A 56,133-nucleotide genomic window follows, 5' to 3' on the forward strand; every position below is an offset into this window, starting at 1 on the left:
TGGAGGCTGTGGCAAAGATGGAGTTGAAGCCATCGATCCGTCGCGACTCCCGCTTTTCGAGGACCTTGCTGCGAGCGCCAGCGACCTCGGCGATGTTGGTGAGCACGCGATGCTTGTAGCTTCTGCTCCGCTTGGTTTTCTGCTCGAAGTGCTCGCGGGTGTAGGCGACGACCTGGCTCACGCGCTGAGGGGCCAGCAATGCGCGCTCCGCGTCGATCCCGAACACTTGCTTGTCGGTCACTCCCGGCGGCAGCTTGATGGTGTTGACGTAGTCGATGCGGAACGGGAGCACGTTCTTGTCGGTGATCGCGTCCACAATCGTGTACGTGTGGAGCTTGTCGCCGAACGTTTGCTCGGTGGTTCGCCGCTTCGCATCTCCGCCGGTAGAAGAGTTCTCTGCGAAGATGGGCGTGCCCGTGAACCCGAACAGGTGATACCGGTTGAACGCGCGCCTGATGGCCGCATGCATGTCGCCGAACTGAGAGCGGTGGCACTCGTCGAAGATGATGACGACGTGGCCGTCGTACACGGCGTGGTCTCGGTTCCCGGCGATGAACGTCGACAGCTTCTGGATCGTGGTGACGATGATGCGGGCGGATGGGTCACCCAGCTGTCGCTTGAGCACGGCGGTGGAGGTGTTCGAGTTGGCGGCGCCCTTCTCGAAGCGGTCGTACTCCAGCATGGTCTGGTAATCGAGGTCTTTGCGATCCACCACGAACAGCACCTTGGCCACGCCCTCGCCCCGCGACGCCAGCTGCGCCGTCTTGAAGCTGGTGAGCGTCTTACCGGAGCCGGTGGTGTGCCAGACATAGCCGCCCGCATGGACGGTGCCGAGAGTCTTGGCGTTCCGGGCGATGTCTATCTTGTTCAGGATCCTCTCGGTGGCCGCGATCTGGTAGGGCCGCATGACGAGCAGCATTCGGTCGGCCGTGAGCACACAGTATCGAGCGAGCACGGCGAGCAACGTGTGCTTCGCGAAGAACGTCTTGGTGAAGCCCGCCAGGCTCTGAATCGGCCGGTTCGTGGCGTCTGCCCACCAGGAGGTGAATTCATAGGAGTTCGACGTTACCCGTACTCGTCTCCTGCCGTTGGCTTCGTCGAGGTGCTGTCGTCGCGTAGTGTTGCTGTAGTACTTCGTCAGCGTGCCGTTGGTGATGACGAATATCTGGGTGTAGTCGAAGAGTCCCGAGCCCGCCCAGAACGAGTCCCGCTGGTAGCGGTTGATCTGGTTGAAGGCCTCGCGGATGTCCACGCCGCGACGCTTCAGCTCGACATGGACCAGCGGCAGACCGTTTACGAGGATGGTGACGTCGTAGCGGTTGGCCCGCGCAGCGCGGCCTTGACCCTCACCGACCTCGTACTGGTTGATGACCTGGAGGTGATTGTTGTGGATGTGCTTCTTGTCGAGGAGCTTGATGTTCTGTGTGGACCCGCCGTCGCGGACCAGGACCTGGATCGGGTCCTCCTGAATACGACGGGTTTTGTCTTCGGCCGTGTCGTTGGCCCCGGCTACGCGCTCCGTGAAGAAGCGCTCCCACTCGTTGTCCGAGAACGTGACGCCGTTGAGCTTCTCCAGCTGCGCGCGCAGGTTCGCGATGAGCTGCGCCTCGCTCGTGATGGGCAGGTACTCGTAGGCTTGGGCCTTCAGGCGCTCGATGAACTCGTGCTCGAGCTGCGCCTCGGTCTGATAGCCATCGGCGATGCCCTGCTCGTCCGGGATGTACTCGGCCACCACCGTGCTCTGGTCGCTGACCGCGAGCGGTGCGTAGCGGCGGGGCGGGAACTCGCTCACGCGGCGGCCTCCACGAAGCTCAGCAGCTGGTCGCGGTATGTCTCATACTGCTGCCGCCGCGCGCGGATCTCGGCAGGGAGGCCGTCGGAGAGGTCGTTCACGAGAGCGTCGAATTGGTCGAGGATCGCGACGATGCGGCGCTGCTCACCGAGCGGTGGCACAGGGATCTTGAAACCCTTGATCAGGCTGGCGTTCAGGTCCGCTCTGGCGCCTCGCCCCATTGACTTGATGTCCTCGTAGTGACTACTGACCCAGTGAAACACATAGCGGTATTCGGCTTGGGACTGGTCGATCTCAAAGTTGCAGCAGTGCTGGTTGGTGGTGAGTGGGATTTTGTTGATGGCCGACCTCCCAGCGGTAGCCCCGGATATCGCGATGATCACGCAGTTCTCGGGAATCCGTTTCGCTGCGGTCTCGCTGAGAGCCTTTTCCGTTATACGCATCTCTGTGTCCTGAATGTCGACGAATCGTACTTCTTGGGTGCGCAACCACGGGATAGTCCCACCCTTGTAGTAGTCAGAGCGGCTAACCAGTGGAGTTCCGCCGGAGGAAACCCGCGTAGAGATCTCACCCAATGTCGTCCATCTTACCCCCCCTTCCGCGGCGTCTGTGAATGTCAAGAGAGAATCGCGATAGTACGCGTACTGTCTGCGGCGAGCCTCAAGCTCCGCCTCAAGCTCCGCCTCAAGCGCAGCGAACAGGTCCAACACGCGGACAATCTCTTCCTGCACCGCAAGCGGTGGGACCGGGATGCGGATTTTGGCCATGCTCTCGCCGGAGAGTCTCTTCACCTTGGCTCGGGCGACGTGCTTGTTCTTCTGTGCATGGAACTCACGAGCCTGCATGGCATACGCGATGTACTTCGGGTCTTGTTCGTGGCGGAAAGCGAAGCAATCGTCATGGAACGCGACGTCGTCGCCGCCGAGCCAAGCCACCGCTTTGCCCACATCCTCGACGGTCTCCCCGACACCCGCGACCACAATGTCCCCGGTCCGCGCAAAGCGGAGCTGGGAGCGCAATTCTTCGCGCACGTGGGATGCCGCCGATAGCAGCCCGTTGAAATACCCCGGTAGGGGATCGACACGGTGGATCGCTCCGAATAGTGTCGGGGCATGTCGATGGGACGGCGGAAGGCCAGAAGCAACGATCGCTGTTCGTAGAGACCGAGAGGATGGCCAGGCGCCTCGGCACCGGTTCTACGACGCGCTCAACCAGGTCCTGGACGAAGCAGGATTCGATGCGCACGTGGAGACGCTGTGCGAGCTGGCGTTCGAGCCGAGGAGCCAGGGCGGTCGGCCGTCGTTGGCGCCAGGCGTGTACTTCCGCATGTTGTTGCTGGGGTACTTCGAGGGGATCGAGTCGGAGCGCGGGATCTGCTGGCGATGCGAGGACTCGCTCTCGCTGAAGCGCTTCCTGGGATTCGAGCCGCACGAGTCGACGCCCGACCACTCAACGTTGTCACGCATGCGCACGCGACTGCCCGAGTCGACGTACGTGGAGGTCTTCCGCTTCGTGATGCGTGTGCTCAACGAGCGCGGTCTGCTGCGCGGCCAGGTGGCTGGGGTGGATGCGACCTACCTTCGCGCCGATGCGTCGATGAAGACCATCGTGCGGAAGGGCAGCGGCGAGGGCTACAAGGGCTACCTGCGCAGGCTCGCCAAGGGTCCGGCATCGAGAACCCGACCGAAGAGGAGCTGCGCCGCTTCGACCGAAACCGCGAAGGCAAGAAGACGTCGAATGAAGAGTGGGCAAGCCCCACCGACTCGGACGCTGAGATCGTGCGCTTGAAGGATGGGCGAACGCGACTCGGCTACAAGGCCGAGCACGTGGTCGACATGGAGACCGGAGCGCTCTCGCCGTGGACGTGATGGCCGCCACGACGAGCGACCCTCGTCCATCGAGACGAGCCTCAAGCTCGCCGAGCAGAATCTCGAGCGCACCATCGCTCGCGACGACGATGACGACGACAGCGACGAACCACCTTCCAGCAAGTCATCCGGGAGCATCCGCGAGGTCGTCGCCGACAAGGGCTACCACAAGGCGAGCACGATTCCGGAGCCTCGAGGAGAAGCGCATCGGACCTACATTCCCGAGCGGCTTCAGCACGGCAAGCGTCGCTGGCAGAAGCATGGTGGACGCAAGACGGCAGAGGCCGTGTACCGCAATCGAACGCGTGAAGCGCCCGAAGGGCAAAGAGCTACAACGCCGTCGCGGTGAACTCATCGAGCGCTCCTTCGCGCACATCTGCGAGACCGGCGACCATCGACGCACGCGGCTCCGAGGCGAAGACAACGTCCGCAAGCGCTACCTCATCCAGTGCGCGGCTTCAACCTCAGCATCCTGATGCGCGGCTCCTCGGAGCAGGCACCCCTCGCCAGGTCGTGGACCTGGCGAAGGCCTATGGGGCGCAGCAGCCACTCTCGCGGATCACGTCGTGTGTGCGCTGGTGGCTCTCATGGCTGCTGTGGTTGCGACCAGCGCCGCCACGATCCGTCACGGCCGCTCCTATCTGCCGCCCTCGCTCACGCCACCCGACAGCCCTGGCTCGCTTCTGGGTTTTTCAACGGGCTGATAGCGTCCAGGTTCCGTAGCGCGTGTAGATCTCGCCATAGTGGATGCTCGGGAGCCCGTCGTCGACTACATCTTCTTTGGTGAAACGCCGCCCGCGCGTGAACTCGCCGATCTCGCCGAGCGCCCTGAACGGCACCCCGCCCGGGCAGTGCTTCGCGATGAGGTCGTGGATACGGCTCATGGCTTGTTCTTCGCCTCTAGGCGTCGGACGCCGCTGTCGGTGGTCAACACCTTCATCTGCTGGATAGCGGTCTGGTTCAGCAGTGTGAGGCGCTGGCTCTGCGCCACGCCCTGGTGGATGAGGTGCGCGTTCAGCGCCTCCAGGTTGGCCAAGCACACGAGCTGCGCGACGTTGGCCTCATCGCGGATGTTGCCCTTGCTGCCAGGTTGGCCATCACGCCACTCCCGGGCCGTCTTGCCGAACAAGGCTACGTTCAGCAGGTCGGCTTCGCTCGCGTAGACCAGGGAGGCTTGCTGTGGGGTGACCTCGGGTGGAATGAGGTTCTGCTGGATGGCGTCGGTGTGGATGCGGTAGTTGATCTTGGTGAGGTTGCGGCCGACGTCCCAACCGAGCTGGTCGCGCTCCCCCTCCTTGAGGCGCTGGAACTCCTTGATCAGGTAGAGCTTGAACTCGACCGAAATCCAGGCCGCGAACTCGAAAGCGATGTCCTTGTGCGCGTACGTCCCGCCATAGCGTCCAGCCTTGGATGTGATGCCAACGGCGCCAGTGCGTTCGATCCACTGCTTGGGCGTGAGGGTGAAGCTGTTCAGCCCGGCTCGCAGTCTAATCCCGTCGAATTCGACGGGGTTGAAGTCCGCGTTGTTGAGCCGCTCCCAGATGCCCAGGAACTCCAGCGTGTTTCGGTTCCTCAGCCAGTTTCGGATGAGGTCATCGGTGTGCTCGGCGTTCTTGTGGCGAGCGATGTCGGTCAGCGAGATGTAGTCCTCGTCGGCGCCGGCCACGACCGTCACGGCGCGCCCCTGGACCGTGATCTGCCGGTTCTCGCTCACGCGGCACCCTCCAGGTCTGCCACGATGGCGTCGATCTCGGTGCGGAGCCGCGATTGCCGCGCCACGATTCGCGCGATCTCGGCGTTGAGCTCCAGGATATCCACCGCCTGGCGCGTGTCCTCGCGCTCGACGTACGACGAGACCGCGATGTTGTAGGCGTTCTCGGCAATGGCCGAGTGGGGGACGACCCTCGCGAAATGTTCCACGTTCTGCCGCGCCACGTAGGCGTCCAAGACCTTCTTGTGGTGCTCGGGCGCCAGGTGGTTCTTGTTGCCCACGCGTGTGGATCCAGCGCTGGCGTCGATGAACAGGACCGCGTTGTCGTGCTTGGACTTCTTCAGCACGATGATGCAGGTGGCGATGGTGGTGCCGAAGAAGAGGTCGGGCGGGAGCTGGATGACGGCGTCCACGTAGTTGTTGTCGATCAGGTACTTGCGGATCTTCTGCTCCGCGCCGCTGCGATAGAGCACACCCGGAAACTCGACGATGGCTGCCGTGCCGTTCACCGCGAGCCACCTGAGGATGTGCATGGCGAAGGCCAGGTCGGCCTTGGACTTTGGGGCCAGCACACCCGCTGGCGAGAAGCGTGGGTCGTTGATCAGCGTGGGGTTGGCGTCGCCCTCCCAATTGATCGAGTAGGGTGGGTTGCTGACGATGGCTTCGAAGGGCTCGTCGTCCCAGTGCTTCGGATCGATCAGCGTGTCCCCATGGGCGATGTCGAACTTCTCGAAGTTGACGTCGTGCAGGAACATGTTGATGCGGGCCAGGTTGTAGGTGGTCAGGTTGATCTCCTGCCCGTAGAAGCCCTGCCGCACGTTCTCCTTGCCCAGCACCTTCACGAACTTCAGCAAGAGCGACCCGGAGCCGCACGCGGGGTCGTACACCTTGTTCACCTCGGTCTTGCCGACGACCGTGATGCGCGCGAGCAGCTCGCTGACTTCTTGCGGGGTGAAGAACTCGCCGCCGGACTTCCCTGCGCTCGAGGCGTACATGGTCATCAGGTACTCGTAGGCGTCGCCGAACGCGTCGATGCTGTTGTCGGCGAAGTCGCCCAGCTTCAGGTCGCCGATAGCGTCGAGCAGCTTCACCAGCTTTTCGTTGCGCTTTGCGACAGTCGGCCCGAGCTTCTGGCTGTTCACGTCCAGGTCGTCGAACAGACCCTGAATGTCCGCCTCACTCTCGGTACCCACCGCGGAGCCCTCGATGTTCTTGAACACCCGCTCCAGGGTCATGTTGAGGTTCTCGTCCTGGTCGGCGCGCTTGCGGACGTTGGCGAACAACTCAGAAGGGAGGATGTAGAAGCCTCGCTCGGCGACGGTCTCCTTGCGGCCGAACTCGGCCTTCTTGTCGGAGATCTCGGCGTAGTTGAAGGTGCGGTCCCCGGCGGCGCGCTCCTGTTCGTTGACGTAGGCGGTCAGGTTCTCGGAGATGAAGCGGTAGAACAGCATGCCGAGGACGTAGGACTTGAAGTCCCAGCCATCGACCGAGCCACGCAGGTCGTTGGCGATACGCCAGATGGTCTTGTGTAACCCGGGCGCTGGGCGTCGCGGGTGCTGGGCTGCATGGGGCTTTCGGGTAGGTAAGGCGGGCAGCGAGTCTACGGGAAGACCTCGAGTCCCGCGGCCAATTCGCCCCAGCGCTGGTGCCCAGGTTGCGTTCGCCCTGTGCCTGCGCGGCGTGCGCTGAGCTCAGCCCAGCACGCTGCGCAGCATCCAGGCGGTCTTCTCGTGCACCTCGAGGCGGCGCGTGAGCAGGTCGGCCGTGGGCTGGTCGTTCGCGCCGCTCACCACCGGAAAGAGCTTGCGAGCCGTGCGCGCCGTGGCCTCTTGGGCGGCCACCAGGTGCCGCACCATGTCGTCGGCGCTGGGCACGCCGTCCACCTCGGCGATGGATCCAGGGCGTGGAAGGCCTTGTAGGTGCCTGGGGCCGGGTGGCCGAGCGCGCGGATGCGCTCGGCGAGCTCGTCGAGCGCCGTCCACTGCTCCGTGTACTGCGTCATGAACATGGCGTACAGGCTGGTGAACTGTGGCCCCGTCACGTTCCAGTGGAAGTTGTGGGTCATCAGGTAGAGGGTGTAGCTGTCGGCCAGCAGGGCGGAGAGGCCGGCCACGATGGCGGCGCGGTCCTCTGGGCTGATGCCGATGTCGATGGCGGGAAGTGTGGGAGATGCGCTCACGATTCGTTCCGTCGCACGAGCTGGGCTCCCGTGACAAGACCGGGCGCGAAGGCCGCTTCAGCCGCAGGTCACGCGGTCCGTGCAGCGCCGGGTGTTGGTCATGCTGCCGTCGTCGGCGCAGCGCCCGCTGAGGCACTCGTTGGACGAGTCGCACACGGTCCCGTTGGGGTCGCGTGTCTCACAGGTGGCGCAGTTCACCAGCTGGTCGCAGAGCGCGCCGGCCAGCTCTCGAGGTGTGTCTTCGAGCGCCACCCCCCCCCGAGGGGCTGGAGCACGCGCTGCCCCCGCCGGCGATGGCGAGCACGATGAGCGTGAGCGGGCGAAGACCGAAGGAGAACGCACGCGGGAGGAGGTCATGCCAAACACCCACAGCAACCTACGTGCCACGCCTCGCGAACCGCGATCGTCCGAGAGAACTCGGATCGCCGACGCAACGCTTGCGCTGCACGCGGGATTGGCGCGGGCAGAGCAACCTCGGCAGGGGGGCGTCACGCCAGCGGGCGAGTGCGCAGGAACGCCGCCAGCGCGGCCGACGAGAGAATGATGAACAGCGCGTAGAGCAGCGGCAGCCACAGCAGCTGAGCGTGCAGCTCCGCCAGGAACGAGGTCATCAAGATGCCCAGCGCCAGCGGGCTGTTCTGGATGCCGGTCTCGAAAGCCACCGCGCGGCGTGCGGCCGGCCCGAGGCCCTGGAGGCGCGCGCTCAGGTACCCGAGGCCGAAGCCCACGACCCGAGGCCCAGCGCCGCCGCGTACACCGTGGGGGGGGTGACTCGACCAGCAGGTGGCCGTTGCGCACGAGCCCCGTCCCGATCAGCAGCGCCAGCACGGCGAGCCCCGCCACGCTGCCGGCCCGCTCCACGCGCGCGGCCGCCGCCGACGAGCGGTGACGCACGGCCATGCCGATGCCCAGCGGCACCAGCATGAGCGCCAACGTGGCGGCGATGTTGGTGTAGGGGACGACCAACGTCGCGCTCGAGAAGGGCGCCGCATACACGCAGCGCGAGCGGCATGAGCACCACCGCGGCCACCGACGAGAGCGCCGTCATGGTGATGCTCAGCGCCAGGTCGGCGCGCGCATAGTAGGTGAACAGGTTCGAGGTGGTGCCCCCGGCGTGCAGCCCACCACGATGAGGCCGATGGCGAGCTCCGGCGGCAGCGCGAGCGCGTGCGCGCGAGGCCGAACGCGATCAGCGGCATCCAGCCGAACTGCGAGGCGAGGCCGATCAGCGGGCCCCGCGGTTTCCGCACCACCTCGCGGAACGCGTCCACGGTGAGGGTGGCGCCCATGCCCACCGCGAGGACCACCAGCAACGCGAGCAGGACTTGTTCGAGGGGCGAGAGCATGCGCGCCGCGAGTGGAGCGAGAGGCCGCCTGCGCTGTCGAGGGCAGGTTGGCTACGTCACCCGCCGAGCTGCGCCGAGGTCCCTGCGCTGCCCGCGCCCTGTCGTGCCTTGGCGCGTGACAGATACAGCGCCAGCAGCGGCCCGAGCAGCAGGCCGGGCACCAACACCACGCCCCACGTGAACAGGCCGGAGCGTGGCGATGGCGAGAAACCGCGCCACGTCGCTCGGGCGGACCGGCACGGGCTCTGAGGGCACGTGGGTGAGCGCGCGGATGGCGGCCACGTCCCCGTCGAGCAGCGCCTCCACGTCCGTGTGGCGGTACAGCGAGCGGCTCTGACGACCCCGCGCGAAGGCCCGCAGCGTGCGCAGCGGCGCGATGGCGGCGCCATGAAAGGCCGCCTACGTTCAGGACGTAGGCCGCCACGAAGTCCTCGCAGCCGGCGCCCAGCTCCCACGCAGAGATCTCCATCTCGCCCACCAGGTCGGTGTCGTAGCCGGTCACGATGTGGTGCAGGTCGTGGTACCGGACCGCCCGCACACGCGCCTCGGTGTTGGGGATGGGGACCGGGATGGGTCCGAACTTCACCTCCACCCAGGCGTCCCCGTAGCCGCCATCCGCGCCGAAGTGGTTGGCCTCGAAGTAGCGCGCCCGGGCGCTGCGGACGGGCTCGCTGGTGGGGTACTCGATGATCGCCATGGTTGCCTCCAAAAAGTGACTACGGTCATTTTTCGTGGTCAGTGATGTGCCCCTGGCAAGGCGCCAGCGGATGATTTTGTGGATTTTGTTGGTTAGACTGGCCGCCACAGGCGGACCTGGGTCGCAAAACCAAAGTCGAAGCGGACCGCCCTGCGCCCGGTAGAGGGTGGGCGGCGCGAGGCCAACAAGGAGGACAAGCGCGAGCGCATCCGCGCGAGGCGGCCTTCGAGGCTGTTCCTCGAGCACGGCGTGGGGCACCAAGCTGGCCGACGTGGCGGGAGCGCGCCGGCGTAGCCAAGGGCACCCTGTTCCTCTACGCGAGCGACAGAGGACCCTGGTCTGCATGGTGATGCACGAGCGCCTGGCCGCGGCGGTGGAGCGCGCCTTCCGCACGCTGCCGCGCGGGGTCCCCTTGCTGGACGAGCTGGTGCACGTCTTCGGGCTCTTGCTGCGCACCTATGGGGAGGCCCCCCCGACCTGGCCAGCGCTCGCGTGCGCGCTCGGCACCGCCAGCGGCCCCAACGGCCGGCGCATGGCGGCGCTGACCTACTCGTTCCTGCACCAGCTCGGCGGCCTGGTGCCGCAGCCAAGGCGCGCGGCGGGTGGCGCAGGACATCGACGTGCTGGCCGCCGCGCAGAACCTCTTCGCGCTGTACTTCGCTGCGATCATCTCGTGGCTGGGCGGCTATGGCACGCTCGAGGACGCCATCGAGAAGCAGCTGCGCACGCGTCGCTCGCGCTGCAGCTGCGCGGCCTCGCGCACTGAGCGAGGCGCGCGCTTGCCGGGGTGACCTGGCGCTCACGGCACCACCACCTCGTGCTCGGCGCTAGCGAACGCGCGGAAGCGCGCGGCGGTGCCGCTCGGGCGCGCTCGGCAGGGCCCAGCTGAAGCGCCGCCCGATCTCGAGGCCCAGGGATGCAGGCAGGCGCAGGCGCCCCGCGTCGAGGTCCTCGCCCATGGACCAGCGCGACAGGAACGCCACCCCGAGCGACAGCCCCACCGCGCGGCGGATGGCGGCCGTGCTGCCCAGCTCGAGGTCGAAGGGCATGGGCTTGCGGCCCAGCTTGCGCAGCGCGCGCTCCACCACGGTGCGTGTGCCCGAGCCCACCTCGCGCCACAGCACCGGCGTGTTCAGGTCCACGTTGTGGCCCCGGAACGGCGAGTTGGCGGCCACCACCGGCAAGAGCGTGTCGTCCAGCAGCCGCTCGAGGCGCACACGGGGCGCGCGCGAGGGCCCTCCACCAGCCCGAGGGGCAGGGCGCCGCTCTCCCGTGCGATGATCCCGCTGGTGTTTCGCCACGATCAGGCGCAAGCCCGTGGCGCCTTCCTGCGCCCGGAAGCGCGCAAGCTTGGGCACCAGGCCCGCCGCGATGGTGGTGCTGGCGCCCAGCACCAGAGGCGCGAGCGGGCGTCGCGCGTGGTCACGTCGGCCACCAGCTCGTCCACAGCTGGGCGTCGATGCGGCGCGCGTGCAACAGCAGCCGGCGGCCCGCGTCGGTGGGCGTGACGCCACGCGCAAAGCGCTCGACAGCGTGACCCCCAGCGCCCCCTCCCAGCTTCTTTACGCTGGCCGTCCACGGCGGCTGCGAGAGGTGCAGCTGGCGCGCCGCTTTGGTGATGCTGCCGGCGTCGATCCACGGCACAGCACGGCGAGGTGGCGGGAGTCGAAGTCGTCGCGCGCGCTAGCCATAGGCGTGACTATGGCACATCTGCTCCGACCATTCGTCACGGCGATGGATCGGAGGCGTCTTCGCACGTGTCCACGGCAGTCACGCGCATGACCCGGCGCCCCGCTGGGTCCGTTGGCACGTCCAGCCGCGACGGTGTTCTTCGCAGTTGCTGGACGGCACGGCCTTGACCGGCTGCGAAGGACGAGCACCTCGCCAGAAGTGACACCGCGGCGGTCCCACCGGCCAGATAGGGTGTCGAACGGACCGCTCGGCGGGCGCTCCGAGGCCTAGGTCGCACTGGTTCAGCACCACCCTTCGTCGTTTCATTCCCCAACTGGCTGGGCGCGCGGCCGTCGGCGGACCCGTGGACCACCGCGCTGCTGTCCCTCGTCGTGCTCGCCGCGCCCGGGTGCTACCGCGCCCACGAGGTCGCCGTCGACGACCCACCGGACGCGGGTCGTCGACGGACGCGGGCACCCGGGTCGAGGTCATCGTGTCTGACCGACGAGGGCCACCAGGCGCCGAGACCGGCGGCGGGCGCCCTCGTCGTGGTCGAGGACTGCGCCAGCGGGCAACGTGGGAGGCCGTCTCCGGCGCCAACGGTGCGGCGCGCTTCGACTCGTCCGGCGCGACCTGCTGGAACGTCACCGCGGGTCATCGGGGACGAGGCGCTCAGTGTGCTCCGTGCGCCTGTGCCCTTGCCGGGGCCGCTCGTCCTTTCGTGAAGTGGTGGTCCAGCCTTCGGACGTGCTTTCGCCTTGGCAGCTGGAGGTGGAGGAGGACTGAATGGGGGTTCTTCCAGCTCTCGGCGCCCCGGGGTGCGGCGCGGGCTCCTGACGTTCGAGGGGCTGGTAGACCGCGACGCTGGCCCTCCGTGAAGGCATCGCCGTCGTGATCCACGACAGGCGGAACGAGCAGCGGCTGCGTGGGAGATCGTGAACCTCGTCGCCGTGCCCGGCGGACCTCTGCGAGCGAGGTCGCGCCTGCCGCTGGCGAGCTCCGAGGTCGGGCGACGCGACCGTGGAGGTCATCGTTGCAAGCGTCCAACACTGTACCCGCAATCCTTCGTGGATGAGGGGGTCGCGGTTTGGAACCTCTCCCACCACGTCACCACCCGGTCGCCTGGCGGGGGCTCTACGAGGTCGGCTTTCCGGACACGCTTTACGGGGAGACCCTGACCCCGACGCTGCTACGCCTCGTTTCCGGTGGGTGATGCTCCGGGGCGCGTCCGGGTGGTCACCACCCCAGGCTCAGCGGAACCAGGTCGTTGGTTCGCGCACGCGATGCCTGTGCCGAATCGGATCGCGTCGTGGGGCGACATCCCGGCCGTGAGCGGCGGCCACCGGTCCGTGATCCCCGGCGTCACGGTCTCGGACCACGAAGGAGCTCGCTCGACGAGCTGGTGATCGACGTGGGGGCGCAGGGCACCGCGGCCGCATGGTCTTGCGGACGGCGGGACCCCGGCCCTTCCGCTGGAGCATCGAGAGCTTCGAGGTCGGGCGAGCCCGCTTCGAGGGCGTGCCACCCCTGCCAGCGACCGTGGAGGAGCGCGTCGCGCTCTCGGGGCGGAGCGTGTACGTGCAGTTCGGTGTCGTCGCGCCCTCGGCGGCATCCTACGCGCCGGACGACTCGTACCCGCTGACGGTGCCTTGGTGGTTCCGCGAAGGCTTCATCCTCGGTGATCCCGCGGAGTTCGGCCCCGAGCTCGCCCACTGCCCCGCCACCCCCTGAAGGCCAGCCGCCCAGTGCGGCGCACAGGCCGGCGAGCGATGCGCTGGGTGGCCTGCTGCGCGCTAGTCATAGATGGGGGTGATGGCACATCGGATCAAACGATTCGTCCATGCGATGTGTCGGGGGCACCTTCAGGGTCATGTCCACGCTCGACCTGCACCCCGGTCCCGTCCCGCTCGCAGCGCCTCTGCGCGCAGCCGCGGTGGTCCGTGCGTTCACTCGGTCACGCGGTGGGCTGCGCCGCGCCGTCGTCCCCGCGCTCGGCCTCGCCTGCCTGGTGATGCCCGGGCTCGGGTCGGTGGGCGCGCTGGCCCTGGGCGTCGCGGTGGCCTTCGCGGGGTGGAACGTGTGGGAGGCCGAGACCAACGCGCTGGCCAAGCGCCTGCTGATGCTGTCCGTGATGGGCCTCGGGGCGGGCCTCGACCTCGGCGCCGTGGTGGACGTGGGTCTCTTGGGCGCGGGCCTCGCGGTGGGCAGCATCGCCCTGTGCCTCGCGCTCGGCTGGGCGCTCGCGCGGCTCTTCCGCGTGGACGCGCTGACGGGGCTGCTGGTCACGGCCGGCACGGCCATCTGCGGAGGCAGCGCCATCGCCGCGGTGGCGCCCACCGTCTCGGCGCGCGCGCACCAGGTGACCGCGGCGCTCGGCACGGTGTTCACGCTCAACGCCGTGGCCCTGCTGGTCTTCCCGCTGGTAGGGCACGCGGCTCGGCGTGGACGCCCACCAGTTCGGGCTGTGGTGCGCCGTGGCCATCCACGACACCAGCTCGGTGGTGGGCGCCGCCATGACCACGGGCCTGACGCCCTCGAGGTGGCCACCACCGTGAGCTGGCGGGCGCGCTGCGGATCATCCCGCTCACGGCGGCCCCTGGCCTTACCACCCCCTTCCGGCAGCGGCGTTGCGGCGCAGGCTGCCTGCCGGCACGGCCACCGTGGACTCGCCCCGCCGGGGCCCGCGCCGCGCGCCCGTGGTTCCCGGGCTACCGTGGTGCTGGCGGCCGGCCTCGTGAACGCGTTCCCGGTCCTCGCGCCGCTCGGCGACGCAGCCAGCAGCCTCGCGCGGCGCCTGCTGGTGCTCGCGCTCTTCTTGGTGGGCGCCGCCCTCAGCGCGGCGCCTGCGTCGGTGGGCCTGCGCCCGTTCCTGCAGGGCGTCACGCCCTGGGTGCTAGTGTCGCTGGCGTCGCGGGGCGTGATCCTGGCCGTGACCTGAACGAGGACGGCCGTCGCCCTCGCGCGCAGAACGTGGACGTGGACGTCGTCCACGTCAGTCGACTCGTCACAAGTCCTGGATGGGTGACCGGCAAGCCGAATCGGCTTCTGGGAAGGCGATTAGGGCACCCCGGCTGAAGCCGAGGGCAGCAAACTACGCATGGATAGTCCTAAAGTCCCCGCCTGTCGGCGCGGACTGCGTGGCTGACAGCAGGGTGTGTTCTACCGACGTGCCCGGACGCAGAGGCTCCGCGGAGCCTCACGGCATGGGGTGTCCGGGTAACCTTGGTGAGACGGTCGTCAACCTCGCTTCCAGCTAGTCCGCCTCGCGCGGACTTTCCAGGTCGCCGGGGCCTGGTTTGCTGCCCCGGCTTCAGCTCAAGGTGCCCAAGTGCCATGAAACAGGCTGTATTCATCGACAGCCGAAGCCCGCCCAAACCCTCCGGAACCGTCCCCGGTCGCCTGGCACTTGCGACGAGTCGATAGACGTGAGACGTGCTCGTGCTCGTGCTCGTGCTCGCCTCCCGACCACACCTCTCAACGCTCTGGGGAAGCGCACCCGGTGATCTCGCCTCGCTCGCCTCCCAGAGCTTCGCCGCAGCGCGGTCGTCAGCGCGATGCGCTTCGGCGCAGTCACCTGGCAGTCCACGATGTACTGCCCGGTCACGTGCTCGAGCTCGGGGTGCGTGGCCGCGTAGGTGGCCCGCGGTAGCCCTCGGACTCGTCGATGCTGAACTGCTTCCACGCCGTCCCCAGGATCAGCTTCAGCGGCCCCGGGTTGTTGCCGATGCCGAGGTTCGTGAAGATCAGCCCCGGGTGCACCGCGTTCGTGGTGATGGACTCGCCGGCGAGGCGCCGGGCCAGCTCACGCGTGAAGCAGATGTTCCCGAGCTTGCTCGCCGAGTAGGACCCGAGCGGCCAGTAGAACCGCTTGAACGTGAGGTCGTCGAGCCGCAGGCGCCCGATGACGTAGCTGTTGGAGGTGACGTTCACCACGCGCGCGGCGGGGGCGCGGCGCAGGGCGGGCAGGAGCCGCAGCGTCAGCGCGAACGGGGCAAGGTAATTTACGGCCATGGTCATCTCGTGCCCCTCGTCGGTGAGCAGCCGGCGCTGGTTCACGAGCCCGGCGTTGTTCACCAGGATGTCGAGCGGCACGCCCAGCGCCAGCACCTCGCGGGCGGCGCGCTCCACTTCGCGCAGCAGGCTCAGGTCGGCGATCACGCGGATGGGCTCGGGGCGCCCGCGGCGCGCAGCGCGGCCTCCACCTCGGCGCAACGCGCAGGGCTGGGGCCACCAGGATCACGGTAGCGCCGCGCCCGAGAGCGAGCGCGGTGCCGCGGCCGATGCCGCTGGTGGGGCCGGTGACCAGCGCGTGCTTGCGGCAGGTCGGGGATGCTGGCGTGGTCGAAGGTGCTCATCGGGTCTCGTGGTCTCGGGGAGGGGTCTCGAACGGGTGCAGGGTCAGCGTGAGGCGCCGGCCGCGAGGCGCGCCAGCACCGCGGCGTCCCCTTTGCTGGGCAGCCCGGCGGCCAGGTAGAGCGCGTCGATCACGCGCATGTTGGCGACCGCGTCGTCGGCGGTGGTGGTGGGTGGCACGCCGGTGCGCACGGCCTCGGCAAAGGCGGCGAGCTGCGCGCGGTAGGTGGACCCGCCGGGCACGCGCTCCACGCGCTTCGCGCCGTCCGTGCGCACCACCAGGCGGTGGTAGACCTCCGGGCTTGATGAAGTTGAGGATGTCGATGCGCCCGCGCGAGCCCCACGAGCTTCATGGACACGCTCAGCAGGCGGCTGCAGCGCATGCCCACGAAGAGGTCCACCTTGGCGCCGCTCGTGGGCGGCCGCAGCGTGGCCTCCATCTGCCGGTCGATGAGCGTGCCGTGCAGCTTGGCGCGCGCGCTATCCACCACGGGCTCCTCGCCGGTCACGGCGCGCACGAAGCCCACCGGATAGCAGCCCATGTCGATGGTGCCGCCGCCGCCCGTGCGGTAGTCGAAGCGGAAGTCGTCGAACGGCAGGTAGGCCGAGAAGCTGGCGTCGATGGACCGCAGCGCGCCGATCTCCCCGAAGCGACGATGCTGCGCACGCGCCCACCAGCGGGTGGTAGCGGAAGTGCATGGCCTCGGCGACGATCAGCCCCGTGCCCGCCGCGGCCTCGGCGATGCGCGTGGCCTCGCTGGCGTTGGCCGCCATGGGCTTCTCGCACAGCACGTGCTTGCCCGCCGCGATGGCGCGCAGCGTCCACTCCACGTGCATGCTGATGGGCAGCGGCACGTAGACCGCGTCGATGTCCGGGCGCGCCAGCAGCTCGTCGAAGGAGCGGTGCGCTGGGGATGCCGTGCTTGCGCGCGCGTACTTCGCGAGCGCCTCGGGGCCCCTGGTACTCCTCGGCCACCGCCACCACCTCCACATCGGGCAGGGGTGCGGGCGTTGTTGATGAGCGCGAAGGGCGCGATGCGGGCGGCGCCCAGGATGCCGATGCGTAGCGTCATGACTCCTCCACGCGCACGGGGAAGCGCTCGAAGTAGAAGGCGAAGCGCCGCCGCAGGTCCTCGGGGCGCACCCCGAAGCCGCGCTCGAGGTCGTACTCGAGCCGCCCGTCCTTGCCGCGCGGGTGCGCCTCGAGGAAGGCCGCCTGCTCCGCGCGCGACGCGCTGGTGCGCGGGATGCGAGCGCGCCGGTAGATGGTGTCGAGCGTGCCCTCGGTGTCCTTCATGAACGCGTGGAACAGCACGTCGTGCGAGCGGTTGGCCGGAATCCGCTCGCGGTCCTCGACCCCGCGCCGCAGCAGCCGCTCGATGCGCTCCGCCCAGTAGGCGATCAGCCGGTCGGCGTCCACGCGCGTGCGCCCCACGCGCTCGGCGTAGCCCAGCATCGGACGGTGGACTGGATCACGGCCACCGGGTCGCGGTGCGTGGAAGATCACGGTGGCGTCCGGGGAACGTGGCGTCCAGCGCGGGCAGGTTCTCGAGGTGCTGCGGGGCACTTCAGCACGAAGCGTCGCGCCGGGCTTCCCGGCTTGCCGGTCCTGCCACTGAATCAGCTGGAGCGCGCGCTTCATGTACGCGAAGTGCGGTGTCTGGTCGGTGCGGGAAGCTGTGGTCGCGGTAGCGCGGCACGCCCCGTCCACTCGAACACGTAGCTCGCGAAGTCCGGCCCCATCAGGCTCGATCTCTTCGTGGATGTGGTCCGGCGTCAGGGTGCATGGCCGCGAGGTGCGGCACCGCGAGGCGCATGCCGACCCACTTGCCGGTGCAGCGCAGGTAGCGCGGGTCGGCCGACAGCGTGGTGACGCCCAGGCAGTCGCGCGCCTTGTCGGGCAGCGCCTGGTCCAGGCGCGAAGAGCGCGCGCCCAGCTTGCCCGGAGCGCGCTCGCGCGGGTTGGGCACGGGCTCGAGCAGCTCCCACAGCGGCAGCGAGCGGAAGCGGCTGTCGGCGGCCAGCAGGTTCACCAGGTGCGTGGTCCCGCTGCGCGGCAGGCCGGCCACGATCACGGGCGCCGCGATCACCTCTTGGTCGATCTCGGGGTGGCGCGTGTACTGGTCCTGCATGAGCAGGCGGTTGCTGGCGTAGCGCACGAGATCCCCGTGCACGGTCTGCTTGCCCAGGCCCGAGAGCGTCTCGTCGGCGCGGTAGTCGGCCAGCAGCAGCTCGAGGCGCGCTGCAAGTCCATGGGCCCGAAGTCGTTGAGCCCCGTGCGGCGGCGCGCGGAGTCAGCACGCTGTCCGTGTCGAGGCGCACCGCCCCGCGCTCGGCCAGCCGCTTGAGGCGCCGCTGCGTGGGCGTGAGCACCAGCTCGCGCAGGTCGTCGATGCGGATCACGTCCGGCTGCGCGTCGCTGGTCGCCGCCTTCAGGCCTTCTTCACGGGCCGCTTGATCTTGGTGAAGATCTCTGCCCAGGTGGATGGCCACTCCCCTGCGGTCGCCCTCGAAGCGCAGCTTGCCCTGCATGGCCGCCTTCAACGGGTGCAGGTCGCCGTAGTTCAGCGCCACGAAGTCGGCCGTGCTCATGCCGATGCAGCAGCTGGGCGAGGGGTGCGCGCCCTCGTGGATGCGGCAGGTGCCGTTCTCCACCACCACAGCCCACGTGCCGCCTCGGGGGGCGGTCAGCTCTACTGATAGACCGCGCGCAGCCCCGGCACCGGCGTCCGGCACGAACCGCGCGGGCATGCCCGCCATCAGGCTCGCCACCTCGCCCGCTGCGCCTGCTCGCCGGCGCGGCGAGCAGCGCCTCGTCCAGCTTGCGCTCCTGCGCGCGCAGCCAGCCACCCAGCCAGAAGTTCTTCGCGTCCTCGGGCTGCTCCAGCAGGTGCGCGTGCGCGTCGCGGGCGAGCGCGAGCGCTCCGCGGTGGCCGGGCTGGGCCTCGAGCGCAGCCTCGGCGAGGCCCAGCGCGCGCAGCGGATCGGAGACCAGCAGCGCGAGCCCTTCGTCCACCACGCGGTCGGGCCCCAGCAGCGCCGACAGCGTGCCCGTCACGGGCGCGGCGGGGTACAGTCGCGCATGCTGCGCAGCTTGAACCAGCCCAGGTAGCTCTCCCAGATGGTGCGGCAGGCCCCAAGACGCCCTGCCGCAGCCCTCGCCCACGTACAGCTCGTCCGGCAGCCGCAGCTCGCGTGCGACGTCGTCGATGTCGCGGCCCTGGTTGATGCCCAGCACCGTCTGGTCGTGCACGTAGCGCACCGCGGCCTCGAGCCGGTCGAGGCACGCGCGGATCAGCGCGCCGCCCTCGATGGGCAGGCCGTGCCCGGTGATCAGCACCTCGGCCCCGAGCGCCCGCACGCGGTCGAGCGTGTCGAGATACGCCAAGGGGTCGCGGTAGCGGTCGCCGCGCACGGTGTTGAAGTTGGGGAAGTGCGGGAACAGCGGCCCGAACGTGTTGCCCACGAACGCCGTGCGCGTGGTGGGCAGCCAGATGACGGGTTGTCGATGGTCTCGCCGCCCGGGCAGCTCAGCAGCTCGAAGCGCACGTTGCCGGTCTCCACCACCAGCTGCTCGCTGAAGACCTCGTCGGGCACCGGCGCGTCCTGCACCACCACGTCGGGGTGGTGCGCCGCCACCTCGAGCGCGTGGTCGATGACCTCCTGGAACCACACGTAGCTGTGCGGTCGCCGCCGGGCCGCGATGCGCGCGTCGTCGGCCTGGCAGCGCAGGTTGTTGGCCTGCGCGATGAAGCGCGTGCCCGCCCTCGGCGTAAGAGCCCCACGCCGCCCACGTGGTCCACGTGCCCCTGTGTCACGAGGATGTGCGTGGTGGGCAGCCGGCTCACCGCATCGAAATTGCGCTCGTGCGTGAGCGCCTCGAAGCCGAGCCCGGTGTTCACGATCACGCGGCCCCCCGCGGTGAGCACCATGTACGCGTTGGACGTGCCGGGCGACATGTGGATGCCGGCGCCACCTCCGCGCCTCAGGTGCGCTGGCCGCGGCGCAGCGCTTCGTCGCCCCAGGGGCGCTGGTTCACGAGCTCTCGTACGGGGTCCATCGGGGCGAATGTAATACGACCGTATTATGTTGGCAAGCTCGAGGTTGGCGTTGCCGTGAACGGCGACGTCTATCGACTCGTCACAAGTCCTTCGTAGTGATGGGCATGCCGAATCGGCTTCTGGAAAGGCGATTAGGGCACCCCCGCCGAAGCGGAGGGCAGCAAACTACGCATGGATAGTCCTAAAGTCCCCCGCCTGTCGCGTGGACTACGGCTGATAGCGGGTGTGCTCCACCAAGGGACCCGGACGCAGCCGTTCCAGCCGCCTCCCTGTGTGGGGCCCGGGTAACCTTGGTAGGCCGGTCACCAACCTTTCCACCCGGTAGTCCCCTCGCGGGGACTTTCAGATCGTCCGGGGCCTGGTTGCTGCCCCTCGGCTTCGGCCGGGGTGCCCAAGTCTTGAAACACGGTGGATTCCTCGACAGCCAGAGCCCACGGAGAACCCTCCCAGACCTCCTTTGGTCGCCATCGACTTGTGACGAGTCGATGAGACGGCGACGCGAGCTCGGTGCCCCTCGACCTCAGGCGGTGAGAACCCTGGAAAACCCTCCACGGACTCGACAGGAGCCGCGCCGGCAGGCATCTAGCTTCGGCTGATGCGCCCCGACACCGCCGAGACCCGCGCGCGCTTGATCGCCACTGCCGAGCAGCTCTACGCCGAGCGCGGGCTGGACGGGCGTGTCCCTGGTCGAGATCAGCCGCGAGGCCGGGCAGCGCAACCGGGCCGCCGCGCAGTACCACTTCACCGACAAGGCGGGGCTGGGTGCAGGCCATCCTTGGACAAGCACACGCCGGGCATCGAGGCCGCGCGGCACGCCATGATCGACGCGCTCGAGGCGGGCACCGGCGAGCCCCCGCTGCGGGCCTGGGTGGACGCACTCGTGCGTCCGCTGGCCGCCAAGCTGGACGACGAAGACGGTGGTCGCGCGTTCCTGCGCGTGCAGGCCGAGCTGATGCGCCAGCCCGACGCCACGCTAGAGCACCGCGCCAAGCAGAACCGCGGCGCCGAGCGCCTCCTGCGCGGCATGACGCGTGCCACCACCGGAGCCGTCCCCGTGCCGCGCGCGCTGTTGGCCGCGCGCATGCTGCTGGTCACCGGGCTGCTGTTCCACGGCATGTCGGACTACCTGGCGCGCGACGCGGGGGGACCGCCGCCACGCGCCGTGTTCGTGGAGGCGCTGGTGGACGCCATCGAGGCCCTGCTGGCCGCGTCGCCGTCGGCCTCGGCGCTGGCGGCTGGCCGTCGCGGGTGAGCGGGGACACACTGAACGTCCATGCTCGCTCGCGTCGGATCAGCCTGGGCGCGGCGACTCGTGAGCCGCCAGCACGTGAACCTGCCCGACGCTCGGCGCGAACAGCCGGTCGCGGATGGCCAGGTAGGCCGGGTCGGCGAAGAACGCCGCGAACGCCGCCTGCGTGGCGAAGCGAATGGTGAAGAGGCGATTGAAGCGCGCCCCCTCCGGGCCGCGCAGCACCTCGGCCACGCGCACGTCGAGGACGAAGCGGCCCCCCGCGGCCTCGAGCAGGGGCGTCATCTCGGCGCGGTACTGCGTGTAGACGGCGTCATCGAGGACCTCGAGGCCAATCGTGCGGTCGAACATGGGGCAGCGTCTCCAGGGGTGTTGAGGCCACAGCTTGTCGCGCTTCTCCCTCTTCGGGCTCGCCCTGCTCTCTGGCTGCGGCGGAGGCGCCGAGGGCACCGGCGGCACGGGCGGCAGCACCACGGGCGCAGGCGCCGCGGAGCCGCTCACCTGCACGGTGCCCGAGGTCGCCCAGGCTCGCCCCATCGCACCGTTGCTCATCCCTGGCTGCAGCTTCACGGGCGGCTCGTCGTCCACGCCCACCATCCTGCGCACCGCCGAAGAGGTCTCCGTGGCACTCCAGTGCAGCGGCGAGGGCCAGCCGCCAGGCAGCGCGCTCGGCGTCGACATGGCGGCCAACGGCGTCTACCTGCTGCAGTACACCATGTCGCCCGCCTTCGGCGGCCTCCAGGTCTTCGACGACGGCACGCGCTCACGGTGCTCACCGCGCTTCCGCCCCCAACTGCCCGGGCGACCCCATGCCCATGCCCATGAACAGCACGGCCGCGTGGCTCATGCCCAAGGACGCCTCGCGCACCATGCAGCAAGCCACGTGCTCGCTGCCCGAGCGCTGCGACTGACGTCAGCGCTTGCCGTCCGGCCGCGCCACCACGTCGCCGGGCGCGAGCGCGCCCTCGCGCTTCAGCACCCAGAAGTCGCTGATGGGCACGAACGCGGGGCCCACCTTGAAGACCTCCCAGCCGAGCAGCAGCTCCGAGCTGCCGGGGTTCACGCTCACCAGCGGGCAGAAGCCGGCGCTGGCGGGGAAGTCCTGCTTCAGGTTGCCGGCCACCTGGTAGTCCAGGTAGTGCCCGCCACGCCAACCGCGCGGGAAGCGCACGCCCGCCGCCGGGCGCACGTGGTAGTGCCCGAAGGTCAGCGCCTTGCCGTGGCGGTCGCGCTTGGGCGCCGGCGGCGTGTCCCAGCCGGTCTGCTCCACCTTCACGTTCCAGCCGCGCAGCACGCCGCTGGCTGGGTCGCGGTGGAAGGTCTTGCGGAACGACTTCCACATGAGCTTGTGAAACAGGTCGGGCATGCTCAGGTCGATGCCCGTGTAGGTGGTGTCCGCGAGCGCGTCGAGGTCGAGGGGCGCGCCGCGGCGCACGATGTCGTAGAGCTCGCGGCCGTTCATGGAGAGCACTTGATCGAGGTGATGGTCATGGGGTTCCGGAGGGTCAGAGGGTGTTCAGCACGGACCGCGCGGCCGAGGTGGCCACGGCCGCGATGGGGATCTGCGGGTTTCACCCCCGAGGCTGCTGGGAAACACGCTGGAGTCGGCCACGTAGAGGCCGCGCGGGTGGCGTGGTGGCGGAAGTCCGGGCGCACCACCGCGCTGCGGGTCACTGCCCATGCGGCAGGTGCCGAACATGTGCGTGATGGCGCTGGTGTATGCGGACGCGCGCTTCGGGCCGTGCTGCTCGAGCTCGATCAAGTCGGCCACGCGCGAGGTGCGCCGCAAGAAGCCGCGCACGCCCGGCGACACGTGGTCCGCGCCGGCCGCCAGCATCATCTCGCCCATCACGCGCAGCCCGCGGCGGTAGCGCCGCACGTCGTGGTCGCTCGGGGAGAAGAACACGTGGGGCTTGCCGCGCACCACGCGCACCACGCCCTCGGCCTCGGCGCACCGCGGCGCCCCAGTCGAGCACGTGCGCCATGTCGTCGACCTCGCGCCAGCTCGCGGCCCACGCCCTCGGAGGCGCCCGGCCATCACCCCGAGGTCGAAGCCCAGCGCCTCGAACTTGAGGCCCTCGTGGCGCAGCCCGGTGACTTCGTGCCCCTGCGTGGCGCCCTCCCACATGCGCACGGGCTCGGGGAAGCGCCCGGCCATGGACACGCCCGGGTGGCACTGGAAGTGGCGCCCCACGGGGCCTTGGCGCAGCCCGCTGCGCATCAGGAGCGCGGGGCTCTGCACGGCGCTGGCCGCCACGATCACGGCGCGCGCTGCGTGCACGCGCACCTCGGCGCCGCCGTCGGTCACGCCGTGCACGCCCGTGGCGCGGCCCGCCCGCACGTCGATGCCCGTGACCTCGGTGCAGCTCAGCACCACGGCGCCAGCCTGCTCCGCGTCGGCCAGCAACGTAGCGTCCACCGAGAGCTTGCGGGCGTTGGGGCAGCCCTGCATGCAGCGGCCGAGGCCCTCGCAGCCCTGCACGTTGCGGCGGATGGGCCGGTGCGCGAGGCCCAGCGCTTCGGCGCCGCGCGCCAGCAGCTGGTTCTTCGCTCCTGCAATGGCGGGGTCCGTGGGGCGCACGTTGAGGCGCGCCTCCAGCATGTCGGTCGTCGCCTCGAGCACGTCCCACGGCAGCGCGTCCGCGAGCGCGCGGTCCTTGGTGAGCCACTCGTCGTACACGTCGCGGGGCATGCGCCAGCAGATGGCGCCGTTGATGGGCGAGCTGCCGCCCACCAGCTTGCCCTGCACGAACGGCGTGGGCGCCGAGCCCAGCACCACCGACGCGCCCATGTCGCGGTACGTGTCGGCCATGGAATGGAACGCCGACAGCTGGAACTCGCGCGGCGCGAACCAGCGGCCCGCCTCGATGACGATCACCGAGGCGCCCGCGCGGGCCACTCGCGTGCGGCGCGCGCTGCCCGCCGGGCCGCTGCCGATGATGACCACGTCGGCGCGCAGCTCGAGCGCTCGGTGCACGTGGCGTCCGTCGATGCGCTCGCTCACGCGCGGCTTTGGACTGCTCGTCGTAGCGCTCACGCGCGCCTCCGGGCCGTGGCCTGCACCGCCGGGTCGGTGAAGTACGCCAGGCACGCCACCACCTTGGCGATCTCCACCAGCTCACCAACGCCAGGCATCCCCGCAGCGCGTGTGATGAAGGCCTCGCGCTCATCGGCGCTCAACTCGGTGAGCGCGCGCTCGTAGCCCAGCACGCGCGGCAGCACCGCCGAGCACCAGCGTGGCCACCCGCAGACCGAGCCGGAGGTGCACGGGTGCGGCTGCGTCGAAGCGCACCCAGAAGGCGCGCAGGTCCACGTCCTCGATGGCGGGCAGGCCGCGCCCTGGGGCAGGCAGGATCGCTGCCAGCAGGGCGTCGCGCAGGCGCGTCTCGGTCTTGGTCCAGCTCATGCGTTTGCTCCTTCTCGCGCCCGCAGCAGCGCCTCGAAGCGCGCGAGCGTCAGCGCGTCCACGTCGGCCAGCGCCTGCTCGATGATGGCCCCGCGCCCGCCCCGCCATCGCGCAGGGCCTCCAGCACGCGCGCCATGGACGCCGTGTTGGCGGCCGGCTCGGCATACATGGCCTGCGCCACCATGGGCAGCTCCTCGAGCACGCGCGCCATGGTGTTCAGCACGCTCAGCGCCACCACGTTGCCGGTGGCCTGCAGCATGGCGCGCGCAAACGCCATGTCGGCGTCGCGCAGCGCGCTCACCCCCTCGTGCGACGCCGCCAGCATGCGCGCGGCGGCCCCCTGGAGCTGCGCGGCCTGCCCCAGCAGCGCCTCGCGGTGGCGCACCATCAGGCGCACCGCGATCACGCGCCGCACCTCGAGGAAGTCCCCGAGGATGCTCACCGCCTGGGCAGGCTGGTCCAGCGTGGCCTCGAGCCAGAAGGGGATCAGGGAGATGTCCCCGACTCGGCCGGGTCGTTCACGCGCAGCCCGCTGCCCTGCCGCGCCGTGACCAGGCCGCGCGTCTCGAGCCGCGACACCACACGCTGAATGTGGCGGGTTCACGCCGTGCTGCTCGGCCAGCTCCCGCACCGTGGGCAACCGGCTCCCACGCGCGTACCGCCCCGCAGGATGTCCTGCGTCAGGGCGTGCTCGATGGCGCTGGGCGACTTGTCGGGGTGCATCGGCGAAATGAATGACACAATTGAACGATACAATCAAGCCGTAACGCTCGGAGCGTTTGCGCTACCCTGCCTGGGTATGCGCCGCCCCACCCACGGAGAGCTCCCCCCGGCCGTCAGCCCCAGCGATGTCGTCATTCTGTTCGACGCCGAGTGCGTGGTGTGCAGCGGCTGGGTGCACTTCATCCTGCGCAACGATCCCAAGGGGAACCTGCGCATCGGCGCGGTCCAGACGCCCACGGGTAAGGCGCTGCTGCGCTACGCCGGCCTCGATGACCAGGACGTGGACACCATGCTGCTGGTCGAGCGCGGCGTGCCGTACTCGCAGTCGAGCGCGTTCCTGCGGGCGGTCTGCTACCTGCGCTTCCCGTGGCCACTGCTCACCGTGGGCCGGGTGTTGACCGTGTTCCTGCGCAACTGGCTGTACGACCGCGTGGCCAAGAACCGCTACCGCCTGTTCGGCAAGAAGGAGCTGTGCCTGATCCCCTCGCCCGCCCAGCGTGCCCGCTTCCTGCCTGAAGATTGAAGCTGACTGGGGGGGGGCCAGCACACCGCGTCGCACATTTGGACACGACGGTGCCACTGAACTACTATCGTCGGGCCGTCATGACGTATTTCCGCCTCTTCCTCGGGGTCATGCTGCTGGGGCTGCTCGCGCTGATCCCCCAGCGCGCTGACGCTCAGTCCACCGGATCGCAGGCCGCCGCCGAGGCGCTCTTCCGCGAGGGCCGGCGCCTGATGGAAGAGGGCAACTACGACGAAGCGTGCCCCAAGTTCGAGGCCAGCAACCGGCTCGACGTGGCCGTGGGCACCCTGCTCAACCTGGGTGTCTGCTGGGAGCAGGGTGGCCGGCTGGCGAGTGCCTGGGCCACCTTCTTGGAAGCGGCAGCATTGGCCGCGCGCACCGGATCGCCCGAGCGCGAGCAGCTGGCGCGCAGCCGCGCGGCCGAGCTCGAGTCACGCTTGATCCGCATCCGCGTGATCGTGGACAGCCCCGCGCGCGGCGAGCAGGTCACGGTGGGCGATCGCGCCTTCGATGACGTGATGTGGAGCGTGGCGATCCCCATCGATGCGGGCGAGTGGCCGGTGCAAGCGACTGCGCCTGGCCGCATCCCCTGGGAGGGCACTGTCACCGCAGCGAACGAGGGCAGCGTGGTGGAGCTGCACGTGCCCGCGCTCGAGGTGGCTCCGGAGCCCGAGGTCACCGAGCTGCCGCCTGGGTTGCAGCAGCCCGTAGCGCCCGTGATCCCCGAGGAGCCAGCCAACCCAGCGCGCACGGCTGGCTGGGTGGTGACCGCCGTGGGGGCCGCCACGCCTCCGGAGCCGGCCTGGGCCTCGGCATCAACGCCAGAACCTGTGGAACGACGCCAACTGCGCTCGGGCGGGGAGAACTACTACTGCGCCAGCGCGGCGGATCAGTCGGACGCCGAGACCGCGCGCACACGTGCCAACATCGCCACCGGCCTTCTCGTCGCGGGCGGCACCGTTGCCATCGCCGGAGTCATCTTGGTCATCGTCTCGAGCGGCGGCGACGATGACGCCGAGGACGGGGCCAGCGCGCGCGTGCGCGTGACACCCAGCGTGGGGCGGCAGGGCGCGGGCCTCAGCATTCAGGGGGCATTCTGATGAAGACCGGTATGCATACCATCTTTCGTAGCGGCCTCGGTCGCGGTGCCCGCAGCACCTTTCCGGCCCTGCTCCTCGTGCTGGGTCTCGGTGGCTGCGTGGAGATCATCGGCATCGAGGACACGGAGATCGAGCCCGGTCGCGACCTCACCTGCGTGGGTAACGTCACCCCGCCCGTGAGCGACGGCGAGCCCGTCCTGATCCGTGCCGTGATCACCAACATCACGGATCCCATGCGGCAGGGACCGGTGCCCGGCGTTCAGGTGGTGCGCTGCAACTCGCGCCTCGGCGCGGCCTGCGACTTCGGGACGCCCTACTTCCCGGACCCCGAGACCTTCATCGTGGAGGTGCCCGTCACCTCGGGCTTCAACGGCTACCTGCGCATCCTCGACGCGGACACCGACGACGCGGACGACTGGGTGCCCTACCTCTGGTACTTCAGCCAGCCCATCATCAACACGCGCGCCGAGCCGTTCCCCATCCAGGCCCTGACGGTGCCGGTGCGCGAGGGGCTCATCTATCCCGAGACCAGCGTCACCCAGGACCCGGCGCGTGGCGACATGGCCATCAACGCCGTGGACTGCGGCGACACGAACGCGCCCAACATCCACTTCGAGGTCACCACGCCGGCCAGCATCAGCGCAGGCACCGACCCCTGGTACTTCTCCGGCATGATGGTGGTCATCGCGAGCGCTCCCGCCAACGAGACCACCGATGGCCTCGGGCTAGGCGGGTTCCGTGGGCTCGAGCCCGGCACCATCGGCATCCGTTCCTACGTGGCGGACACGTTCGACTTCGAGACCCGCAACGGCGAGCTGGTGGCTGAGGACACCCTGCTGATCGAGCCGGACACGCTCACCACGGTGCGTCTCCTGCCCGAGTGACGCGCCGCAGGCCGGCGGTTGCGTCGTCCGTGGGCGCCGGCAGGAGAGGTGAGCAGGTACGGGCTGTGCCGCTGTGCTTGTGGCCGTGGGGGGGGGGTCCACGAGCGACGCTCCTTCGGAGATGGGCGCCGTTGACGTCGGAGGGTCGCGAGATGGGGAGCAAGAGCAGGGCGGAGACGACGGTGGCAGCCAGACGAACGGTCGCCGTGCCCCCATCAGCCCCGTCGCGGGCGGCGGTCGAATGACGTCCCCGTCGTACGCGATGACGATCTCGGTGGGCTCCGTGTCGCCCGTGGGCGACAGCGCGAGCGCGAGCTACCAGCTGCGAGGTGGCCGATGAACCGCGCACATGTCGGTCGTGTTGCGCTGCTCGCTTGTCTGCTGTGGACGCCGGCGACCTTCGCCGCCGCGCAGGCTCAGCTGCTCCCGGTGCACGGGACGCTCCAGACACCGGAGGGGACGCCCGTGAATGGCGTCGTGGCCATCAACTTCTCCCTCTACGCCGACCAACTTGCGGGTACGCCGCTCTTCGCCGAGGCGCGCAACGTGGTCGTCGAGGATGGCGAGTTCGTGGTCTACCTCGGCGAGATCAACCCGCTCGACCCTGCGCTCTTCCGCGCGCAGGCGTCGGTGCACATTGGCATTCGCGTGGGGGCGGACCCCGAGATGACACCGCGCATCCCGCTCGGCAGCGTTCCCTATGCGGCCTACGCCACGAACTGCGGCGACGCCGACACGGTCGAGGGGATGTCAGCCCAGGAGCTCGCGGAGCAGGCAGCCCCTCCCAGCGGCGCCGTCATGTACTTCGACCTTCCGTCGTGTCCGGCGGGCTGGTCGGAGCTCGTCGCCGCGCGGGGCGCGGGGGGCGGGGGGTCCAGTGGCGGAACCACCTGGCGCCGCTCGGGAACCTCGAGAATCGCTCCCACACCCATGCGGTGGATCCTGCGGCCAGCATGTCCATGGCCGCCGGAGGGCACGACCACTCCTACGGTGGCGGCTCGATCACCACGGACACGGCAGGTGCACACACGCACCCCGTGGACGCACCGGCGACGGTGTCCACCTCGGCGGGCGACCACAACCACCAATGGTTGGCTCGCACCAGCCTCCTCATCTGGTCGTACGACTCGGCTGGAGCGATGATTCAAGGCCTGAACGTTCCGTCGAACATCGCGAATGGGAGCGGGGGACCGCCTGTGATCGGCATCCCGACCGCAGGCAGTCACGACGCCGAGGCCGCCCGCGCAGCACACATCCGCCTTGGGAGCCCCCAGCCCGCACGCCGCACCCCACCCGAGTCGGGAACCGCTGCGGGCTTCAGCGCTTTCGCTGACCCTCGCCGCAGCGGTACAGGTACAGGTTGAGCGGCGGGTTGTTGGGCGCCTTCACGTTGGGCCCCAGCTCGTACATCTTGATCAGCCCGTAGATGGTGGCGAGCTGGACCGCCTTGGCGTTGGTGGTGGCGATGAACGCGATCAGGAACTGGAGCTCGGGGCAGGCGTCGGCGTGGTCGAAGAGCATGTCCACGGCGGGGGTGGTCACGGGCTGGCCCCAGAAGGCCGGGTCCGTGTAGACGCTGATCTCGGCCATGCAGTCGCGCACCGCCGGATTCGCGCGGAAAGGCGTGAGGCTGGTCCAAGAGACGACCACGTTGTCTTTTTCTACAACGAAGAAGGGGAAGACCTCGTTAGACTCCTCTAGTCGCGCTCGGTAGTAGGCCTTGTAGTCCACTCCCGCGGGCGGCCGGCCTCCCAAACTGTTCTCGATCCCGCCTTCCCAGATGGCGTAGATTCGTTCTAGGTCTGCACTCGTGCCCCTGCGAGCCCTGATTGACATCCTGGCACGATACGGATCTCCCGATCCGGCGGTCAAGCAATCGCCATCGCGCCCCCACCGAATTCCAGGCCCATGACCCGACCCAAGCCCACCATCGCCCCCGGAGACGTGCTCTCCTATTCGTCCGGCAGCACCAACCGTGATCCCCACGGGTTTCGCATCACCCAGAAGGGCGGAAACCTCCTCGGGCTCATCAAGATGCGCTGGCCCGGGCTCGTGGCCACGTTCGGTGATCGCATGCCCATCGTGATCAACACGTACCCGGCGCACATCGGCAGCTTCGACTTCGGCGTCACGGTGGACTCGTACCTCAGCTACACCACCGCCTCGCGCGCGCTGCACCTGGCCAGCGTGGAGAAGCTGCCGGTCATGCTGCTGGGGCAGTCCTTGTACCTGGCGCACCTGCTCTTCCAGCACACGCGCGACGGTCACCCCATGCCGGACTCCATCCTGTGCGGCGTCGGCGGCTACACCACGCCGCGCTCCCTCGAGAACGCGCTGCGCGACGTGTGCGAGCGCCACGGCACCACGATGACCATGCTGCATGGCTACGGCGTGGCCGAGGTGGACGCCGCCGTGCTGCTGGCCGCGTCTCGCAGCGACAAAGGCGAGCTGCTGTACGAGCGCCGCAGCCCCGACGTGGAGGTGAGCTTCGACGGCACCAACCTCCTGCTCTCGCTCAAGGCCCCCACGGGCGCGTACATCATCGAGCGCTTCCCCACGGGGGACCAGGGCAAGGCGGTGGGCGAGAACTACTTGGTGTGGAACCCCGAGCGCCTCAACCCGCAGGTGGAGATGCTGCTCGAGGGCTGGAGCGTGGAGGACTGGCAGCGCCGCACGGGCTACATCCACTACGGGCAGCAGCTGCGCTTCCAGCTGCGCAAGGGCGTGGAGGCCAAGAGCCCCATCGAGATGGAGTTCTACGAGTACGCGCGGCAGTACGGCCACGACTGGCTCTTCAAGCCGGAGTGGAGCGCGCGCATGCCCACCAGCAAGTCCATGCGTCGCACGCTCATCTGACTGGGGCGGCTGCTCGGAGGGGCTGTCCGTCGCCGCATCCGCAGGCGGCCCTCGCGCGGCTCCTCAGTTGCGGTCCAGCAGCAGGTTCTGCGTGGTCATGGTCGGCGGCGGCGGCGTTTCGGCCGCCATCACGGCCTGCTCGGCCATCGCGGGACGACTGGAGCTGCTGCTGCGGCTGCTGCTGCGCGACGAAGACGACGAGCGCTGGCTCGCGTCGCTGTCCGTGTTCTCGCCTTCGGCTGCTGCGGCTTCGGCGTTCTCGGCGACCACGGGCGGTGGGACCTCGGCGGGCACCACGGGCGGCGCGGGCGGCGCGACCACGGCCCCCACCGCCTCCGCGGGCACAGTGGGCAGCGGCACCTCCATGGGCGCCGCGGTGGGCGAGGCCTCGACCGCGGGCGTGGGGCTGTTGCTGCTGGCGAAGTACGCGCCCAGCCCACCCGCCAAGAGCAGCGCGGCAAAGGCCGCAGCGCCCAGCATGAGCTTGCGGTTGCGGCCCTCGTCGGGGCGCGTGCGGATGTGCGAGCGCGCGAGGGTCCCCGTGCCGGACGAGACCTGCAGGGACCCGGTCAGCTCGTCGGTGCCACGCGACACGATGCGCCGGATGCGCTGCGCCTGCTCCAGCAGCTGGCCGTCGTTCATGGCAACAGCGATGTCTTGCGCGAACTCGGCCACGTCGCGGTAGCGCTTGTCCGGGTTCTTGGTGAGCGCGCCGGCCACGGCGTCGTCCAGCGCCGGCGGCACGTCAGCGCGCAGCTCGCGCGTGCGCGGCGGGTCGTTCTCGAGCACCATGGCCACCAGCTCGGTCATGGTCTCGGCTTCGTACGGCAGGCGCCCCGTGAGCAGCTCGAACGCCACCACGCCGAGCGACCACACGTCCGAGCGCTGGTCCACGTTGCGTGTGCTGCGCATCTGCTCGGGCGACATGTACATGGGCGAGCCCATGACGGCGCCGGTGCGCGTGAGGTTGTTCAGCTCGGTGCCGGACTTGGAGATGCCGAAGTCCAGCACCTTCACCTGCTCGGAGCCGTCCGAGGCGCTGGTGATGAAGAGGTTGCCGGGCTTGATGTCGCGATGGACGATGCCGTTCGCGTGAGCCGCCGCGAGCCCCTCGCAGGCCTGCAGGATGAGCCTCGCCGCGCGCGGGATGTCGCGCATGTAGACTTCGGTCTCGAGCACGTCCGCGAGGTCGCGCCCCTGCAGGTACTCCATCACGATGTAGGGCGAGCCGCTCTCGAGCGTGCCCACGTCGATGACGCCGGCCACGTGCGGGTTCTTGATGGAGACGGCCGCGCGTGCCTCGCGCAGGAAGCGCTCCACGATGCCCGTGTTGTTCACGTACTCGGGCAGCAGGAACTTCATGGCCACTTTGCTGTTCAGCATCTGATGCGTGGCGCGCACCACCACGCCCATCCCGCCCGCGCCCAGCACCTGGTCCACCTTGTACTTGCCGGCCAGCACGTCGCCCACCGCGACACCCGTCTGGTGGAGGTCGTCGTGGGGGGTCGGGACGGCGGTCAACGGTTCAGTCATACGTTCTCGGCGCGACGCGGGGGCAGGCCAGGGTCATAGACGCATGGCGAGATAAATCCGAGGCTAGCGGACCGAGGTGTGCACTTCAAGGTCACTGCATCATCGTTTTGGCCCGTGGGGCAAGTGTCTAGCCGTTTTCTAGGAGGGACAGCGGACCACGGCCTGCACGGGGGTGTCGAGCGCCCGGGTGGTGGCCAGCCGCGCCCGCTCGTAGGCCAGCGGGGCGTCCGTCAGCCGAAAGGGGCTGAGGCGGGGCAGCGCCTCCACCACCAGCGTCACCAGCTGGTCACGCACCGGGATGCGCAGCGACGGACTGCCCGGCCGCCGCCAGGGCGAGCGCGAGGCCAGGTGGTGGTAGAGGACGCGCTCTCCCGTGGGCACCCCCAGCAGGCCCGGTCGGTCGGTGACGCCACCGTCCACCATGAGCCGCCCGTGGACCCGCACCGGGTGGAACATGCCGGGCACCGCGCACGAGGCGTGGATCGCAGCGGCCAGGTCGCCCGAGCTCACGGGCCTCGGGCGGCGGGCGAAGACGTCGTGCACCACGAGGCTCGCGGGCACACGGCACTCTTCGAAGGTCTTGGCCGCGAGCACACCCTCGAGGCGCCGGCGAAAGAGCTGGCCCCGCAGCAGCCCCGCGCCGGGGGCCGGGTCCCAGAAGTCCTCGCGTCGCAGGCTCAGCAGGGTGTCGCGCAGCTCGGCGCTCGAGACGCCGCTGGCCCACGTGCCGGTGACCAGCGCGCCCGCGCTCGAGCCCGCCACCGCGCGGGGCGTGAGCCCTTGCTCTTCGAGGGCTGCCAGCACCCCCGCGTGAGCAAAGAAGCCGAAGAAGCCGGAGCTCATGCCCAGCGTGAAGGGCGCCTCGGTCAGCCACGTGCGCAACGTCTTCGGGGGCGGCATCACGGCCACCGGTTAGCCTGTGCGCGCGCCCGCGCCACGCAGAAGCTCGTCGCTTCCAGTGCCACTGTCAGGCAGGCGGTGCATTTCGCGGCTCGATTGGGTAGCCTTGGGGCTTCCCCCTTGCGCCGGAGCTTGTCGTGAACCGCACTCTGCCCCCCGAGTCTCTCCATTCGTCCCGGCGCGCGCGTGCGCTCTGCTGGGTCGCCCTCCTCACCAGCCTGGCTGGCAGCGTGTTCGCGGGCTGTGGCAGCCCCGACGGCGGCGGAGGCATCGATCAGGGCGGAGGCGAGGGCGGCGTGCAGGACCTGGGCGTGATCCCAGACGGCTGCAACGACGGCGTGGTGGTCCTGCCCGAGGCATGTGACGACCGCAACAACCTCGACGGAGATGGGTGTTCGCGGGACTGCAGCACCATCGACCCCAGCTTCATCTGCCCGGTGGCTGGCTCGCCCTGCATCCGCGTGGTGACGTGCGGCAACTCGCGCATCGAGGGGCCCGAGACCTGCGATGACGGCGACGACGACGCGGGCGACGGCTGCTCCGTGACGTGCCGCGTGGAGTCCGGCTGGACGTGCCCCACCGTGGGCGCGGCGTGCGTGGCCACCGAGTGCGGCGATGGCATCGTGGCCGGCTTCGAGGCCTGCGACGACGACGACAACGCGGCCCCCGGGTGCGACGACAACTGCCAGCTCGAAGAGGGCTACGCGTGCCCCACGCCGGGTGCGGCCTGCGTCCCGACCGACTGCGGCGACCAGGACGTGGAGGGCACCGAGGAGTGCGACGACGGAAACCTCGCCGTGGGCGACGGCTGCGACCCGTTCTGCAAGCGCGAACCCGACTGCACGGACGGCGTGTGCGTGGCGGTGTGTGGCGACGGCCTGCGCTGGGCGCCCGAGGCCTGCGACGACGGCAACACCGTCGGCGGCGACGGCTGCGCGGCCAACTGCCTGATGGTGGAGCAGGGCTTCACCTGCGTGGAGATCCCGCTGCCCGCGCCCGACGAGGTGCAGATCCCGGTGACCTACCGCGACTTCCGCCGCGGCTGCTCGGCGCCCGGGAATCCCAATGGCTACCCCACCGAGGGTGAGACCGGCGCCACGCCGCCGTTCGGGCACCCCGACTTCGACTGCTTCGACAGCGCCGACACGGGCATCGTGCAGAACACGCTCAGCTCCGACGGCAAGCCCCAGTTCGCGTCCTCGAACGTGGTCACCAGCGCCGACTCGTTCTCCACGTGGTACCGGTCCGACAACGACTGGAACCGGACCATCGCCGACGTGGTGACGCTGGGCGACATCGGCGGCGGCGCCTATCGGTTCGACAGCGACTCGTTCTTCCCGCTGACCGGCCGCGGGCTCGACGAGGAGATGTGCGGGAACGCGTCGTGCGAGGCGCTCCACGCCGACGGCAACGGCTCCGGGAACCAGAACTTCTTCTTCACGTCCGAGGTGCGCTTCTGGTTCGAGTACGCGGGCGACGAGGTGCTCGCCTTCTCGGGCGACGACGACGTGTGGGTGTTCATCGACGGTCAGCTGGTGGTGGACATCGGCGGCGTGCACGGCCGCGAGAACGGCACCATCGACATCGCGGACTGCAACAACGCCAACCCGAACGACAACGGCGCCGGCTGCATCTCGGACCTGAGCCTCACCGTGGGCGGCATCTACGAGGCGGTGGTGTTCCAGGCCGAGCGCCACGTCGTGGAGTCGCAGTACCGCCTCACGCTCACCAACTTCACGCGCGCCCCCTCGCAGTGCATCGACGACTGCGGCGACGGCATCGTGTCCTCGCGCGAGGCGTGCGACCTGATGGGCATGAACGGCATGGGCGATGGGTCGGCCTACGGGGGCTGCACCACCAACTGCACGTTCGAGCCCTACTGCGGCGACGGCGAGGTGGACGACGCCTTCGGCGAGACGTGCGACGACGGCCTGAACCTGGGCGGCGCGTCCAGCGCGTGCGCACCCGGCTGCATGTCCACCGGCGCCAGCTGCGGCGACGGCGTGGTGCAGGTGTCCGAGGGCGAGCAGTGCGACGACATGAACGACCTCGAGAACGACGGCTGCTTCATGTGTGCCCTCGAGTTCGAGTGACGCGCGGCCTTTGATGGCTCGTGAGCCTGGCCCTTGCATCGCGCGGCGCACAGCGGCGATGCTTGGGCATGGCGTCGAAGCACAAGGCCCTGCCCACCAACGTCCCCGGTGACTTCTTCGTCGACAGCGGCTGCATCGACTGCGGCACCTGTCGCTGGGTGGCGCTCGGCACCTTCGACGGCAAGAACGACCAGAGCTTCGTGCGGCAGCAGCCCGAGGGGGCGCAGATCGCCGCCGCGCTGCGAGCCGTGGTGGCGTGCCCCACGGGCAGCATCGGCACGCTGAGCAAGCACGACCTCGCGCCGGCCATCGAGAGCTTCCCCATGCCCATCGACGCGCGCGAGGACACGGGCATCTACCACCTCGGGTTCCACAGCCGCGACAGCTTCGGCGCAGCCAGCTACCTCATCGTGCGGGGTGACGGGCGCAACGTGATGGTGGACTCGCCGCGCTTCAACAAGGGCCTGGTGGAGCGCATCGAGGCGCTCGGCGGCGTGCACACCATGTTCCTCACGCACCGCGACGACGTGGCCGACCACGACCGCTACGCCGCAGCGCTGGGGGCCACGCGCGTCATGCACAAGCGCGACCTGCGCCCGCACACGCGCAGCGTGGAGAGCCTCATCGAGATCACGGAGCCCACCCCGCTCGACGACGAGCTGCTCATGATCCCGGTGCCCGGCCACACGCAGGGCTCCATGTGCCTCTTGTACAAGGACCGCTACCTGTTCAGCGGCGACCACCTGGCGTGGGACATCATCCGCAAGCGCCTGTTCAGCTTTCGGCAGGCGTGCTGGTACGACTGGGACCAGCAGATCGCGTCCACCGAGGCACTGCGCGGGCGCAGCTTCGAGTGGGTGCTGCCGGGGCACGGGCCGCGCGGGAAGGCCAGCGCAGAGGCCATGCAGCAGGCGCTCGAGGGCTGCATCGCGTGGATGCGCAAGGCCGCCTGAGCCGCGCGCGTTTCAGAGTTCATCCTCGACATTGCGGACGATTCCGGGGGCTCCCGCCATGCCTGATGACCCCAACGAGAGACCCCCGTCCCCTCCCGACCCGGCCGAACCCGACGTCACGAGCGTGTTCGTCTCGCCATAGGTCGACGCCACAGTGTGGTTGTGGACGTAGATGCCGTAGCTGGAGCCTCCCGCACCACCGCCACCGCCTGCCCCGTGGCCCCCGTCGCCGCCGTTGCCGCCGCTCCCTCCTGCACCGAGCACGAACGACCACGCGGCCCCGGCGGTGCCACCGCCCGCGCCCCCTTCGCCCCCTTCGCCGCCTCGGTTGCCCGCGCCCCCGCGGCCCCCGTCGCCGCCGGTTCCGAGCGTGATCGTGTTGTTCGAAAGGGAGGGCAGGCTCGAGCTGGGTGCCGAGAAGACGATGAAGAATGCGAACGATCCGCCGCCGGGATCGCCAGCACCCCCACCCGTGCCTCCGCAGCCGCCAGCACCGCCGCCGCCGCCGCTGCCTCCGAGCGTGTCCGCGATGCCCGCACAGAGGACCGTGTGGTCGACGCCGCCGCCAGCACCGCCGCCGCCGGCGCCGCCGCCCGGAGTTCCGTGGGTGCCCGCGTGCCCGCCCCCGCCCCGCCACTCCGCGGAGGCCTCCACTGTCGATCCGGTGCCACCCATGCCGCCTGCTCCGTTGGCTCCGGGGCCACCGTCCATGCCAGCCACGCCGGCCGCCGACATTCCGCCCGTGTTGCACGCTCCACAGTTCGGGCAGGTACGGTCGGACCCGCCGGGCCCGGCCGTGCCGGCCGTCCCACCCGCAATGGAGCGCGAACCTACCCCGCCGCTGTTCTGAGCGGTGGTGCCGGAGGGGCACAAGGCACCCGCTCCAGCGCCGCCCGACACGCTCATGCCACCACAGACCTGCGTCCCCGGTGCACCGCACGATGTCGTCACGGATGTGCCAGAGGCGTTGAAGCATTGGGGAACGTTGCCGGGCACGTCGGGCGCCTGACTACACATGCTGACGGCGGCCGTCTCGATGTAGCGTTCGCCCGATTGTCCGTCGGGTCCATCGGTGCCCTCGAGTCCAGCCGTACCCGATGATCCATCAGCACCCCTCCCGGCGAAGACGTGGTTGTCGCGGATCACGAGGTCAGACGACGCATCCCGAATCCAGAAGGCGTAGCTGTTGGCCGAGCTCGTGACAGCATCGGTCCCCTGCACAGTGAAGCCCTCGAACACGGTCGGTAGCGTGATGCCGTCGGCGACGACCGACTTGGCGTGTCCGGCTCCTGCCATTGGCCGCACGGTGGACACGTTCGCGCCGGGGTTGCGCTCCCAGGTGGACGGGTGGTGGCCTCCGAGTAGGTGCTTGCCGTCAACCAGCGTCACGCGCTCCGTGTAGAGCCCCGCAGCGACCAACACTCTCGCCCGGTCGACCCGGACAGCCTCCGTGAGTCCGAACCCGATCGACCTGCACGGGTGGGCGCCTTGCTGCGTGCCCACGGGGCCAAGCCCGCAGCCGGTCTGATCCACTGCGGCCGCGTCGGAGGTCGAGACGTAGATCGCGTCCTCGTCGAGCTCGAATTCGCAGCCGTCTGCGGGGAACCCGTTGAGGTCGTAGTGGCCCTCCGAGCAGCCGTCGCCGCCAGCGTCGCCCGAGTTGCCCGAATCCTCGGCGTGCGCGGCGTCTTGGCTGGCATCGGCGTGCGCGGCGTCTTGGCTGGCATCGGCGTGCGCGGCGTCTTGGCTGGCATCGGCGTGCGCGGCGTCTTGGCTGGCGTCCTGCGGGGTCATGGCATCGCGTTGGGTCATGGCATCGCGGCTGGTCGCCGCATCCGTCGGACCTTCCGAGGTCTGACAACCCAGCTGCGACACAACCAGCAGACTTCCCAAGGCTGCAATCCACCCTCGATGATGCATCCGGACACACTAGACGCAGGCCCATGCGACCGCAAGGAGTCGGGTGGCGTCAGGCCTTGTGGCGTCGACAGCCCACTTCCGCGCGACGGCGGCGTCGCACGCCGAGTGCGGCGAGGGCCAGGCCTGCCGAGAAGCACGCCACGCCCGGCGCCCGGCTCGTGGGGCCTGCCGAGCAGCCCTTCGCCTCCATCATCGGCGGGAGCTCCTCGGGGCACAGGAAGTTGCTCTGGCTGGTCTCCCCGTTGGCGCCCACGGCCGTGACGCGCAGGCACGAGGGGTCCGTCTCGAAGCGGTCACGGTGCGTCACGTACGAGGGCGCGCCGCACTCGCCGGGCCACGAGGCCAGCAGCTGCGGGGCCACGGGGCCGGCGTCGCCGGCGGGGTAGCGCCAGAGCACCCACAGCGTGGGGGTGCCGGTCGCGTCCGCGCGCACCACGGCGTCCTGCCCGGTGTCGAAGCAGTCTTGCGCTTCCAGCACCGCCGGGCAGGTGTGCGGCACGCTGGGCGCCTCGTACGGGTCGAGCCGCAGGTTGCTCAGCACGGGGGTCTCGACCGCGGCGGCCGTGCCGGTGCCCGTGGTGAAGCGCAGCTCCAAGGTGACCGGGCCCTCGGGGCCCGTGGCCGTGGTGGTCACCAGGTACGCGGTGTTCGGCGTGAGCGGGCCGGGGCTGAACATGTCCTCCACCATGGCGCCCGCGCCGGCTGAGTTCACCACCACGCCGTTCACCGTGATGCTGCTGGGGCGCCCGTAGGTGTTCAGCCGCAAGAAGATGCGCGCGTCTACCGGGACGTCGGTGGCCCCCTCGGCAGGGTACGACCACACGATGGCCGGGTCCGGTGGGACGCACGACGCGCTCGCGTGCGAGGGGGCGGCCAGCGCCCACAACGCTGCTGTGAGGCACAGGGCGCCGGTGATCGTCGAGCGCTGGGCAGGGGTCATCGTCAGCCTCGCTTTCATGGTGCTCATGGCGCGCACTCCTCGTCGGTGGTCGCGTCTCCGTCGAACACGCCGTGCTCCCAGTGCACCACGTGGAAGCCGGTGTCGCAGCTGTCGTCGCAATCCGGTGCGCGCAGCCGACACAGGGTGAGCACGCCGTCGACGTCGAGCTCCACCGTGGCGTCCGCAGGGCAGGTCGCGATCAGCATGGGCAGCGTAGCCGGCACGAAGTCGTAGTAGCGCTCGAGACCCTGCTCGCATGTCGATCCGCATACGACGCGGCGGCCCACCAAGGCGGCCGCCCCGTTCGCCACCTGCACCACGCTGGCGGTCCCGGTCGTCAACATCAGCGGGCAGTTGTGCTCCTCGTACCAGTAGGTCCCCGGCGTCTCGGCGGCGTCGTCCAACGCCCGCCACGTGGCGAGGGCCGCCTGGCGAACGTCGGCCGTCGCGCTGTCGGCCGAGGCGTCCACGCGCTGCACGGTCGCCTCTGCACACCCCAGCATGCTCAGCAGTCCGAGCACGGCTGGGGTCATCGAGCGCGTCGAGCGTCGTCTCATGCACCTCCGTCCAGCACGTTCCATGCCGTCGAGAATGGCACAACGTGGCACGGCTGAGCGTGTGGAGCGGGGACTCCCCGCGACTCTGGCGAACGATCGAATGTGGGCTGCATGGTGAGGATGCGCTGGGCGGCTGGAGCCCGGGCGGCTCACGTCTTCGCGGGGCGCTGACGGCGTCGCGCGCGCCACGCAACCAACACCGTGAGCGGCGCGAAGAGCCAGACTCGATGGGCGTGTCCCATGACCCTGACCGAGCATCCGCTCGAGTCCGATGGGCAGGTGAGGCTGCTGTGACTGCTGACGCCGTTGCCGCCGACGGCGGTCACGCGCAAGCACCCGGAGCGCGTGTCCCAGCGCTCGCGGTGAGTCACATAGAGCGGTGGTCCGCACTCGGCAGGCCACGTGGTCAGCACGTGTGGCGCGACGGGGCCCGCGTCCCCCGCCGGAAGGCTCTCCAGGCGCCACACGACCACATCGGTGGCGCTCGCTTCGGCGCGCACGAGCGTGTCCTCATGGGTGTCGTAGCAGCCTCGCGTCTCCAGCACTCCACGGCACTGCCTCGTGATGCTGGTAGGGTCGGGTGGGTAGTCATCGCGCTGGATGACGGGGGCAGTCGGTGCGCCGACCACCGCGGCCACCTCTGTGCCCGTGGTGAAGAGAACTTCCTGGGTGCTCGGGTCGGCAAGCCCGTCGATTTCCACGACGATCCGGTACGCGGTGTTCGGTGCCAGGGGGCCAGGGTCGAAGTGGCCTACGCCGCTGCTGTCCACCTCCACGTCGTTCACCGTGATGCGGTTGGGCGGGGGGCCGAAGGTGTTCACCATCACGAAGATGTCGGCGTCGATGGGCACGTCGGTGTCGCCGTGGCTGGGATAGGACCACGCGATCTGTGGGGCGTCCTGGAAGCACGCCGCGTGCGCCCCGGAGTGGGTGACGGCGAGCGCGAGGCTCCCCGCGGCGAGGCAAGTGACAGTCCATCCATTCGAACGGCGCATGGCGGTCCTCCTTGGCAGGTCCCCACGATAGCAGGCCGGCGGGCGAGGGTCACCGCTCCCGCGCGGCCACTTCCTCCGGCGCCAGCACCAGCCGCTTGCGCGCGAACAGCGCGAAGTACAGCAGCCCCAGCGCGTACCAGACCGCCGCGCCCAGCACCACCTTGCGGTAGACCGGGTCGCTCACGAAGAGCGCCACCAGCGTGACCAAGCTGATGCCCAGCGCCATCACCGCGCCCCCCATGCCGAGCGGGCTGCGGTACGGCCGCGGCAGGTCCGGGTGCCGGCGCCGCAAGAGCACGAACGAAGCCATCTGCAGCACGTAGGACAGCACCGCGCCGAACACCGCCATGTTCAGCAGCACGGCACCCACGGGGCTGCCGGTGCCGAGCGCGCGGATGGCGCAGGCCACGGCGAAGCCCAGCAGCGCGCCCACCACGAGCGCCACGTGCGGGGTGTGGCGCGTCTTGTGCGTGAGCGAGAGCACGCGCGGGAAGTAGCCGGCGCGCGAGAGCGAGAAGATCTGCCGGCCGTACGCGAAGATGATGCCGTGGAAGCTGGCCAGCAGGCCCACCACGGCCACCAGCGCGAGCGCTCGCGTTCCGCCGCTGGCCCCGAAGATGGTCTCGAGGCCCAGCAGCAAGGGCTCTTGGCTGGTGCTCAGCGCGGCGGCGCCGGGCGGGATGGCGCTGTTGAGGCCCAGCGTGAGGAACGCGGCGATCACCAGCGTGAGCAGGCCCGAGCCGAGCGCGCGCGGCACGTCGCGCACGGGGTCCACGGCCTCTTCGGCGGCCAGCGGCAGCTCCTCGATGCCCAGGAAGAACCAGATGGCAAAGGGCAGCGCGGTGAGCACGCCCAGCGGCCCGTGCGGCAGGAACGCGCCGTGGCCGCTGTCTGCCGCCGGCGCGATGTCGAGCGCGTGCGACATGCCCACGTGCGGCAACGCCCCCAGCCAGAACACCACCAGGATGCCCAGCGCCAACACCGTGATGGCCAGCGTGGCGCGGAACGACACCGACGCGCCCGCGATGTTGAGCCCCACGAAGAGCGCGTAGCAGCCCGCCCACAAGAGCGGCTGGAGCGCGTCGGGCGTGCCCAGGATGGCCTGCAGGTAGCCGCCCACGCCCACCACGATCACGGCGGGCGTCAGCACGTACTCCATGTTCTCGGCCAAGCCGGTCACGTAGCCGCCCCACGGGCCCATGGCCGAGCGCGCGAACGAGTAGGCCCCGCCCGCGTGCGGCAGCGCGGCCGACATCTCCGCCACGCTGAAGCACAGGCCCGCGTACATCACGCTGGCGATCGCCGTGGCGATCAGCAGCCCGCCGAAGCCGCCGTGCCCGAGGCCGAAGTTCCAGCCGAAGAAGTCGCCCGAGATGACCGCGCCCACGCCCAGCGCCCAGAGCGACCAGGGCCCCGCCCAGCGCTTGAGCTGGCGCGCCTCGAAGTAGCCCGCCTCCACGTCTTGGTACTGCACCCCGCCCGCTTCGGCGGCAGGGGCCCCGTCTCCCGTGCTCGCGCCGCCGCCGGAGCCAGCGCCGGCTCGCTCACGCCGCGCCCAGGTAGACGCGCAGCGTGTCGGCCGCCGTCTGCTTGTCGAAGGGCAGGTCGCGCAGCTCTTCGCGCCGGCTGATCTGCCCCAGCAGCCGCTCGAGGTAGCCGTAGAACGCGCGGCACTCGTCCACCGCGTCGTGCATGCGCTGCTCGTCCAAGAGGTCTGCGTCGCGCAGCAGGTCGATGGCCGCGATGAAGTGGTCCAGGCGCTCGTAGTCGCTGCGCCGCACCAGCTGGTAGCCGATGGCGCGGAAGTGGTTGAGGAACTCGCGCACGAACACGAAGCTGGCCGCGCTGCTCCAGTGGTCCAGCTCGCCGCTGGCGGCCGCGTCGGCCTTGGCCAGGAAGGCGCGCAGGATCTGCTTGAACATCCACACGTCGCGGCGCAGGCGCACGCTCGCGGCTCGCCGCCCCGCTTCGTCCGAGTGCAGCTCGGGCAGCGCGCGCTCGGGCGCCAGCTCCACGCACAGGTCCAGCACCGCCGAGTGCAGCGTGGCCTTGAGCGAGGCGCAGGCCTGCGTGAGCAGCGGCCCCAGCAGCTCGTCGGCCGGTGCTTCGCTCGGCGTGGGCAGCTCGCGCTCGAAGGTCTTGCGGATCTCGATGCGCAGCACGTTGGCGATGTTCTCGAGCGTGCGGCGCAGCGACAGCAGCGTGGCCGCGCGGCGCGTCCAGGCGTCTTCGTTGGCCTTGATGTCGCTGGCGCTCGCCTCCATGAGCTCGCGCTCGAGGCCATCGGCCATGATGCCCGCCGCCTGCCGGAACAAGAAGCGCGTGAGCGCGCGCACGTCGCTGCGCAGCACCGCCAGGATCAAGTAGCTGCGCCGCGCGGTGGCCGGCTGCGACGCGTAGCGCTCCACCAGCGTCACGTAGCGGATGGCCCGAAACAACGTGAGCATGGTGAGCGCCACCAGCCGGTGCGTGGCCTCGCTCTCGATGGCGTGCAGCGCCTCCAGCACCTCGGGCGCGCGGATGCGGTCGAACTCCGGCCGGAACTCGAGCGCCACCAGCGGGTTGAAGTACGCGTTGCGCCCCACCTCGCGCGTGACCGTGCCCTGCAGCGCGCCGTACAGGCGGTGCGGGATGCGGTTCAGCCGCAGCAGCCCGTCGGCCAGCTCGAGGTACCCGCCGAAGCTGCTGCGCAGCACCATGAGCGCCGCCTCGGGCGTGTCTTGGGCCAGCTGGTCGTGCACCAGGCGCGTGCGCTCGCGGTCCTCGGGCAGCACCGTCTCGAGGTAGCGCGAGAACACGTAGGCGCGCTCTTTCTCGCCCAGCAGGTCCCGCACCTGGTCGCTGGTCTGCATGAGCGCGTCACGCACGATGCGCAGCTCTTCACGGAAGTCGTGCGCCACGTCGGGCACGCGCCGTGGCGGGCCCGGGTGGTTGCGCGGGTTCCCGAAGCACGCGAACCCCTTGAGCAGCATCTCCAGCTCGAAGAGGCTCTCTTCCTTGTGCTCCCAGGGCAGCTGCGCGTACCAGCGCTCCCGCGCGCCTGCGTGATCGCGCCGCATCCCGCGGGTGTCGCGCAGCAGGTTGGCGTAAGCGTCTCGGTGCGTCATGCGGGCCACGGCGCGCAGCGTAGCGATGATCACCCCAAGGCGTCCAACGCTACGCGCGTGGCCGCGGGATCACGCCTGAGCCTGAGGCTCGTCGAGCGGCTTGCCGGTCAGGAACGCTACCAGGCGCTTGCCGTACCAGGTGGCGCCCACCAGCAGGAAGGTGGGGTCGCGGAAGAAGCTGGGGGCCTTGCCCTCGAAGGCGTGGCCGATGAACTGGAAGATCCAGCCCAGCACGAACAGACCGATGCCGATGGGCGGCGCGAAGAACATCAGTGGCAGCGAGATGATGATCATCGGGATGCCCACCATGTGCGTGGCCTTGTTCATCGGGTGCTGGTGGTCGGCCTTGTACTGCTTGAGGTAGTCGTCGATCTTGCTCATGGTCTCGGTTCCTTTCACAGGTCGCAGGTCACGGGTCACAGGTCAGTGCGGCAGCGCCAAGCGCACCACGGCGTCCACCAGGGCGTCGCGGAAGCGGGTGTCGTCCACCATGGGGTGGCCCAGCACGTGTGCGTGCACGGCGCCCTCCACCATCCCGAAGAGAATGAACGCGGTGGCCAGGCAGTCGCCCTGGTGGCCCCAGCGGGTCAGCAGCTCGGCCGTCTTCTGCACCAGGGCGCGCTCGCCAGCGGTGGTCAGCGCGTCCAGCTCCGTGTCGGCCATGCGCCGCTCGGTGACCACGGCGTGGAAGCGCGGGTCCTCGCGGTGGTGGCGCACCACGGAGTCCACCACAGCGGTCAGGCGTCGCTGAATCGACGCGCGCAGCTCACCGGTGATACCAGCGCCCGCAACCACCACGGCCGGGTCCAGCTCGCTGGGACCTGTGGCCAGCTCCCCCACCAGGCTGCCGAGCAGCGCCATCTGACGCTCCTTGGCCAGCTCACGCAGCACGGCGTCCTTGTCCGTGAAGTACTGGTAGAAGCTGCCCGTGGACACACCCGCCCGCTTGGCGATGCTCTTCGCGGTGGTGCTCGCGTAGCCCGCGTCCGCGTACTCGGCCTGGGCCGCCGCCACCAGCGCCGCGCGGGTCTTGTGCGCGCGGGCCTGGGTGGGGGTGCGGAGGTCGTCGATCTCGGGCATGCGGGTACTCTGACAATAGATGAACCTGACGTCAAGTTCATTTATTGTCACTCTGACGCTGTCTTGCCGTCCAGGCGGAGATGGCGCCTGGCGATGGAGGACGCCGCTCATTCGAGCGTGAGCCAGTACCGTGTGCCGCGCTTCTCGCCCGTGCGTCGCAGCGCTCCCAGCTCGACGAGTGCGCCGAGGTCCCGGCGGGCGGTAGCCGGGGGCGCCCCAGTGATAGTCATGTAGTTTCCGGCGGAGAGCCCTCCTTGGAAGCCGTCCGGTCCCTCGCGGAGGATGCGCAGCAGCGCCTTCTCCTGACGTGGGTTCAGGGCAGAACGCAGGCGGTCGAGGAAGCGTGTCTTCTCCACCAGGAAGCGCACGAAGCGGAGGCTGCGCGCCTGCCCGGCGAGCACCACATCACTGAAGTAGCGCAGCCATTCGGTGACCTCGTTGTCGCGGCTCGCGCGCTCCAGCGCGTCGTAATAGTCGCTTCGTCGCTGCGCGATCACGCTCGAGAGCCCCGTGAGGCTCGCGTGCCCCAGCGTTTGGCTCAGGGCGCACTCCGCGATGGCGCGCCCCACGCGACCGTTGCCGTCTTCGAACGGGTGGATGGACACGAAGTACAGGTGTGCGATGCCCGCTCGCGCGACGGGGTCGAAGGACGGGTCGCCGCGCGTCTGCTCGAAGAACGCCAGGAACGCCTGCATTTCCGCTGGGACGTGCACCGCAGGAGGGGCCACGAAGTGCACCCGTGGCGCGTACACGGGACCGGAGATGATCTGCATCGGGTCGCCATCCTCGCGGTAGCGCCCTGCCGCAACACGAGCTCCGCGCTGGCCTTCCACGACCAAACGTTGCCACTCGAACAGCCGCGCGTCGGTCAGCTCGCAGTCCCACTCGTCGTGCAGGGTCGCCATCAGCGCTGCCATCCCGCGCTCAGCCGCTCCCCCTCGCGTGGTTGACCCGTCCAGGCCGAAGTGGCGACGGAGACTGGACCGCACGGACGCCCGCTCGAGCACCTCGCCTTCGATGGCGGCGGACTGGATGGCTTCATCACTCAAGAGCTCGGCGCGCAGCCCAGCGCGCTCGGCGGACTCGAGGTGCTCTGCCACGCCGCTCAGCTCTCCGGCGCGTCGAAAGAACTCACGGGTGGTCGGGGCCAGCGACGATGCGTCGTAGCGGAAGTTCGGCCAGTCATGTTGTTCCCAGTTCCAGGCCATGAGCGATAAGCGCCGTCATTATCGCTCATGATTCGAACAGGTGCGAGCGATATATCGGTTGTTTTCGCCCATTCCCTGATGAAACCCGTCACTCCGACGGGTCGTGCTCGGGCTCGAGGCGCCGGCCCGGACGCCAGTCCAAGATCCGGTCCGTGCGCGTCTCGAGGAAGCGCGCCAGGCGGTGGAAGTCGCTGCCCACCTCGATGAAGCGCAGCTCGGTGCGCAGCGTGTCCGGGTTCACCAGCTCGTGGAACGGCACGTACTGCAGGTCCAGCTGCCCGAACACGCTCACCATGTGCCCGTCGAGGTTCTCCTCCACCAGCGCGCGGTAGGCGCCGATGCCCAGCTGGCTGCCCAGCATGACGTCGAACGCGTGCGGCGGCGCGCAGCGCGACTCGTAGCCCAGCTGCACCCCGCTCACCTTCTTGCGGCGGCCCGTGCGCGCCTCGTAGCGGTCACTCACCTTGGTGGCCACAGCCTTGCCCAGGTCCATCGCGCTCAGCGAGATGTGCCCGTGGTCGTCGCGCGGGAGCATGTGCAGCGTGGCGTGCGGCAGCAGCTCACTCAGCCCCTCGGCGAGCACCACCGTGCCGTAGTGCTGGCCACGGCGCTCGCGCGTCAGGATCAGGTCCACGATCAGGTCGGTGAGCTTCTCGATGGAGAGGCGCCGGTTCGTGGTGCTCACGCCGGTCTCCGAGTCCGTCAGCGTCTCCGGCTCGGTGAGCGTCTCGTCGATGTCCTCGACGCCCAGCACCATGTGCGCCTCGCCCGCGATGGCCACGCCGTAGGACAGCCAGCCCGCCTTGCGGCCCATGGTCTCCACGATGAAGTAGCTGCTGGTGGCCAGGCAGTCCGCGTGCAGGTTCTGGAGCTCCTTGGCCATGAAGTCCACGGCGGTGAAGAAGCCGAACGTGAAGTCGATGCCGCGGTAGTCGTTGTCGATGGTCTTCGGCAGGTGGACGATCTGGAAGCGGCGCGCCCCCTCCGGCAGGTGCCGCTGGTACTCGTAGAGCAGGTTGGCCGTCTTGAGCGTGTCGTCGCCGCCGATGGAGATCAGCGCGTCGATCTCGAGGTCCACCATGGCGCTGTAGATGTTGCGCAGGCGCACGGTCTTCTGCGGGTCGTCGAGGTCCGCCGGCGTCTCCACGTCCTTGCCGGGGTTGGCGCGCGCCGTCCCGATCAGGATGCCGCGCTGGTTGCGGATGCCCGTCAGGTCCTTCTCGGTGAACACGCGGTAGTGCTCGTCCGGCAGGAGGCGGTGCTTGAGCGGGTGGTAGTCCTGCAGGTTGGTGTAGCCGTGGAAGAAGCCCACCACCTCGCGCCCGTCGGCCATGAACGAGATGGACGCGGCCGAGATGACGGCGTTGGCGGCCGGTGCCGGACCCCCGGAGAACACGATGCCGACGCGGCGGACGTGGTTCCCCTTCTTGTGCGACGAGTTCATGCGGCCGATCGTATCAGCCCGGGCGCCGCAGGCGCAGAATCAGGATGCCGCAGGCGCAGAATCAGATGGACTCGAGGTACGCGACCAGCGCGCTCACCTCGTCGTCACGGAAGTCGTAGCGCGGCATGGAGCCCGAGAAGCCCATCACCACCTTGCGCTGGGGCGTGATGATGCTCTCGCGCAGGTAGTCCGCGTCCACCAGTCCGTCCGAGCCGTCGGTGAAGTGCCGCGCCTGCCCGAGGATGCCGTCCAACGAGCCCCCGATGCCGCGCACCCCGGCGATGCTGTGGCACGCCGCGCAGCCGTGGGCGTCGTAGAGATACTCGCCCCACTCTTCTTGGGTGCGTCCGCGCGGTGGCCCCTCGCTGGCGATCGGCACGTGCTCTTCTTCCGTGAAGTGCACGTAGGCTCGGTACGCCAGAAACGCCAAAACCGCCGCGAGCGCGAAGCGCAGGCGACGGCGTTTGGGCCGTTCCGCAACCGGAAGGGGGATCAGCCCTCCATCTTGACGCGCTTACGACGACGGCGGCTCGCCTCGGCGGCCTTCTTACGGGCCTTCACGGACGGCTTCATGTAGTGCCGGCGGCGCTTGAGCTCGCGCAGGATACCCTCGGACGCCATCTTGCGCTTGAGGTGCTTGACGGCACGCTCGAGCCCCTTGTCGCCGACCTGGACCTCAACGGGCCTGCACTGAATCGCCTCACTTGCGGACATTAACTTTCCTCTTCTTCCGAAACCCCACTCAGGCGGGGAGGGCGCGGACCATGCCACACGCTGGCGGTGGGTGCAAACGTGGATCGTTACGGGGGGTTAGATCCTTCTGGCGCGACGTTCGCGGGTTCGAGTGGGGGCGTTGTCATGAGGAGGGGGACGGGCACCCTGGTCTGCGGGGCCGGTCGCGCTGGCGCTTCCTCGGGTGCCTCCCCCATTTCGGCGCGTCCTGCGGACGCTTGAAATAGGGCCCCCCCCACCCCCGCTGCCCAGGGCGCCCGTCCCCCTCCTCGGCTGCGTCTCGGGTCGAGCACGCGAGGGGCGCGCTCGGGGTGCAGCGCCTGGTGGGCGATCGCACGGTTGCTGATGGGGTGGCCAGCCGGGGAACCCCGCCCCGCGCGACTCGGCTCGACTCAGGCGGCTAAAGGAGGAGTGTGCTGTCGCTCAGTTGGGAGAGCGCTTGAATCGCACTCGAGAGGTCATGGGTGAGTTCCCGTTTGGCTCTCCTAGTCCACGAAGCCGATCCGAAGGTGCAGGGTGGGGTCCATCTTGCCGTGAAGGATGCGAACGATGTCGACCTCGTGCGCGGCATCGAGGCGGTAGTAGATCAGGTGGCTTCTCACCTTGAGTCGCCGATACCCCTGCTTGATGTCGTCGCACTGTCGGCCCAGGCGCGGTGTCGCCGCCAATAGATGGAAGGCCTCGTCCAGTTCTCGGAGCGTTCGCTCCATCTGTGCTTGCCCCCAGCTCGCACGGCTTTCGAGACCGATGTCGACCAGATCGTTTTCAGCGGTTCGTCGAAGCCTGACGCTCACCATGCCATGTCACCGTGGGGTCTGGTCGATCCTCGCCAGCACACGCTCGAGGGAGTAGTCGACGACCGGGCTCTGTTCGCCCTCGTCGAGTGCCCCGCGCAACTTCGCCAGCATCTGTTCCCGTTCTTCGAGGAGCCGAAGTCCGGCGCGCACCACCTCACTCGCCGAGCCGTAGCGACCACTTGCGACCAGCTGCGAGATGAACGCGTTGAGCGGCTCACCGAGAGCGACGCTCGTGTTCTTGATCTTTGAAGTCTTCATTCGATCGCCTCTGTTTCGGCTCGGGGGTCGCTGACTGTGCGTGGAGAGTTGTTTCTCGCTGAAACCCCTCCCACACCTACCAATAGATACCAGCTGTTGGTATCCATTCCCAACGAGGCAAGGTCGATCGCGTTCGTCGCGGACGCAGGACGTGTCCTCAGAAGGGGGTGGGCGGGTCGGGGGGCCGCGGAGCGGTCCGGGCCGCCCTAATGACGAGCAACACCCCGAGGATGACCAGTGGCGGCGCCCCGCAGGTCGCGAAGCACCCGTACAAGATGCCGTCCGGGGTGAAGGCACCCAAACTCGCTCGGTCCAGCTCCTCACCGTACTCCCACGCCAACACGCCCGCGACGGCACTGGCCACGGCGAGGAGCATTCCGAAGATGGATAGCGCCAGCGCGTGCTGCCGAGTGAGTTCGCTTTTTTTCTTGTTCATGGACCCCCACGCGCTCCAGGTCGGCGTATCCGTGAGCTGACATGAACTCTACTCAGTTCGGCGAGCCTCAGCTGAACACACGCGGATCCACCGTACTTCCCGCGCCAGGAGTGCTCAGTCGGGCACACGCGGGAACCCCTTCAGCAGCGCCCTTGCGTGCAGCGGGTCGAGGCCTGCCAGCGCGCCAGGTGCGTCCACCTACCGGACGTCGGGTTCCGCTGCGGCGTCCCGAGGCGCCACCGTGGAGGGGGACGGGCGCCCTGGGCAGCGGGGGTTGATGGGCCCCAGAAAGCAAACGCAGCGCGGAGCGCGCAGTGCCGCTTTCAGGGAGGTATCAGAGGGAGCGCCAGCGCGACCGGCCCCGCAGACCAGGGTGCCCGTCCCCCTCCGATCGATCACGCCACCAGGTGGAGCGCATAGCGTTCCAGGAGCAGATCCGTTAGGTTCACTCCCGAACCACGTTCAATAGGAAGCCCCCCGTCATGAGCAAGAGCGCTGCGTCTCTCCCGATCGGTTCCGTCGCCATTCCCGAGGCCCGTCAGAACATCCCGGCCACGTCGCGCGAGGCGGCGGACAAGGCTGTGGAGGCGCTGCGGGCGCGCAAGGATGCCTGGGCGGTGATGAGCATCGCGGAGCGGGTCATGCTGCTCGATACGCTCATGGACCGGACGCTGGCCGAGGCCGAGCGCTGGGCGCGGGCGGGGCAGGACGCGAAGGGCATCTCGCCCAGCTCGCCCACCGCGGGTGAAGAGTGGCTGGCTGGGCCGGCCGTCATGACGCGCAACATCCGGTTGCTGAAGAAGTCGCTCGAGGACATCGCGCGCTTCGGCGCGCCGCAGCTGCCGGCGGAGCCGTTCGCGCGGGTGGACGGGCGCGTGGTGGCCACCGTCTTCCCCACGGACAACTGGGACAAGCTCACCTTCACGGGCTTCAGCGCCGAGGTCTGGATGCAGCCCGAGGTGACGCTCGCCAACCTGCCCGACCACATGGCGGAGTTCTATCGCACGCGGCCCACGGTGGGGAAGGTCGCGCTGGTGCTGGGCGCCGGCAACGTGTCGTCCATCGGGCCCATGGACGCGCTCTACAAGCTGTTCGTGGAGGGCCAGGTGGTCATCCTCAAGATGAACCCGGTCAACGAGAACCTGGGGCCGGTCTTCGCCGACATCTTCCAGCCGCTGGCGGACCGCGGGTTCTTCCGTCTGGTGTACGGCGGCGCGGCCGAAGGCGACTACCTCTGCAACCACCCGGGCGTCGAAGAGATCCACATCACCGGCTCCGACAAGACCTACGACGCCATCGTCTGGGGTCTGGGCGCCGAGGGCGAGCGCCGCAAGCGTGAGCGCACACCACGCAACACGCGCCGCGTCTCGAGCGAGCTCGGAAACGTGAGCCCCATCATCGTGGTGCCCGGGCCGTGGAGCCAGGACGACATCATCTACCAGGGCGTGAACCTGGCGTCGTCGCTCACCAACAACGCGGGCTTCAACTGCAACGCCACGCGCGTGGTCATCCAGCACGCGAGCTGGTCGCAGCGTGACGCGCTCAACGAGGCGCTGAGCAAGGCGCTCGATCGCGCCGAGCCGCGCGTGCCGTACTACCCGGGCGCCGAAGAGCGCCACGACCGCTTCCTGGCGGCGCACCCCGAGGCGCGTCAGTTCGGTCCCGATGGCGCGGGCAAGGTGCCCTGGACGTTCATCCCCGGCGTGCCCAGCGACGATGCGGGCGACATCTGCTTCAACACCGAGGCGTGGTGTGGCGTCACCAGCGAGACCGCGCTCGAGGCCGGCTCCGTGGTGGAGTACATCGAGCGCGCGGTGGACTTCGCCAACGACCGCCTGTGGGGCACGCTCAGCTGCTCCATCATCGTGCACCCGAAGTCGCTCGAAGACCCCGCCATCGCCAACGCGGTGGAGAAGGCCATCGCCGACCTGCGCTTCGGCTCGGTGGCGGTGAACCACTGGGCGGCGCTCGCGTATGCGTTCGTGTCCACCACCTGGGGTGCATACCCGGGTCACCCGCCCGAAGACATCCGCTCGGGCTCGGGGGTGGTGCACAACAGCTACCTGTTCGACAAGCCGCAGAAGAGCGTGGTGCGCGGGCCGTTCATCGTGAAGCCGCGCCCGGCGTGGTTCAACGACCACAAGACCACGCAAAAGCTGGGGCCCCTGCTCACGCGCTTCAACGGCAAGCCGTCGGTGCGCACGCTGCTGCCCATGCTCAACCAGGCCCTGCGAGGCTGAGTCGTGGCGCTCTCACTCGGTGACTCCGTGGATGCGCGCGTGCCCTGGGTGCGTGCGCTGCACGATCTCGACGCCGCACGTTCCATCCGCTCGCCGGGGCCCAAGCTGCGCGCGCTGCGCCACGCCGGTGAGGCGCTGGGGGACAGCCTGCGCCACGGGCCGCGCGTGAGCGCCGTGCGCACGCTGCCGCAGACCACGCTGCTCTACCCCACGGCCTACGCGTTCAACCACACGGTGCCGCTGCCCGTCCCGTATGTGGTCATGTCGCATCGCTGCCTCTTGGTGCAGGTGCGCGTGACCGTGGCGGGTCAGAGCGTGCTCAAGAACGTGCTCTTCAACCCGTCGGACATCCAAGCCGCCAAGGCCACGCCCTACTTCGCGCAGCTGCTGGCGAAGACCGGTGACCGCTTCGCGGACGCCATCACCACGCGCAGCGACACGCTCGAGGCACAGCTCGCGCGGCACGGCCTCGGCGCCGAGGACATCGACCTCATCGCGTTCGATCACTTCCACACGCAGGACCTGCGCTCGCTGCTGGGCTGCGACGTGCCCAACGCGGCGGGTGAGCTGCTGCGCGCGCGCTTCCCGAACGCGTACCTGCTGGCCCCGCGCCTCGAGTGGGAGGACTGGGACGACCTGCACCCCATGCAGCGCAGCTGGTTCATCGCCGACGGAAAGCGCGGCGTGCCGCTCGAGCGCGTGGTGCTCACCGACGGTGACGTGGCGCTCGGCGAAGGCTGCCTGCTGCTGCAGACGCCCGGGCACACCACCGGCAACCAGACGCTCTTCTGCTACGGCGAGCGTGGCGTGTTCGGCTGCTCCGAGAACGGCACCAGCGCGGACAATTGGTCGCCCTACGAGAGCCGCATCCCGGGCCTCGCGCGCTACAGCCGGCAGTTCAACGTGGAGGTGGTGCTCAACAGCAACACGCCCGAGCTGGCCGCCGAGCAGTACGCCTCCATGGTGCTCGAGCGCAGCGTGGTGGACCGCGTGCCGGGTGCGCCTGCCTTCGTGCAGATGTTCCCGTCGAGCGAGGTCACGCCCAGCGCGCTGGCGCCGGGCATCTGGCCCTCCATGATCTTCGGCGAGCGCGACAGCGGGCACCTGCAGGTCCGCCCCCGCTGACCACGCGCGCTTCAGCGCCCCAGCGTCAAGCCTCGCCCAGGTCGAGCGCCGCTTCGAGTTGAAGCAGCAGCTCGGGGTCGGCCACGTCGCGCAGGATGCGCCGCAGGTACAGCGCGTCGCCGCGCTCGAGTGGACGTGTGCCCAGCCACGATGCGATGGTCAGGCGCAGCTCGCTCGCGGTGGCAGGGTTCTCGAACGAGCTCAGCAGCTGACCGGTGGGGGTGGTGGGCGACGGGGCTGCCGCCATGCGCTGGGCGAGGATGGCGTGGCGTGCGTACGCAGTGAGGCGTCCCTCGAGGTGCTGCTGCAGCACGTTCGGTGCGGGCGTGCGCAGCTCGAGGCAACGGCCGCCGGCCATACGCAACAGCACGTGGTCGGTGCCCGAGTGTTGCGACTCGAGCTCTGTGTAGGGCACGTACCAGCTGCGTGTGGCGCCACCGACGCAGAGGCCCTCGGCGCCGAGGCGCAGCGCCGCTGGGGTGGGCGGTGAAGGCTGCGGTCGCTCGTCGTCGCGCACGAGCCAGGCGCTGACTTCCACGCGGGCCGTGTCCGGTTCGCTGCCAGGCTGTGCAAAGGGCTCGCTGGGAGCGGGGTCTATGGGGCGAGAGCGCATGGGGCTTGGTCGAGTCCTGGGGGGACGAGGTGAATCGTCTGCGAGCACCGTGCCAAGCTAGGATCACGGAGGAAACACGACCATATCCACGTCCAGGGGCCGTCCTGCCCAAGTTTGGCCGCCACGATTGGGCACCGCTACGCAACGAATGCATACCTCGGGAAGTTCGAGTTGCCGTCTTGCACCCGCGCGGGCGCTTGGTACCTTCCGCGACCTATGAGCCGAGTCGTCAATTTCAATGCGGGTCCTGCGACCCTTCCCTTGTCCGTGCTCGAGTACACCCGGGACGAGCTCCTCGATCACGAGGGCACCGGGATGTCCATCCTCGAGCACTCGCACCGCGAGGCCGCGTACATGGCCGTGCACGAGGAGTGCAAGGTCCTGCTGCGTGAGCTCATGGCGATCCCGGACACCCACGAGGTCATCTTCATGGGCGGCGGCGCCAGCACGCAGTTCGCGCTGGTCCCCATGAACCTCGCGAACGGCGGCTCGGCCGACTACGTGGACACCGGCACCTGGTCGGCGGGCGCCATCAAGGAGGCCAACATCGTCGCCAAGGCGCGCATCGCGGGCACGGGCAAGGATGGCGAGCGCTACGTGCGCGTGCCGAAGCAGGCGGACCTCGACCTCGACCCCAACGCGGCCTACGTGCACATCACCAGCAACAACACGGTGATGGGCAGCCAGTACCACTACACCCCGGACACCGGCTCGGTGCCGCTGGTCGCCGACATGTCGAGCGACATCCTGTGGAAGCCCATCGATGTCAGCAAGTACGGCCTGATCTACGCCGGCGCGCAGAAGAACCTCGGCCCCGCCGGCGTGGTGGTGTGCATCATCCGCAAGGACCTCGCGGAGCGCTCGCCGAAGACCATCCCCAAGATCTTCCGCTACAGCACCATGGTGGAGGGGGACTCCATGGCCAACACCGTGCCCACCTTCCCGGTGTACATGGTGCGCAACGTGCTCCGCTGGGTGAAGTCCGTGGGCGGCGCGCCGGCCATGGAGCAGCGCAACCGCGCGAAGGCGAAGATGCTGTACGACATCCTCGACGCGAACGACTTCTACAAGCTCGTCATCGAGAAGGACTCGCGCTCGGTCATGAACCCCGTGTTCAACCTGCCCAGCGAAGACCTCGAGAAGAAGCTCGTGAAGGACTCGAAGGCGGCGGGCTTCGTGGGCATCAAGGGCCACCGCTCGGTCGGCGGCCTGCGCATCAGCATGTACAACGCGATGGAGCCCGAGGGCGTGGCCAAGTTCTGTGAGTTCCTCACGGGCTGGACCAAGCAGAACAGCTGAACGGGCGCCGCCAAATCGCCTGATCGCGGCTTACGTCCTCGCAGCCAGGCTCGAAATACTGGAGTATTCCTTCGCCTGGCTGCTCCGGGCGCGCTCGCGCTAAGGCGATTTTTCGGCTCTACACAGTTCGCGCCACGAGATTGCCCACCGCATGCGGTGGGCTTTTTCATTGGGACGCCACGGTGTTCGCGACGTCGGTCTCGGCCACGTGCGCCACGTGCCGCAGCACGCGCAGGTGGATGCGGTGGATGATGTCGTCGGCCCACAGCTTCCAGTAGACCGTGGGCATCATGTCCAGCTGGTAGTAGGTGCGGCCGCGCAGGCGCGTGCCACCGGTCGCCGTGCGCTCCAGCAGGAACTGCCCCGCCGTGGTGCGGAAGTAGCCGTCGAGGTGCCGCGGGCGGATGTCGTAGGGCGACATCTCGCGCATGGGGTCGGGCATGTCCTGCACGCTGAAGCCCAGCTCGCGCGGCGGGTCCCACACCTCGATGGGCTCCACGAACTCGCCCGTGGTGAACTCGCAGCGGCGGATGGCGCCCACGCCGCTCCCCTCGATGCGCGCACCCGTGGGAGCGGCGACGCCCACCCGGAAGATCCAGTCCTCGATGGGCGGCAGCTCGGGGAAGGCCACCACGCGCTCCCACACCACCTCGGGCGGCGCGGCCACCTCGACCACCGTCTCCACCATGTGCGTGTCGGCCGGCGGTGGGGCCACGCCCTCCATCAAGATGAGGACGGGCAAGAGCATGCCGGGAGCCACCCAGCGGCCCTGCGCGTTGAGCATCTGCCGGCGCATGGTGAAGGCGATCTGGTGGCCCACCAGCGTGTTCACGGCGGCCAGCGGCCAGACCATCATCAGGCAGATGAGGCCCTCGAACGCGAAGGCGATCAGCACCACGAAGCTGACGACCAAGGAGGCGATGGACGCGGCCAGCGAGTAGGCGCGGCCACGTCCCGCGTTCACGCCGTGCAGCTGGTCGAACAGCAGCGTGGTGGCGAACCCCGTGAAGAGCGGCGCGCCGATGAAGAGCGGTGCGCCGTAGTTGCCCATGAGGCCCACCGAAGCACCGAGCGCGCCGAGGGTGATGGTGGCGCCAGCGAGGACGCTCAACGCGAGCGCGGCGGCGGCGCCCATGCGCGGGGGTGAGCCCGGCGCCTCGGTGGGGATGTCGTCCTGGTTCGCGGTGGCTGCTGGGGGTGCTGCACTCGGCAGCACCGAGAGCGCCAAGAAGAAGAGCAGATTGGCAAAGGGCACGATGAAGAGCACCACCATCCAGGCGGGCGCGCCGGCGTCACGCAAGCGGCGCTCCGAGAGCCAGATGCCGATGGCCAGGAACGGGATGGCCGTCGCCCAGAGCGCGGCGTAGTAGCGCAGGTTCTCCCCCGGGTGGAAGAGCGGCGCGTCCACCGGGCTCACGTAGTAGAGCGGGCTCCACGTCTGGCCGAACGCGGCGGACACGGCGTAGTCCACGCCCAGCTTGAGG

General features: G+C 69.4%; 58 protein-coding genes and 3 pseudogenes (2 of these 61 running past the window's edge). 17 read left to right on the top strand and 44 right to left on the bottom strand.

Going from position 1 to position 56,133, the window contains the following annotated elements:
• Both IPI43_12790 and IPI43_12795 read right to left on the bottom strand, forming a co-directional pair.
• Positions 1–1,792: the 5' portion of a type I restriction endonuclease subunit R gene (locus tag IPI43_12790; protein MBK7774989.1), read on the bottom strand. It extends 1,310 nt beyond the left edge of the window; only the first 1,792 of its 3,102 coding nucleotides appear in the window; it begins with the start codon at positions 1,790–1,792; its stop codon lies off the left edge, out of view.
• Entirely contained in the window at positions 1,789–2,940 is a 1,152-nt protein-coding gene (locus IPI43_12795) for a restriction endonuclease subunit S (GenBank protein MBK7774990.1), read from the bottom strand. The genes IPI43_12790 and IPI43_12795 overlap by 4 nt, the downstream gene beginning before the upstream one ends.
• Before the next feature lie 97 nt (positions 2,941–3,037).
• Here IPI43_12795 and IPI43_12800 point away from each other — a divergent pair, with 97 nt between their 5' ends.
• From IPI43_12800 to IPI43_12810, 3 genes are read left to right on the top strand one after another with little or no spacing between them, the layout of a single operon-like run.
• Entirely contained in the window at positions 3,038–3,580 is a 543-nt protein-coding gene (locus IPI43_12800; GenBank protein MBK7774991.1) for a transposase, read from the top strand.
• Between the two features lie 3 nt (positions 3,581–3,583).
• Positions 3,584–4,009, top strand: a complete 426-nt coding sequence (locus tag IPI43_12805; protein ID MBK7774992.1) for a hypothetical protein — start codon at positions 3,584–3,586, stop codon at positions 4,007–4,009.
• The gene (locus IPI43_12810) at positions 3,966–4,136 is read left to right on the top strand and encodes a transposase (GenBank protein ID MBK7774993.1); all 171 of its coding nucleotides are present in this window, start codon (positions 3,966–3,968) and stop codon (positions 4,134–4,136) included. Before IPI43_12805 ends, IPI43_12810 begins: the two co-directional genes overlap by 44 nt.
• Positions 4,137–4,352: 216 nt before the next feature.
• Here IPI43_12810 and IPI43_12815 read toward each other — a convergent pair whose 3' ends face one another.
• From IPI43_12815 to IPI43_12845, 7 genes and pseudogenes are all read right to left on the bottom strand, one after another.
• Positions 4,353–4,544: a hypothetical protein gene (locus IPI43_12815; protein MBK7774994.1), complete on the bottom strand. Its 192-nt coding sequence runs from the start codon at positions 4,542–4,544 to the stop codon at positions 4,353–4,355.
• Complete coding sequence (locus IPI43_12820; protein MBK7774995.1) at positions 4,541–5,374, bottom strand: KilA-N domain-containing protein; 834 nt, start codon at positions 5,372–5,374, stop codon at positions 4,541–4,543. The genes IPI43_12815 and IPI43_12820 overlap by 4 nt, the downstream gene beginning before the upstream one ends.
• Positions 5,371–6,966: a type I restriction-modification system subunit M gene (locus IPI43_12825; GenBank protein ID MBK7774996.1), complete on the bottom strand. Its 1,596-nt coding sequence runs from the start codon at positions 6,964–6,966 to the stop codon at positions 5,371–5,373. Before IPI43_12825 ends, IPI43_12820 begins: the two co-directional genes overlap by 4 nt.
• Positions 6,967–7,062: 96 nt before the next feature.
• Positions 7,063–7,553: pseudogene (locus IPI43_12830) on the bottom strand (DNA starvation/stationary phase protection protein).
• A 54-nt stretch (positions 7,554–7,607) separates the two neighbouring features.
• Positions 7,608–7,802, bottom strand: coding sequence for a hypothetical protein (locus tag IPI43_12835; GenBank protein MBK7774997.1), 195 nt, complete (start codon positions 7,800–7,802; stop codon positions 7,608–7,610).
• Positions 7,803–8,038: 236 nt separating this feature from the next.
• Complete coding sequence (locus IPI43_12840; GenBank protein MBK7774998.1) at positions 8,039–8,278, bottom strand: hypothetical protein; 240 nt, start codon at positions 8,276–8,278, stop codon at positions 8,039–8,041.
• Positions 8,279–8,362: 84 nt separating this feature from the next.
• Positions 8,363–8,896, bottom strand: a complete 534-nt coding sequence (locus IPI43_12845) for a hypothetical protein (protein MBK7774999.1) — start codon at positions 8,894–8,896, stop codon at positions 8,363–8,365.
• Between the two features lie 1,040 nt (positions 8,897–9,936).
• Here IPI43_12845 and IPI43_12850 point away from each other — a divergent pair.
• A complete protein-coding gene (locus IPI43_12850) occupies positions 9,937–10,359 on the top strand; it encodes a hypothetical protein (GenBank protein ID MBK7775000.1) in 423 nt (140 codons plus the stop codon).
• Positions 10,360–10,420: 61 nt separating this feature from the next.
• On the opposite strand, the gene IPI43_12855 is transcribed toward IPI43_12850, so the two are convergent.
• Both IPI43_12855 and IPI43_12860 read right to left on the bottom strand, forming a co-directional pair.
• Positions 10,421–10,987, bottom strand: coding sequence for a hypothetical protein (locus tag IPI43_12855; protein MBK7775001.1), 567 nt, complete (start codon positions 10,985–10,987; stop codon positions 10,421–10,423).
• Between the two features lie 28 nt (positions 10,988–11,015).
• Positions 11,016–11,237, bottom strand: a complete 222-nt coding sequence (locus tag IPI43_12860; protein ID MBK7775002.1) for a LysR family transcriptional regulator — start codon at positions 11,235–11,237, stop codon at positions 11,016–11,018.
• A 1,464-nt stretch (positions 11,238–12,701) separates the two neighbouring features.
• On the opposite strand from IPI43_12860, the gene IPI43_12865 reads away from it, so the two are divergent.
• Together IPI43_12865 and IPI43_12870 are read left to right on the top strand one after the other, a co-directional pair.
• Positions 12,702–12,995 carry a hypothetical protein gene (locus IPI43_12865; protein MBK7775003.1) on the top strand — a complete coding sequence of 98 codons (294 nt, stop codon included), beginning with the start codon at positions 12,702–12,704 and terminating at the stop codon, positions 12,993–12,995.
• A 139-nt stretch (positions 12,996–13,134) separates the two neighbouring features.
• Positions 13,135–14,202 (top strand): annotated as a pseudogene (locus IPI43_12870) (putative sulfate exporter family transporter).
• A gap of 662 nt (positions 14,203–14,864) precedes the next feature.
• On the opposite strand, the gene IPI43_12875 reads toward IPI43_12870, so the two are convergent.
• The 8 genes and pseudogenes from IPI43_12875 to IPI43_12910 all read right to left on the bottom strand — a co-directional run bounded on the left by IPI43_12875 (position 14,865) and on the right by IPI43_12910 (position 19,576).
• Entirely contained in the window at positions 14,865–15,422 is a 558-nt protein-coding gene (locus IPI43_12875) for an SDR family NAD(P)-dependent oxidoreductase (GenBank protein MBK7775004.1), read from the bottom strand.
• Positions 15,419–15,619: a hypothetical protein gene (locus IPI43_12880; GenBank protein MBK7775005.1), complete on the bottom strand. Its 201-nt coding sequence runs from the start codon at positions 15,617–15,619 to the stop codon at positions 15,419–15,421. Before IPI43_12880 ends, IPI43_12875 begins: the two co-directional genes overlap by 4 nt.
• A gap of 43 nt (positions 15,620–15,662) precedes the next feature.
• A complete protein-coding gene (locus IPI43_12885) occupies positions 15,663–15,896 on the bottom strand; it encodes a hypothetical protein (GenBank protein ID MBK7775006.1) in 234 nt (77 codons plus the stop codon).
• A gap of 201 nt (positions 15,897–16,097) precedes the next feature.
• A complete protein-coding gene (locus IPI43_12890; GenBank protein MBK7775007.1) occupies positions 16,098–16,610 on the bottom strand; it encodes a Gfo/Idh/MocA family oxidoreductase in 513 nt (170 codons plus the stop codon).
• 76 nt (positions 16,611–16,686) lie between these two features.
• Positions 16,687–17,259 (bottom strand): sulfotransferase, encoded by a 573-nt coding sequence (locus IPI43_12895; GenBank protein ID MBK7775008.1) that lies wholly within the window; start codon positions 17,257–17,259, stop codon positions 16,687–16,689.
• Positions 17,260–17,359: 100 nt separating this feature from the next.
• Entirely contained in the window at positions 17,360–17,791 is a 432-nt protein-coding gene (locus IPI43_12900) for a sulfotransferase (protein MBK7775009.1), read from the bottom strand.
• A 325-nt stretch (positions 17,792–18,116) separates the two neighbouring features.
• A pseudogene (locus tag IPI43_12905) lies at positions 18,117–18,377 on the bottom strand (SCP2 sterol-binding domain-containing protein).
• A gap of 770 nt (positions 18,378–19,147) precedes the next feature.
• Positions 19,148–19,576: an MBL fold metallo-hydrolase gene (locus IPI43_12910; protein MBK7775010.1), complete on the bottom strand. Its 429-nt coding sequence runs from the start codon at positions 19,574–19,576 to the stop codon at positions 19,148–19,150.
• Between the two features lie 877 nt (positions 19,577–20,453).
• Here IPI43_12910 and IPI43_12915 point away from each other — a divergent pair.
• Positions 20,454–20,930 carry a hypothetical protein gene (locus tag IPI43_12915; GenBank protein ID MBK7775011.1) on the top strand — a complete coding sequence of 159 codons (477 nt, stop codon included), beginning with the start codon at positions 20,454–20,456 and terminating at the stop codon, positions 20,928–20,930.
• Between the two features lie 39 nt (positions 20,931–20,969).
• On the opposite strand, the gene IPI43_12920 is transcribed toward IPI43_12915, so the two are convergent.
• The 6 genes from IPI43_12920 to IPI43_12945 form a co-directional block, all read right to left on the bottom strand.
• Entirely contained in the window at positions 20,970–21,278 is a 309-nt protein-coding gene (locus IPI43_12920; protein ID MBK7775012.1) for a DUF1330 domain-containing protein, read from the bottom strand.
• A 562-nt stretch (positions 21,279–21,840) separates the two neighbouring features.
• Positions 21,841–22,389, bottom strand: a complete 549-nt coding sequence (locus IPI43_12925; protein ID MBK7775013.1) for a hypothetical protein — start codon at positions 22,387–22,389, stop codon at positions 21,841–21,843.
• A gap of 54 nt (positions 22,390–22,443) precedes the next feature.
• Positions 22,444–23,964 carry a GMC family oxidoreductase gene (locus tag IPI43_12930; protein MBK7775014.1) on the bottom strand — a complete coding sequence of 507 codons (1,521 nt, stop codon included), beginning with the start codon at positions 23,962–23,964 and terminating at the stop codon, positions 22,444–22,446.
• Positions 23,961–24,107, bottom strand: a complete 147-nt coding sequence (locus IPI43_12935) for a hypothetical protein (protein MBK7775015.1) — start codon at positions 24,105–24,107, stop codon at positions 23,961–23,963. The genes IPI43_12930 and IPI43_12935 overlap by 4 nt, the downstream gene beginning before the upstream one ends.
• Entirely contained in the window at positions 24,094–24,333 is a 240-nt protein-coding gene (locus IPI43_12940) for a hypothetical protein (protein ID MBK7775016.1), read from the bottom strand. The genes IPI43_12935 and IPI43_12940 overlap by 14 nt, the downstream gene beginning before the upstream one ends.
• Before the next feature lie 49 nt (positions 24,334–24,382).
• Positions 24,383–24,973 carry an FCD domain-containing protein gene (locus tag IPI43_12945; protein ID MBK7775017.1) on the bottom strand — a complete coding sequence of 197 codons (591 nt, stop codon included), beginning with the start codon at positions 24,971–24,973 and terminating at the stop codon, positions 24,383–24,385.
• A 159-nt stretch (positions 24,974–25,132) separates the two neighbouring features.
• On the opposite strand from IPI43_12945, the gene IPI43_12950 reads away from it, so the two are divergent.
• The 4 genes from IPI43_12950 (at position 25,133) to IPI43_12965 (ending at position 28,706) form a co-directional block, all read left to right on the top strand.
• A complete protein-coding gene (locus IPI43_12950) occupies positions 25,133–25,579 on the top strand; it encodes a DUF393 domain-containing protein (protein MBK7775018.1) in 447 nt (148 codons plus the stop codon).
• A gap of 80 nt (positions 25,580–25,659) precedes the next feature.
• Complete coding sequence (locus tag IPI43_12955) at positions 25,660–26,679, top strand: hypothetical protein (GenBank protein MBK7775019.1); 1,020 nt, start codon at positions 25,660–25,662, stop codon at positions 26,677–26,679.
• Positions 26,679–27,563, top strand: coding sequence for a hypothetical protein (locus tag IPI43_12960; protein ID MBK7775020.1), 885 nt, complete (start codon positions 26,679–26,681; stop codon positions 27,561–27,563). Before IPI43_12955 ends, IPI43_12960 begins: the two co-directional genes overlap by 1 nt.
• Before the next feature lie 336 nt (positions 27,564–27,899).
• Positions 27,900–28,706, top strand: a complete 807-nt coding sequence (locus IPI43_12965) for a hypothetical protein (GenBank protein ID MBK7775021.1) — start codon at positions 27,900–27,902, stop codon at positions 28,704–28,706.
• A 174-nt stretch (positions 28,707–28,880) separates the two neighbouring features.
• On the opposite strand, the gene IPI43_12970 is transcribed toward IPI43_12965, so the two are convergent.
• A complete protein-coding gene (locus IPI43_12970; protein ID MBK7775022.1) occupies positions 28,881–29,399 on the bottom strand; it encodes a GNAT family N-acetyltransferase in 519 nt (172 codons plus the stop codon).
• Between the two features lie 72 nt (positions 29,400–29,471).
• Here IPI43_12970 and IPI43_12975 point away from each other — a divergent pair, with 72 nt between their 5' ends.
• Positions 29,472–30,419 carry a hypothetical protein gene (locus tag IPI43_12975; protein ID MBK7775023.1) on the top strand — a complete coding sequence of 316 codons (948 nt, stop codon included), beginning with the start codon at positions 29,472–29,474 and terminating at the stop codon, positions 30,417–30,419.
• A 63-nt stretch (positions 30,420–30,482) separates the two neighbouring features.
• Here IPI43_12975 and IPI43_12980 read toward each other — a convergent pair whose 3' ends face one another.
• Both IPI43_12980 and IPI43_12985 read right to left on the bottom strand, forming a co-directional pair.
• Positions 30,483–31,940, bottom strand: coding sequence for a serine/threonine protein kinase (locus IPI43_12980; protein ID MBK7775024.1), 1,458 nt, complete (start codon positions 31,938–31,940; stop codon positions 30,483–30,485).
• Positions 31,941–32,090: 150 nt separating this feature from the next.
• Positions 32,091–32,852 carry a patatin-like phospholipase family protein gene (locus tag IPI43_12985; GenBank protein ID MBK7775025.1) on the bottom strand — a complete coding sequence of 254 codons (762 nt, stop codon included), beginning with the start codon at positions 32,850–32,852 and terminating at the stop codon, positions 32,091–32,093.
• Positions 32,853–33,001: 149 nt separating this feature from the next.
• Here IPI43_12985 and IPI43_12990 point away from each other — a divergent pair, with 149 nt between their 5' ends.
• Positions 33,002–34,945, top strand: coding sequence for a DUF4215 domain-containing protein (locus IPI43_12990; protein ID MBK7775026.1), 1,944 nt, complete (start codon positions 33,002–33,004; stop codon positions 34,943–34,945).
• 68 nt (positions 34,946–35,013) lie between these two features.
• A complete protein-coding gene (locus IPI43_12995) occupies positions 35,014–35,898 on the top strand; it encodes an MBL fold metallo-hydrolase (GenBank protein ID MBK7775027.1) in 885 nt (294 codons plus the stop codon).
• A gap of 12 nt (positions 35,899–35,910) precedes the next feature.
• Here the strand turns inward: IPI43_12995 and IPI43_13000 are convergent, their stop codons facing one another.
• The 14 genes from IPI43_13000 to IPI43_13065 form a co-directional block, all read right to left on the bottom strand.
• Positions 35,911–37,710, bottom strand: a complete 1,800-nt coding sequence (locus IPI43_13000) for a hypothetical protein (protein ID MBK7775028.1) — start codon at positions 37,708–37,710, stop codon at positions 35,911–35,913.
• Between the two features lie 157 nt (positions 37,711–37,867).
• Positions 37,868–38,785: a hypothetical protein gene (locus IPI43_13005; GenBank protein MBK7775029.1), complete on the bottom strand. Its 918-nt coding sequence runs from the start codon at positions 38,783–38,785 to the stop codon at positions 37,868–37,870.
• Positions 38,782–39,315 (bottom strand): hypothetical protein, encoded by a 534-nt coding sequence (locus IPI43_13010; protein ID MBK7775030.1) that lies wholly within the window; start codon positions 39,313–39,315, stop codon positions 38,782–38,784. The genes IPI43_13005 and IPI43_13010 overlap by 4 nt, the downstream gene beginning before the upstream one ends.
• 149 nt (positions 39,316–39,464) lie before the next feature.
• On the bottom strand, positions 39,465–40,310 hold the full coding sequence (locus tag IPI43_13015; GenBank protein MBK7775031.1) for a hypothetical protein: 846 nt from the start codon (positions 40,308–40,310) through the stop codon (positions 39,465–39,467).
• A gap of 49 nt (positions 40,311–40,359) precedes the next feature.
• Positions 40,360–41,784, bottom strand: coding sequence for an ethanolamine permease (gene eat, locus IPI43_13020; protein MBK7775032.1), 1,425 nt, complete (start codon positions 41,782–41,784; stop codon positions 40,360–40,362).
• Between the two features lie 70 nt (positions 41,785–41,854).
• Positions 41,855–43,417, bottom strand: a complete 1,563-nt coding sequence (locus tag IPI43_13025) for a hypothetical protein (GenBank protein MBK7775033.1) — start codon at positions 43,415–43,417, stop codon at positions 41,855–41,857.
• A 69-nt stretch (positions 43,418–43,486) separates the two neighbouring features.
• Entirely contained in the window at positions 43,487–43,798 is a 312-nt protein-coding gene (locus IPI43_13030; GenBank protein MBK7775034.1) for a DUF962 domain-containing protein, read from the bottom strand.
• Positions 43,799–43,840: 42 nt separating this feature from the next.
• Positions 43,841–44,497: a TetR family transcriptional regulator gene (locus IPI43_13035; protein ID MBK7775035.1), complete on the bottom strand. Its 657-nt coding sequence runs from the start codon at positions 44,495–44,497 to the stop codon at positions 43,841–43,843.
• Positions 44,498–44,604: 107 nt separating this feature from the next.
• A complete protein-coding gene (locus IPI43_13040; protein ID MBK7775036.1) occupies positions 44,605–45,705 on the bottom strand; it encodes a Fic family protein in 1,101 nt (366 codons plus the stop codon).
• A gap of 88 nt (positions 45,706–45,793) precedes the next feature.
• Positions 45,794–47,149 (bottom strand): 6-phosphofructokinase, encoded by a 1,356-nt coding sequence (locus IPI43_13045; GenBank protein ID MBK7775037.1) that lies wholly within the window; start codon positions 47,147–47,149, stop codon positions 45,794–45,796.
• Positions 47,150–47,210: 61 nt separating this feature from the next.
• The gene (locus IPI43_13050; protein MBK7775038.1) at positions 47,211–47,552 is read right to left on the bottom strand and encodes a cytochrome c; all 342 of its coding nucleotides are present in this window, start codon (positions 47,550–47,552) and stop codon (positions 47,211–47,213) included.
• A gap of 89 nt (positions 47,553–47,641) precedes the next feature.
• Entirely contained in the window at positions 47,642–47,863 is a 222-nt protein-coding gene (gene rpsU / locus IPI43_13055; GenBank protein MBK7775039.1) for a 30S ribosomal protein S21, read from the bottom strand.
• Positions 47,864–48,366: 503 nt separating this feature from the next.
• Entirely contained in the window at positions 48,367–48,678 is a 312-nt protein-coding gene (locus IPI43_13060) for a type II toxin-antitoxin system RelE/ParE family toxin (GenBank protein ID MBK7775040.1), read from the bottom strand.
• 6 nt (positions 48,679–48,684) lie between these two features.
• Entirely contained in the window at positions 48,685–48,936 is a 252-nt protein-coding gene (locus IPI43_13065; GenBank protein MBK7775041.1) for a type II toxin-antitoxin system ParD family antitoxin, read from the bottom strand.
• 918 nt (positions 48,937–49,854) lie between these two features.
• On the opposite strand from IPI43_13065, the gene IPI43_13070 reads away from it, so the two are divergent.
• A complete protein-coding gene (locus IPI43_13070; GenBank protein ID MBK7775042.1) occupies positions 49,855–51,612 on the top strand; it encodes an aldehyde dehydrogenase family protein in 1,758 nt (585 codons plus the stop codon).
• 3 nt (positions 51,613–51,615) lie between these two features.
• On the top strand, positions 51,616–52,737 hold the full coding sequence (locus IPI43_13075; GenBank protein MBK7775043.1) for a hypothetical protein: 1,122 nt from the start codon (positions 51,616–51,618) through the stop codon (positions 52,735–52,737).
• Positions 52,738–52,762: 25 nt separating this feature from the next.
• On the opposite strand, the gene IPI43_13080 is transcribed toward IPI43_13075, so the two are convergent.
• Positions 52,763–53,350 carry a hypothetical protein gene (locus IPI43_13080; protein ID MBK7775044.1) on the bottom strand — a complete coding sequence of 196 codons (588 nt, stop codon included), beginning with the start codon at positions 53,348–53,350 and terminating at the stop codon, positions 52,763–52,765.
• A gap of 216 nt (positions 53,351–53,566) precedes the next feature.
• On the opposite strand from IPI43_13080, the gene serC reads away from it, so the two are divergent.
• Positions 53,567–54,649 carry a 3-phosphoserine/phosphohydroxythreonine transaminase gene (gene serC, locus IPI43_13085; protein ID MBK7775045.1) on the top strand — a complete coding sequence of 361 codons (1,083 nt, stop codon included), beginning with the start codon at positions 53,567–53,569 and terminating at the stop codon, positions 54,647–54,649.
• Positions 54,650–54,815: 166 nt separating this feature from the next.
• Here the strand turns inward: serC and IPI43_13090 are convergent, their stop codons facing one another.
• Positions 54,816–56,133: the 3' portion of an SRPBCC family protein gene (locus tag IPI43_13090; GenBank protein ID MBK7775046.1), read on the bottom strand. Its footprint extends 59 nt past the window's final position; 1,318 of the gene's 1,377 nt are visible here — the last part of the coding sequence; its start codon lies off the right edge, out of view — the gene reads right to left on this strand; it ends in the stop codon at positions 54,816–54,818.

It is taken from the genome of Sandaracinaceae bacterium (genome assembly GCA_016706685.1).
In the GTDB taxonomy this organism is placed as follows: domain Bacteria; phylum Myxococcota_A; class Polyangia; order Polyangiales; family Houyiibacteriaceae; genus JADJJE01.

Coding starts and splice junctions, on each gene's coding strand:
- IPI43_12805 (MBK7774992.1), top strand. CDS start 3,584: ATGGGCGAACGCGACTCGGCTACAAGGCCGAGCACGTGGTCGACATGG.
- IPI43_12815 (MBK7774994.1), bottom strand. CDS start 4,544: ATGAGCCGTATCCACGACCTCATCGCGAAGCACTGCCCGGGCGGGGTG.
- IPI43_12845 (MBK7774999.1), bottom strand. CDS start 8,896: ATGCTCTCGCCCCTCGAACAAGTCCTGCTCGCGTTGCTGGTGGTCCTC.
- IPI43_12850 (MBK7775000.1), top strand. CDS start 9,937: ATGGTGATGCACGAGCGCCTGGCCGCGGCGGTGGAGCGCGCCTTCCGC.
- IPI43_12865 (MBK7775003.1), top strand. CDS start 12,702: ATGGTCTTGCGGACGGCGGGACCCCGGCCCTTCCGCTGGAGCATCGAG.
- IPI43_12880 (MBK7775005.1), bottom strand. CDS start 15,619: ATGAGCACCTTCGACCACGCCAGCATCCCCGACCTGCCGCAAGCACGC.
- IPI43_12890 (MBK7775007.1), bottom strand. CDS start 16,610: ATGTGGAGGTGGTGGCGGTGGCCGAGGAGTACCAGGGGCCCCGAGGCG.
- IPI43_12895 (MBK7775008.1), bottom strand. CDS start 17,259: ATGAAGCGCGCGCTCCAGCTGATTCAGTGGCAGGACCGGCAAGCCGGG.
- IPI43_12910 (MBK7775010.1), bottom strand. CDS start 19,576: ATGTCGCCCGGCACGTCCAACGCGTACATGGTGCTCACCGCGGGGGGC.
- IPI43_12920 (MBK7775012.1), bottom strand. CDS start 21,278: ATGTTCGACCGCACGATTGGCCTCGAGGTCCTCGATGACGCCGTCTAC.
- IPI43_12925 (MBK7775013.1), bottom strand. CDS start 22,389: ATGAACGGCCGCGAGCTCTACGACATCGTGCGCCGCGGCGCGCCCCTC.
- IPI43_12940 (MBK7775016.1), bottom strand. CDS start 24,333: ATGAGCTGGACCAAGACCGAGACGCGCCTGCGCGACGCCCTGCTGGCA.
- IPI43_12950 (MBK7775018.1), top strand. CDS start 25,133: ATGCGCCGCCCCACCCACGGAGAGCTCCCCCCGGCCGTCAGCCCCAGC.
- IPI43_12955 (MBK7775019.1), top strand. CDS start 25,660: ATGACGTATTTCCGCCTCTTCCTCGGGGTCATGCTGCTGGGGCTGCTC.
- IPI43_12960 (MBK7775020.1), top strand. CDS start 26,679: ATGAAGACCGGTATGCATACCATCTTTCGTAGCGGCCTCGGTCGCGGT.
- IPI43_12965 (MBK7775021.1), top strand. CDS start 27,900: ATGAACCGCGCACATGTCGGTCGTGTTGCGCTGCTCGCTTGTCTGCTG.
- IPI43_12970 (MBK7775022.1), bottom strand. CDS start 29,399: ATGTCAATCAGGGCTCGCAGGGGCACGAGTGCAGACCTAGAACGAATC.
- IPI43_12975 (MBK7775023.1), top strand. CDS start 29,472: ATGACCCGACCCAAGCCCACCATCGCCCCCGGAGACGTGCTCTCCTAT.
- IPI43_12985 (MBK7775025.1), bottom strand. CDS start 32,852: ATGCCGCCCCCGAAGACGTTGCGCACGTGGCTGACCGAGGCGCCCTTC.
- IPI43_12995 (MBK7775027.1), top strand. CDS start 35,014: ATGGCGTCGAAGCACAAGGCCCTGCCCACCAACGTCCCCGGTGACTTC.
- IPI43_13000 (MBK7775028.1), bottom strand. CDS start 37,710: ATGACCCAACGCGATGCCATGACCCCGCAGGACGCCAGCCAAGACGCC.
- IPI43_13005 (MBK7775029.1), bottom strand. CDS start 38,785: ATGAGCACCATGAAAGCGAGGCTGACGATGACCCCTGCCCAGCGCTCG.
- IPI43_13010 (MBK7775030.1), bottom strand. CDS start 39,315: ATGAGACGACGCTCGACGCGCTCGATGACCCCAGCCGTGCTCGGACTG.
- IPI43_13015 (MBK7775031.1), bottom strand. CDS start 40,310: ATGCGCCGTTCGAATGGATGGACTGTCACTTGCCTCGCCGCGGGGAGC.
- IPI43_13025 (MBK7775033.1), bottom strand. CDS start 43,417: ATGACGCACCGAGACGCTTACGCCAACCTGCTGCGCGACACCCGCGGG.
- IPI43_13030 (MBK7775034.1), bottom strand. CDS start 43,798: ATGAGCAAGATCGACGACTACCTCAAGCAGTACAAGGCCGACCACCAG.
- IPI43_13035 (MBK7775035.1), bottom strand. CDS start 44,497: ATGCCCGAGATCGACGACCTCCGCACCCCCACCCAGGCCCGCGCGCAC.
- IPI43_13040 (MBK7775036.1), bottom strand. CDS start 45,705: ATGGCCTGGAACTGGGAACAACATGACTGGCCGAACTTCCGCTACGAC.
- IPI43_13045 (MBK7775037.1), bottom strand. CDS start 47,149: ATGAACTCGTCGCACAAGAAGGGGAACCACGTCCGCCGCGTCGGCATC.
- rpsU (MBK7775039.1), bottom strand. CDS start 47,863: ATGTCCGCAAGTGAGGCGATTCAGTGCAGGCCCGTTGAGGTCCAGGTC.
- IPI43_13060 (MBK7775040.1), bottom strand. CDS start 48,678: ATGGTGAGCGTCAGGCTTCGACGAACCGCTGAAAACGATCTGGTCGAC.
- IPI43_13065 (MBK7775041.1), bottom strand. CDS start 48,936: ATGAAGACTTCAAAGATCAAGAACACGAGCGTCGCTCTCGGTGAGCCG.
- IPI43_13070 (MBK7775042.1), top strand. CDS start 49,855: ATGAGCAAGAGCGCTGCGTCTCTCCCGATCGGTTCCGTCGCCATTCCC.
- IPI43_13080 (MBK7775044.1), bottom strand. CDS start 53,350: ATGCGCTCTCGCCCCATAGACCCCGCTCCCAGCGAGCCCTTTGCACAG.
- serC (MBK7775045.1), top strand. CDS start 53,567: ATGAGCCGAGTCGTCAATTTCAATGCGGGTCCTGCGACCCTTCCCTTG.